Annotated in this window: 54 protein-coding genes (1 of these 54 cut by a window edge); 24 read left to right on the plus strand and 30 right to left on the minus strand. The window is 63.6% G+C overall.

Annotation, left to right across the window (positions count from 1 at the left end):
* Window positions 1-166 precede the first annotated feature (166 nt).
* Window positions 167-799 carry a LysE family translocator gene (locus tag U5A52_RS00495; protein WP_321914619.1) on the plus strand — a complete coding sequence of 211 codons (633 nt, stop codon included), beginning with the start codon at window positions 167-169 and terminating at the stop codon, window positions 797-799.
* A gap of 100 nt (window positions 800-899) precedes the next feature.
* Here U5A52_RS00495 and U5A52_RS00500 read toward each other — a convergent pair whose 3' ends face one another.
* From U5A52_RS00500 to U5A52_RS00535, 8 genes are all read right to left on the minus strand, one after another.
* On the minus strand, window positions 900-1,187 hold the full coding sequence (locus tag U5A52_RS00500; protein ID WP_321914618.1) for a YodC family protein: 288 nt from the start codon (window positions 1,185-1,187) through the stop codon (window positions 900-902).
* Between the two features lie 623 nt (window positions 1,188-1,810).
* The gene (locus U5A52_RS00505; RefSeq protein ID WP_321933336.1) at window positions 1,811-2,377 is read right to left on the minus strand and encodes a carboxymuconolactone decarboxylase family protein; all 567 of its coding nucleotides are present in this window, start codon (window positions 2,375-2,377) and stop codon (window positions 1,811-1,813) included.
* A 115-nt stretch (window positions 2,378-2,492) separates the two neighbouring features.
* Window positions 2,493-3,839 (minus strand): aspartate aminotransferase family protein, encoded by a 1,347-nt coding sequence (locus tag U5A52_RS00510; RefSeq protein WP_321933338.1) that lies wholly within the window; start codon window positions 3,837-3,839, stop codon window positions 2,493-2,495.
* A 28-nt stretch (window positions 3,840-3,867) separates the two neighbouring features.
* Window positions 3,868-4,947 carry a C45 family peptidase gene (locus U5A52_RS00515; RefSeq protein WP_321933340.1) on the minus strand — a complete coding sequence of 360 codons (1,080 nt, stop codon included), beginning with the start codon at window positions 4,945-4,947 and terminating at the stop codon, window positions 3,868-3,870.
* A 199-nt stretch (window positions 4,948-5,146) separates the two neighbouring features.
* Entirely contained in the window at window positions 5,147-6,007 is an 861-nt protein-coding gene (locus U5A52_RS00520) for a MurR/RpiR family transcriptional regulator (protein ID WP_321933341.1), read from the minus strand.
* A gap of 114 nt (window positions 6,008-6,121) precedes the next feature.
* Window positions 6,122-6,637 (minus strand): gamma-glutamylcyclotransferase family protein, encoded by a 516-nt coding sequence (locus tag U5A52_RS00525; protein ID WP_321933343.1) that lies wholly within the window; start codon window positions 6,635-6,637, stop codon window positions 6,122-6,124.
* A gap of 124 nt (window positions 6,638-6,761) precedes the next feature.
* Window positions 6,762-7,412: a DUF429 domain-containing protein gene (locus tag U5A52_RS00530; protein ID WP_321933344.1), complete on the minus strand. Its 651-nt coding sequence runs from the start codon at window positions 7,410-7,412 to the stop codon at window positions 6,762-6,764.
* Window positions 7,413-7,479: 67 nt separating this feature from the next.
* Window positions 7,480-8,223 (minus strand): H-NS family nucleoid-associated regulatory protein, encoded by a 744-nt coding sequence (locus U5A52_RS00535; RefSeq protein WP_321934143.1) that lies wholly within the window; start codon window positions 8,221-8,223, stop codon window positions 7,480-7,482.
* A gap of 191 nt (window positions 8,224-8,414) precedes the next feature.
* Between U5A52_RS00535 and U5A52_RS00540 the strand changes: the two genes are divergently transcribed.
* From U5A52_RS00540 to U5A52_RS00550, 3 genes are all read left to right on the plus strand, one after another.
* Window positions 8,415-8,633, plus strand: a complete 219-nt coding sequence (locus U5A52_RS00540) for a hypothetical protein (RefSeq protein WP_321914636.1) — start codon at window positions 8,415-8,417, stop codon at window positions 8,631-8,633.
* 357 nt (window positions 8,634-8,990) lie between these two features.
* Window positions 8,991-10,148, plus strand: coding sequence for a DNA polymerase IV (gene dinB, locus U5A52_RS00545; protein ID WP_321933346.1), 1,158 nt, complete (start codon window positions 8,991-8,993; stop codon window positions 10,146-10,148).
* 135 nt (window positions 10,149-10,283) lie between these two features.
* On the plus strand, window positions 10,284-11,303 hold the full coding sequence (locus U5A52_RS00550) for an AraC family transcriptional regulator (protein WP_321933348.1): 1,020 nt from the start codon (window positions 10,284-10,286) through the stop codon (window positions 11,301-11,303).
* 26 nt (window positions 11,304-11,329) lie between these two features.
* Here the strand turns inward: U5A52_RS00550 and U5A52_RS00555 are convergent, their stop codons facing one another.
* Window positions 11,330-11,854, minus strand: coding sequence for an MFS transporter (locus tag U5A52_RS00555; protein ID WP_321914608.1), 525 nt, complete (start codon window positions 11,852-11,854; stop codon window positions 11,330-11,332).
* An 84-nt stretch (window positions 11,855-11,938) separates the two neighbouring features.
* Window positions 11,939-13,714: a phospholipase D-like domain-containing protein gene (locus U5A52_RS00560; RefSeq protein ID WP_321933350.1), complete on the minus strand. Its 1,776-nt coding sequence runs from the start codon at window positions 13,712-13,714 to the stop codon at window positions 11,939-11,941.
* A 134-nt stretch (window positions 13,715-13,848) separates the two neighbouring features.
* Here U5A52_RS00560 and lhpH point away from each other — a divergent pair, with 134 nt between their 5' ends.
* The 3 genes from lhpH to U5A52_RS00575 all read left to right on the plus strand — a co-directional run bounded on the left by lhpH (window position 13,849) and on the right by U5A52_RS00575 (window position 15,720).
* Window positions 13,849-14,856 carry a trans-3-hydroxy-L-proline dehydratase gene (gene lhpH / locus U5A52_RS00565; RefSeq protein WP_321933351.1) on the plus strand — a complete coding sequence of 336 codons (1,008 nt, stop codon included), beginning with the start codon at window positions 13,849-13,851 and terminating at the stop codon, window positions 14,854-14,856.
* A 147-nt stretch (window positions 14,857-15,003) separates the two neighbouring features.
* Window positions 15,004-15,255: a hypothetical protein gene (locus U5A52_RS00570; RefSeq protein ID WP_321933353.1), complete on the plus strand. Its 252-nt coding sequence runs from the start codon at window positions 15,004-15,006 to the stop codon at window positions 15,253-15,255.
* A 123-nt stretch (window positions 15,256-15,378) separates the two neighbouring features.
* Entirely contained in the window at window positions 15,379-15,720 is a 342-nt protein-coding gene (locus tag U5A52_RS00575) for an H-NS family nucleoid-associated regulatory protein (protein ID WP_321914633.1), read from the plus strand.
* A gap of 6 nt (window positions 15,721-15,726) precedes the next feature.
* Here the strand turns inward: U5A52_RS00575 and U5A52_RS00580 are convergent, their stop codons facing one another.
* From U5A52_RS00580 to U5A52_RS00590, 3 genes are all read right to left on the minus strand, one after another.
* On the minus strand, window positions 15,727-16,365 hold the full coding sequence (locus tag U5A52_RS00580) for an NUDIX hydrolase (RefSeq protein ID WP_321914605.1): 639 nt from the start codon (window positions 16,363-16,365) through the stop codon (window positions 15,727-15,729).
* 38 nt (window positions 16,366-16,403) lie between these two features.
* Window positions 16,404-17,129 (minus strand): haloacid dehalogenase type II, encoded by a 726-nt coding sequence (locus U5A52_RS00585; protein WP_321933354.1) that lies wholly within the window; start codon window positions 17,127-17,129, stop codon window positions 16,404-16,406.
* Window positions 17,130-17,196: 67 nt separating this feature from the next.
* On the minus strand, window positions 17,197-18,372 hold the full coding sequence (locus U5A52_RS00590) for an MFS transporter (protein ID WP_321933356.1): 1,176 nt from the start codon (window positions 18,370-18,372) through the stop codon (window positions 17,197-17,199).
* A gap of 95 nt (window positions 18,373-18,467) precedes the next feature.
* On the opposite strand from U5A52_RS00590, the gene U5A52_RS00595 reads away from it, so the two are divergent.
* Window positions 18,468-19,376: a LysR substrate-binding domain-containing protein gene (locus tag U5A52_RS00595; protein WP_321933358.1), complete on the plus strand. Its 909-nt coding sequence runs from the start codon at window positions 18,468-18,470 to the stop codon at window positions 19,374-19,376.
* A gap of 23 nt (window positions 19,377-19,399) precedes the next feature.
* Here U5A52_RS00595 and U5A52_RS00600 read toward each other — a convergent pair whose 3' ends face one another.
* The 4 genes from U5A52_RS00600 to U5A52_RS00615 form a co-directional block, all read right to left on the minus strand.
* A complete protein-coding gene (locus U5A52_RS00600; protein WP_321933359.1) occupies window positions 19,400-20,620 on the minus strand; it encodes a PLP-dependent aminotransferase family protein in 1,221 nt (406 codons plus the stop codon).
* A 179-nt stretch (window positions 20,621-20,799) separates the two neighbouring features.
* Complete coding sequence (locus U5A52_RS00605; protein WP_321933360.1) at window positions 20,800-21,972, minus strand: FAD-binding oxidoreductase; 1,173 nt, start codon at window positions 21,970-21,972, stop codon at window positions 20,800-20,802.
* 116 nt (window positions 21,973-22,088) lie between these two features.
* Window positions 22,089-23,588, minus strand: a complete 1,500-nt coding sequence (locus U5A52_RS00610) for an aldehyde dehydrogenase family protein (protein ID WP_321933361.1) — start codon at window positions 23,586-23,588, stop codon at window positions 22,089-22,091.
* A gap of 249 nt (window positions 23,589-23,837) precedes the next feature.
* Window positions 23,838-24,935, minus strand: coding sequence for a branched-chain amino acid ABC transporter substrate-binding protein (locus U5A52_RS00615; protein ID WP_321934144.1), 1,098 nt, complete (start codon window positions 24,933-24,935; stop codon window positions 23,838-23,840).
* Window positions 24,936-25,482: 547 nt separating this feature from the next.
* Between U5A52_RS00615 and U5A52_RS00620 the strand changes: the two genes are divergently transcribed.
* Window positions 25,483-26,106: an XRE family transcriptional regulator gene (locus tag U5A52_RS00620; protein WP_321933363.1), complete on the plus strand. Its 624-nt coding sequence runs from the start codon at window positions 25,483-25,485 to the stop codon at window positions 26,104-26,106.
* A gap of 10 nt (window positions 26,107-26,116) precedes the next feature.
* Here U5A52_RS00620 and U5A52_RS00625 read toward each other — a convergent pair whose 3' ends face one another.
* On the minus strand, window positions 26,117-27,142 hold the full coding sequence (locus U5A52_RS00625; protein WP_321914597.1) for a DUF1338 domain-containing protein: 1,026 nt from the start codon (window positions 27,140-27,142) through the stop codon (window positions 26,117-26,119).
* A 163-nt stretch (window positions 27,143-27,305) separates the two neighbouring features.
* On the opposite strand from U5A52_RS00625, the gene U5A52_RS00630 reads away from it, so the two are divergent.
* The 4 genes from U5A52_RS00630 (at window position 27,306) to U5A52_RS00645 (ending at window position 31,691) form a co-directional block, all read left to right on the plus strand.
* Window positions 27,306-28,217: a LysR family transcriptional regulator gene (locus tag U5A52_RS00630; RefSeq protein ID WP_321914596.1), complete on the plus strand. Its 912-nt coding sequence runs from the start codon at window positions 27,306-27,308 to the stop codon at window positions 28,215-28,217.
* 103 nt (window positions 28,218-28,320) lie between these two features.
* Window positions 28,321-29,562 carry an FAD-binding oxidoreductase gene (locus U5A52_RS00635; protein WP_321933364.1) on the plus strand — a complete coding sequence of 414 codons (1,242 nt, stop codon included), beginning with the start codon at window positions 28,321-28,323 and terminating at the stop codon, window positions 29,560-29,562.
* Between the two features lie 60 nt (window positions 29,563-29,622).
* A complete protein-coding gene (lhpI, locus tag U5A52_RS00640) occupies window positions 29,623-30,531 on the plus strand; it encodes a bifunctional Delta(1)-pyrroline-2-carboxylate/Delta(1)-piperideine-2-carboxylate reductase (RefSeq protein ID WP_321933365.1) in 909 nt (302 codons plus the stop codon).
* An 80-nt stretch (window positions 30,532-30,611) separates the two neighbouring features.
* Window positions 30,612-31,691: an asparaginase gene (locus tag U5A52_RS00645; RefSeq protein ID WP_321933367.1), complete on the plus strand. Its 1,080-nt coding sequence runs from the start codon at window positions 30,612-30,614 to the stop codon at window positions 31,689-31,691.
* 48 nt (window positions 31,692-31,739) lie between these two features.
* Here the strand turns inward: U5A52_RS00645 and U5A52_RS00650 are convergent, their stop codons facing one another.
* Together U5A52_RS00650 and gltA are read right to left on the minus strand one after the other, a co-directional pair.
* Entirely contained in the window at window positions 31,740-34,010 is a 2,271-nt protein-coding gene (locus U5A52_RS00650; protein ID WP_321914592.1) for an amylo-alpha-1,6-glucosidase, read from the minus strand.
* Between the two features lie 249 nt (window positions 34,011-34,259).
* A complete protein-coding gene (gene gltA, locus U5A52_RS00655) occupies window positions 34,260-35,561 on the minus strand; it encodes a citrate synthase (protein WP_321914591.1) in 1,302 nt (433 codons plus the stop codon).
* A gap of 382 nt (window positions 35,562-35,943) precedes the next feature.
* Here gltA and U5A52_RS00660 point away from each other — a divergent pair, with 382 nt between their 5' ends.
* Window positions 35,944-36,345, plus strand: coding sequence for a hypothetical protein (locus tag U5A52_RS00660; RefSeq protein WP_321914590.1), 402 nt, complete (start codon window positions 35,944-35,946; stop codon window positions 36,343-36,345).
* Window positions 36,346-36,460: 115 nt separating this feature from the next.
* Here U5A52_RS00660 and U5A52_RS00665 read toward each other — a convergent pair whose 3' ends face one another.
* From U5A52_RS00665 to U5A52_RS00675, 3 genes are all read right to left on the minus strand, one after another.
* On the minus strand, window positions 36,461-37,246 hold the full coding sequence (locus U5A52_RS00665; protein ID WP_321914631.1) for an alpha/beta hydrolase: 786 nt from the start codon (window positions 37,244-37,246) through the stop codon (window positions 36,461-36,463).
* 229 nt (window positions 37,247-37,475) lie between these two features.
* Window positions 37,476-38,531 (minus strand): rod shape-determining protein, encoded by a 1,056-nt coding sequence (locus tag U5A52_RS00670; protein WP_321914589.1) that lies wholly within the window; start codon window positions 38,529-38,531, stop codon window positions 37,476-37,478.
* A gap of 348 nt (window positions 38,532-38,879) precedes the next feature.
* Window positions 38,880-39,530 (minus strand): alpha/beta hydrolase, encoded by a 651-nt coding sequence (locus U5A52_RS00675; protein ID WP_321914588.1) that lies wholly within the window; start codon window positions 39,528-39,530, stop codon window positions 38,880-38,882.
* 269 nt (window positions 39,531-39,799) lie between these two features.
* On the opposite strand from U5A52_RS00675, the gene U5A52_RS00680 reads away from it, so the two are divergent.
* Window positions 39,800-41,371 carry a DHA2 family efflux MFS transporter permease subunit gene (locus U5A52_RS00680; protein ID WP_321914587.1) on the plus strand — a complete coding sequence of 524 codons (1,572 nt, stop codon included), beginning with the start codon at window positions 39,800-39,802 and terminating at the stop codon, window positions 41,369-41,371.
* 10 nt (window positions 41,372-41,381) lie between these two features.
* Here the strand turns inward: U5A52_RS00680 and U5A52_RS00685 are convergent, their stop codons facing one another.
* Together U5A52_RS00685 and U5A52_RS00690 are read right to left on the minus strand one after the other, a co-directional pair.
* A complete protein-coding gene (locus U5A52_RS00685; protein WP_321933369.1) occupies window positions 41,382-42,626 on the minus strand; it encodes an FAD-binding oxidoreductase in 1,245 nt (414 codons plus the stop codon).
* A 31-nt stretch (window positions 42,627-42,657) separates the two neighbouring features.
* Window positions 42,658-43,455 (minus strand): ABC transporter substrate-binding protein, encoded by a 798-nt coding sequence (locus U5A52_RS00690; RefSeq protein ID WP_321914585.1) that lies wholly within the window; start codon window positions 43,453-43,455, stop codon window positions 42,658-42,660.
* A 166-nt stretch (window positions 43,456-43,621) separates the two neighbouring features.
* Between U5A52_RS00690 and U5A52_RS00695 the strand changes: the two genes are divergently transcribed.
* From U5A52_RS00695 to U5A52_RS00710, 4 genes are all read left to right on the plus strand, one after another.
* Window positions 43,622-44,593: an ornithine cyclodeaminase family protein gene (locus U5A52_RS00695; RefSeq protein ID WP_321934145.1), complete on the plus strand. Its 972-nt coding sequence runs from the start codon at window positions 43,622-43,624 to the stop codon at window positions 44,591-44,593.
* Between the two features lie 64 nt (window positions 44,594-44,657).
* A complete protein-coding gene (locus U5A52_RS00700; RefSeq protein WP_321934146.1) occupies window positions 44,658-45,335 on the plus strand; it encodes a transcriptional regulator in 678 nt (225 codons plus the stop codon).
* A gap of 87 nt (window positions 45,336-45,422) precedes the next feature.
* Window positions 45,423-46,349 carry a glutaminase gene (locus tag U5A52_RS00705; RefSeq protein ID WP_321933370.1) on the plus strand — a complete coding sequence of 309 codons (927 nt, stop codon included), beginning with the start codon at window positions 45,423-45,425 and terminating at the stop codon, window positions 46,347-46,349.
* A 16-nt stretch (window positions 46,350-46,365) separates the two neighbouring features.
* Complete coding sequence (locus U5A52_RS00710; protein WP_321933372.1) at window positions 46,366-46,869, plus strand: N-acetyltransferase; 504 nt, start codon at window positions 46,366-46,368, stop codon at window positions 46,867-46,869.
* Between the two features lie 8 nt (window positions 46,870-46,877).
* On the opposite strand, the gene yfcF is transcribed toward U5A52_RS00710, so the two are convergent.
* Both yfcF and U5A52_RS00720 read right to left on the minus strand, forming a co-directional pair.
* Window positions 46,878-47,510, minus strand: coding sequence for a glutathione transferase (yfcF, locus tag U5A52_RS00715; RefSeq protein WP_321933374.1), 633 nt, complete (start codon window positions 47,508-47,510; stop codon window positions 46,878-46,880).
* Between the two features lie 76 nt (window positions 47,511-47,586).
* Window positions 47,587-47,814: a hypothetical protein gene (locus U5A52_RS00720; protein WP_321933376.1), complete on the minus strand. Its 228-nt coding sequence runs from the start codon at window positions 47,812-47,814 to the stop codon at window positions 47,587-47,589.
* Between the two features lie 28 nt (window positions 47,815-47,842).
* Here U5A52_RS00720 and U5A52_RS00725 point away from each other — a divergent pair, with 28 nt between their 5' ends.
* Window positions 47,843-48,136, plus strand: a complete 294-nt coding sequence (locus U5A52_RS00725) for a hypothetical protein (protein WP_321933377.1) — start codon at window positions 47,843-47,845, stop codon at window positions 48,134-48,136.
* A gap of 261 nt (window positions 48,137-48,397) precedes the next feature.
* Here the strand turns inward: U5A52_RS00725 and U5A52_RS00730 are convergent, their stop codons facing one another.
* From U5A52_RS00730 to U5A52_RS00740, 3 genes are all read right to left on the minus strand, one after another.
* On the minus strand, window positions 48,398-49,393 hold the full coding sequence (locus U5A52_RS00730; RefSeq protein WP_321933379.1) for an AraC family transcriptional regulator: 996 nt from the start codon (window positions 49,391-49,393) through the stop codon (window positions 48,398-48,400).
* A gap of 27 nt (window positions 49,394-49,420) precedes the next feature.
* Window positions 49,421-50,206 carry an SDR family oxidoreductase gene (locus U5A52_RS00735; RefSeq protein WP_321933381.1) on the minus strand — a complete coding sequence of 262 codons (786 nt, stop codon included), beginning with the start codon at window positions 50,204-50,206 and terminating at the stop codon, window positions 49,421-49,423.
* Between the two features lie 132 nt (window positions 50,207-50,338).
* Window positions 50,339-51,805: a PLP-dependent aminotransferase family protein gene (locus U5A52_RS00740; RefSeq protein ID WP_321933383.1), complete on the minus strand. Its 1,467-nt coding sequence runs from the start codon at window positions 51,803-51,805 to the stop codon at window positions 50,339-50,341.
* Between the two features lie 150 nt (window positions 51,806-51,955).
* Here U5A52_RS00740 and U5A52_RS00745 point away from each other — a divergent pair, with 150 nt between their 5' ends.
* From U5A52_RS00745 to U5A52_RS00760, 4 genes are all read left to right on the plus strand, one after another.
* Window positions 51,956-53,362 (plus strand): APC family permease, encoded by a 1,407-nt coding sequence (locus U5A52_RS00745; protein WP_321933385.1) that lies wholly within the window; start codon window positions 51,956-51,958, stop codon window positions 53,360-53,362.
* 2 nt (window positions 53,363-53,364) lie between these two features.
* Window positions 53,365-54,399 carry a flavin reductase family protein gene (locus U5A52_RS00750; RefSeq protein WP_321933387.1) on the plus strand — a complete coding sequence of 345 codons (1,035 nt, stop codon included), beginning with the start codon at window positions 53,365-53,367 and terminating at the stop codon, window positions 54,397-54,399.
* Window positions 54,396-55,085: a M24 family metallopeptidase gene (locus U5A52_RS00755; protein WP_321914573.1), complete on the plus strand. Its 690-nt coding sequence runs from the start codon at window positions 54,396-54,398 to the stop codon at window positions 55,083-55,085. Before U5A52_RS00750 ends, U5A52_RS00755 begins: the two co-directional genes overlap by 4 nt.
* Window positions 55,086-55,178: 93 nt before the next feature.
* Window positions 55,179-55,911, plus strand: the 5' portion of a protein-coding gene (locus U5A52_RS00760; protein ID WP_321933388.1) for a glutamine amidotransferase. The gene runs 11 nt beyond the window's last position; the window shows 733 of its 744 coding nt (coding positions 1-733); it begins with the start codon at window positions 55,179-55,181; the stop codon falls past the right edge of the window.

A 55,911-nucleotide genomic window follows, 5' to 3' on the forward strand; every position in this document is an offset into this window, starting at 1 on the left:
AGCCATGGCGAGCACACGCCGCCCTCGCATGGAATAATCACCGGGGATCAAGCTGCTTTGGCCGCGCGGTTTTGACCACGCGATATGAGGCTGAAGCGCAAAGGCCAGTACCCGTCGCTCGATTCACCCTGACACCTATCAGCCACACCTGACACGGAGCCCCGTCATGCCACACGCCGCCCCGCTGTTCGCCTTTGCCGCCGTCGCACTCGGCATGGCGCTCACGCCCGGACCCAACATGATCTATCTGATCTCGCGCTCGATCTGCCAGGGCCACAAGGCAGGCCTGATCTCGCTGGGCGGGGTCGCGCTCGGTTTCGTGTTCTACATGCTGTGCGCCGCATTCGGCATTACCGCGTTGCTGATGGCGGTGCCCTTTGCCTATGACGCCCTGCGCCTGGGCGGCGCGCTCTATCTGTTCTGGCTCGCATGGCAGGCACTCAAACCGGGTGGCCGCTCGCCGTTCCAGGTGCGCGAGCTGCCCGCCGACCGCCCACGCAAGCTCTTTCTGATGGGCTTCGTCACGAATCTCCTGAACCCGAAAATTGCCATTCTCTATTTGTCGCTGCTGCCGCAGTTCATCGACCCGCATCACGGCAGCGTACTCGCGCAGTCCATCGTGCTCGGCAGCGTGCAGATCGCGCTTTCGATCAGCGTGAACGCAGCCGTTGCCATGACGGCTGGAACGATTGCAACGTTTCTCGGCGACCGACCGGGCTGGCTCAAGCTTCAGCGCTGGCTCATGGGCACGGTGCTGGCCGGGCTCGCCGTGCGTATCGCCGCCGAAGGCCAGCGATAAAGCAAACGGCCGGGCGCCTCTGGCCCGGCCGCAATTTCGTACGTGTCTGGCGCGCCTGCCGCGCGTTTGCGCGCCTGCAGGTCAGCCTGGGTCTGGCGCTTCAAATCCCGCCGAGGGCCCTTCCGCCGGCCGGGCTGCGCATTTTGACGAATGCCGCGGGAATCGAGCGGGGTTCGATTTGCACCATGTCCTGGGCGAACATATCCTGGCGCAGTTCGCCATGCTCGTCGAACCACTGGCAGATCAGCCAGTGACCGCTGGCAAAGCCAACCGGACCGGCATACATGACGGTCATGCGCGGACCGCCCGATTTCAGGGTGACAACGTCGCCAATTCCGGCCATGGCAGCGAGCGGCTTTTCGGCTACGTCGATGGTCGTATCAAGCATGATGTTCCCCGTTAAAAAAGTCGCACAGAGAAAAAAACCGGTGGGTTAGCGCCCCCGGCTCCCTACCGCCCTTTCGATAATGAGTATGGGGCGGTCATTAATGAGTTTCGCAAGACTAACAACTCGAATTAATGCGTGCAAGCGATTTTCATAACACCTGCTGAAAACCCTGTTATTCGCTGCATGGCAAAACACCGCCCAATCCTGCTTCGCACAATTTACACGGAAAGCCGGCCATGTCTGGCAAAAGCTACCGGGCAGGGCTTCCCCTTCAAACAGTCATATTATTTCGCATTCGCGACTGGAAAATGCCGCGTCGCAACTGCAATAAATATGGCAAGCCAGCAACTGGATTAACGATTACGTCCAAAAAATGAACGCCCGGGTGGCACGAGTGGAAACGTTTTCTGTATCAATAAACCGTCCGTTCGATTAATCCCCCTGCTGTGCCAGCGAACCTTGGCGCTCGAGAGTGAATCCTCATGTTTTAGCCGATGGATACCGAAAATTATGCGGCTGAAATACGGCTGTCACTTAACTGGAATTGCAGTGCAGTGCAAAAAAAAGCCCCATCCGAGAAACCGGATGGGGCGGCGCGTGTGCAGTGCGCGGTCGGGCCGCGCTTATTCCGCGAACGGCAGTGTCGTCTGGCCCTCGGCGCGCATGCCGAAGACGTTGAGCGTCATCGCGACGAGCGCGTAGTAGCCAAGCAGCCCGACCAGGTTAATCGTGGTTTCGTGGCCAAAGCGCTCCACCGCGCGCGCGTACGTTGCGTCGGAAACGCGCTTCGCGTCGTACAGCTCGGTCGTGAAGGCGTGGATCAGCGCGTCATCGGGCTCGTCGAACTGCGGTGTCGCGCCCGTGCGGATTTGCTCGGCCAGCGCCTCGGGCACGCCCGCCTTCAGCGCGATGGGATAGTGGATGTACCACTCGGCCTGCGCCTGCCAGCGTGCGGCCGTGACGAGAATCGCCAGTTCCGAGAGGCGTAGCGAGAGGCCCGTCTGATAGCGGCAGAACGCACCCAGGCGTTGCGCATGCTGCGCCAGTTCCGGGCTGTGGATCCAGCCGAGGAACGGGCCGTTCAGGTTGCCGCGCGGACCGGAAAGGATCTCGTCCAGCACGGCCTTCTGCTCTGGCGATGCCTGTGCAGCGTCGAAGGCGGGAAGCCGTGAAAGCGGGTTTTGCGTCATCGATGGACTCCGTTGGAGGTCATGGCCTGCCGCGCGCGACCGCTTGCGGTCGCAGCGCTTGCGGTGGGCGTGAGCGGCGGACAGTTAGTTGCACATCAATCAGTGACGGCAAAGCTTACGCCGGGCGTGCCGCACCCGTCGTGTCGAGCGCACCATCGACCGCGGCGGCAAGCCGCTCGACGATCGTGTCGATGTTCTGTTCGGTGCAAATAAACGGCGGCGCCAGCAGCACATGATCGCCGTTGCGGCCGTCCACGGTGCCGCCCATCGGGTAGACCATCAGGCCGCGCGCGAACGCATCGCGCTTGATCGCGGCGTGCAGCTTGAGCGCCGGGTCGAAGCTCGCTTTCGTGGCGCGGTCCTTCACCAGCTCGACGCCCACGAACAGGCCGCGGCCGCGCACGTCGCCCACATACGGATGGTCTGCAAAACGCTCGCGCAATCCTGCGCGCAGTTGCTCGCCGCGGGCGAGGACATTGTCGAGCAGCTTTTCCTCGGCGATCACGCGCTGCACTTCGAGCGCCGCCGCGCATGCCGTGGCGTGGCCAAGATAGGTGTGGCCGTGCTGGAAGTAGCCGCTGCCGCCCACGATCGTTTCGTAGATCCGCTGGCTCACGAGCGTCGCGCCGATCGGCTGGTAGCCCGCGCCCAGGCCCTTCGCGATCGTCAGCAGATCCGGCGAGACGCCGTCTTCTTCGCAGGCGAACAGATGTCCGGTGCGACCCATGCCCGACATGATCTCGTCGAGGATCAGCAGCACGCCGTAGCGGTCGCACACTGCGCGGATCTTGCGGAAGTATTCGCGCACGGGCGGCACTGCGCCGGCCGTTGCACCCACCACGGTCTCCGCAACGAAGGCCGCGACCGTGTCCGGGCCAAGCTCGAGAATCTTCTGTTCGAGTTCGTCGGCAAGGCGCTGCGCGTAGGCCTCGTCGGCTTCGCCCTCGTGGCGTTCGCGGTACGCGTAGCACGGGCTCACGTGATGCGATTCGATCAGGATTGGCAGGAACGGCTCGCGGCGCCACGCATTGCCGCCGATCGCGAGCGCGCCGAGTGTGTTGCCGTGGTAGCTCTGGCGGCGCGCGATGAAGTGGCGGCGCGCAAGCTCTCCCCTTTCCACGAAGTACTGGCGCGCGAGCTTGAGCGCGGCCTCGATCGCCTCCGACCCGCCCGACACGAAGTACACATGGTCGAGCCCCTTGGGCGCGGCGGCAATGAGATGTTCGGCCAGCTGTTCCGAGGCTTCGGTCGTGAAGAACGAGGTGTGCGCGTACGGCAGTTGTTGCGCTTGCCGCTTGATCGCCTCGATCACGCGCTGGTTGCTGTGGCCCAGGCACGAGACGGCGGCGCCGCCGCTCGCGTCGATGTAGCGCTTGCCAGTGGAATCGATGATTTCGATGCCCTCGCCCGCCACCGCGACGGGTAGGGTTTGCTTCGGCATTCGATGAAACACCTTGGTCATATGCGTCCTCGATGAAGTCCGTGAATGATTAACGGGTCGCGCCGTCTGCATGGCGCGCGTTCGAATCGATAAAGACGTCGAGCACGCGCTCGCCGCCCTGCCAGACGCCGAGCGCCACGCCGCGCGGTTCGACGCGCATGCAGGCAGTGGCGAGCGTGTTTTCGTCGTCCGGGTCGTGCGGGTCGTCGCGAAAAATCGGCAGGCCAGCGCCCGCGCGGTCTTGCAGTGCCTGCACGAACGCCGCGCTGTCGGGCTGCGTGCCAAGCGCGGGCAACAACTGGGCGAGACGGACCTGGCGATCACGCGACGATTCGGTGACGATCTGCGACTCACGCTCGCAGCCCGCGTGGATCAAGTGATTCGCATGGCCCGAGGGCGTGCTCACTTCGTGCACCGAAGCGCGCTGCGCGGTGGCTTCGACGCTATACACACGCACCTCGCCCGCCTCGTCTGTCCCGCCGATCGTGTGGTGGAAGCCGCTCGCTCGCGGCGTGTCGCGCAGCAGCGCGAGCGCGTCTGCCAGCGTCGCGCAATCGAGCACGGCGCGCGCGAGGATCATGCGCGGCACACCCACGCGCGGCTCGCGAATGCGCACATTGTTGATCGCTTGAGCAAGCCCCGCACGCGTGGCCGCAAAGGTATGTCCCGGCAGCGAGCCCGGATAGTAAAAGCTCACGAAACCGGGCTTTCCTTCCGGCTCGACCTCGACCACACTGCAGCGGCCGCGCAGCCAGGGGTCGCCGTCTTCGTTGTGCGCAATGAGGCCCGCGGCAGGCGTGCGCGCTGCAAGCGTCGTGCAGCCGTCCGGCGCGTTGTGGATCAGCTCGCCGCGGCAATTCCAGAGGAACAGGTCGTCTGCGGACCAGTCCAGCGCCTGTGCCATGGCGTCGATTTCCGCGACATAGGCCGGGAAATGCTGTGTGGCTGCGGCGCGCAGTTGCTGCGCGAACGCACTGCCGCGCCAACGGCTCACCGCCTGCCAGGCGCTGCTTTGCGCCATATAGTCGGCAAAGATAGGCTTCACGTGTGCGCCGAGCTGCCGCCCGATCGCCTCGGGCGAGCCAGCCGCCCGAATGGCCGGCCCCCGGAGGGTGTTTAGTTCCTGCATCGGTTTTCTCGCTTCGCTACCGCGATGGGTCTTCGGATAGTGTGCTTTATACGCCTCAACAACATATGTTGTCAATTTAAATATAAATAACAACAAATGCGATGAAAACGGATAAAACAAGGCCGGATGCCGTTTTGCGACGGCATCCTCCTGCGGAAAAGCGAGTGTGAAAGGGTGCGGAAATGCCGGAGCGGCGCGCTCAGGGCACGTAAGCGCCGCGGGCGTTCAACGTACGCTCGACCTGCTCGAGCTGCGCGATCGCACCCGAGCCTTCGAGTGCCAGCAGATGGGCGACAAGCGACTCGGCCAGCGCCGTCGCCGCCACGAGCGAAGGGAAAAACGACGGGCTTGCGTGCGTGAAGATCAGCGCCTTGTCGGCGTTCAGCGCAATAGGCGAGACGGCGCTGTCGGTAATCGCGATCAGGCGGCTGCCTTTGGCAAGCGCGACCTCGGCGACGCGCACCGCCTCGACCGAGTATGGTGCGAAGCTGACAACAATCGTTGCGCTGTCGCGCTCGATGCCGAGCAACTGCATCTCCAGCGTGCCCGCCTCGCCGCCCAGCAAGGAGACGGAAGGCCGGAACAGGCGGTAACCGTAGACGAGCCCGAACGCCACCGCATAGCACGAGCGGAAACCCGCCACATGCACGTGTTTCGCGCGGCGCAATACACGCGCCGCCTCGACCATCGAGCGTGTGTTGTGCGCAGCGCTCGCCTCCAGATTGTGCTGCTGCGCCACGAGCAGGTCGCGCGCGAGACCGTCCTTGGCGCTGCCCGCCACGAGTGAGCGCGCCCGCGAGGAAAGCGGCTCCGGCCGCGTTCGCACCCGCGCGACGAAAAGGTCCCGCAGCTCGTTCCAGCCCGGAAAACCCAGTTGCTGGGAAAGCCGCACGAGCGAAGCGGGCTGCACGTTGGCGCGCTCGGCCACCTTGCGCATGGACGAGACGGCAACCTCGTCGGGGTGGTCGAGCAGAAAGGCAGCGCCGGTCTGGAACTGCGGGCTCAAGTCGGAGAAACGCGCGCGAATCAGCGCGGCGAGCTGGTCGAAACTGTCTGGCATGCGTCGCTCGGGCAGTGGGTGACAACAAATGTTACCACTCGTGTTGCCAGTTGTTGCAAGTCGGGGCAGATTGGTGAGCGGCAAAGGAATTTTGCCGAATCGGCCGCTGCTTAATTAACTCGCCGAGTAAGTCCGAAGCTCCGTCTCAGTTCGAACCAGGTCAGGGTCGTCGATGGAGACAACCGCTTCGATTGCCCGCACATAATCTTCAGGCAGGTTCGCCTCCTTTGCGCCTACCAATACATGATGCTTGTACCAGTGGTATGGCAGCAGACCCGGTTGCTTTTTCGTGGCGACGTAGGTCAGTGCATACATTCCGCCAATCGCGGTCTCCACCCGAATACTCAATGGTTCGTAGCCCTTCCCCGCTCCCTCGAATGTGTCGAGCGCCTCTCGTTCGCTACTCACCACCGAGAAAATGACACCATAGACTCTGTCACCAGCGTTTCCTGTGTGCTCACAATCGCATTTACCGGAGCCGTCCTTTTTGCTCAATTTGTCGAACGCGAGTTTGTAGCCCGTCACGAACCCCGTGGTGACCACCTTCGCTGACGGCAGCCTCGCAGCGAGGCGTCGTACCGACATATTGGAGCCGTAAGCGAAATAAGAAAATTCGTTGCTCGAGTTCATTGCTGTGATTGCCCTCGTGACAATTGCAGCTCAGCAAGAAGAACACGGTGCCCATGTAGCTCAAACCGACCCTTCTGCTTCCGAAATGAGTTCGCAGCACGGTGCAAAGATGTACACGCCAGACTCATTGGTGGCGCTTATTTAAGGCAAGCGCAACCGGGACATGAATATAACCGCCTTCCGTGTCGCCGTACGCGTACGTCTGCCCTTCGATCAGGTATCTCGCGCACAGTGCACACAGTGCGGCATCGAAGTCGTCGATAGACTTCAATCGTGAGGCGTCGATTTTCGCGCTTTCCAGTACTTTGGGTCGTTGCCAGCGCTTTTGCCTCGCGGACGTTCCCTCCTTGCCCCGGAGCGCACAGGTCACGGCATGGGGAAACGTTTCGAAGCTGACACGCCCGCCTTCGAATTTGCGAGATGTCAGCAGCGGCCAGGTGGAAGAGAAGACTTCGTAAATCTGCTCTCCGTTGAACATCCACCGGTAGAAGCGACTCGAGTTCTCATCTGCCCGCCTTCGAGTTGGCGTGGCAAAGGAAAAGATATGTTGACGCGCGAGTTCCCTTTCCGCACGCCGCCCTTCGCCTTCAACGCCCCACCGGCAAGGAGCGTCTATTCCAACGGCCTGAACGTCGTACTCAAGACACGCCTGCAGCATCTGCTGAGGCGTTTTCGCATCCGGAGGCCGGAACGCTCGACTGCCATCCAGAATGACTAGATGGCAGCCCTTTTTGTCTCCGCCCACATCGATGCCAGCGACCGTGCATGTGTTCAAGCGGTCCCCGCCACGCGTAACAAGCGTTGAACCGGGCTGTAAGCATGCTTGCAGCCCGGTGTGTCACTTAGGCTGCGGCGGCCGTGCCCGCACCTTCAGCAGCCGCCTGAGGCGCGGTAACTTCGACAGGCGCCGCCACGACGAGCTTCGGCGCTCGCACTTTTCGCGCGACGGGTGACTTCGCTGCTGCGCCGTTCCTCGCAGCAGCCTTGCGTGCCGGCGCTGCCTTCTTCGCAGATACCTTCCTGGTTGCCGTGCTCGTCTTTGCAGCAGCCTTCTTCGCTGTCGGCGCCTTGGCCGGCTTCGCAGCAGGCTCGGCCTTTTCAATCAGGAACTTCGACCGGTCCTTCGCGCCGGCGAGCCATGCCGGTGCGGTGCCACGACCAGACCACGTCGCGCCGGTTTTCGGGTCACGATATTTCGGCGGCTGCGGTCCACGCACGTAGTTACCCGCCTTAGGCGCTTTCACAGCGGCAGCCGATTTCGGTGCTGCATCGGCAACCAGGAACTTGCTTCGGTCCTTTGCCTTTGCAATCCACGCGGGAGCACGACCATGGCCAGTCCACGTCGCGCCAGTTTTGGGATCGAGATACTTCGCAGCGGACGAACCCTGCTTCGCCGTAACCGCTTTTCCCGGTTTGCGGCCGCGACGCTTGCCGACGAATGCCTCAATTTCGGCAAGCGTCACGGCATGCTTGTCCATCAAACCGCGAATCTTTTCGAGTACTGCCGTCGATTTCGTTGTCGCCAACGATTCTGCCTGAGCCTGCAACTTTGCGATTCGTGCCTGAATTGATTGGAGTGTGGCCATTCGTGGTTTTTCCTTTGATGAGATAGTTTTTCCCACTATGCCACATCGGACGACGAATACAACATTTGGTACCGAATTACTTTGCGTTCAGCAGTGAGAAACATTACTGTCTATTTCTGACCCGCTCGCAACGCCGCTTCCGAATCAGGCTGGTGAGTGAATTGGGTACGACACCGACGTTTGGACAAGATATGGAAAGAGAAATATACAAGGGATATGTTTTGTGGGGCCACGCTATCGCGCAACAATCGGAGATCCTCACGCCTGAACGCTATGCGGGGAGCGGCACCGTGACCCGGGACAACAAACTCATCAACGCTTCAGGCGTTCTGGATTTGTTTAATTCTGAGGATGCTGCGCAGGAGGCAGGACTCGCATGGGCACGTGCCTGGGTGGATACCAACGGATAGCGCCAATCGTTGCGCAACGATAAAAACACACGCCTGCCCGGCGTACTTCGCCCCTCCACTTCAATCCATCCTGTTCTTACGCGTTATTCAGGATCGGCGGCGTGCGCGAATTGATCATCGAAGCCCCTTTGCGCGACACAACCAGGATTTTTTCCCACTGAAAGAAGTTAGCGGTACAGCCGGAAGCATGCGGTAGAATACTGTGCAAACATACAGTACTATGGCGCAGTGAGTGCGCGGCTTGCCGAGCTTCCGACCGTGAACTTCGACTGGGAAAACAGATGAACAATCGTGCGGGCACTGCGTTCCGGCGCAAACACTCAAGGACCGCCCGGACAATTCCACAGTAGTTGCAACGTGACAAGCCACCGCACACGCCGCATTGCGCATCTCGACATGGACGCTTTTTATGCATCCGTCGAACTGCTGCGCTACCCCGAATTGCGCGGCAAACCCGTCGTAATCGGCGGCGGGCGCAATGCGGCACCAGAAGTCCTGCCCGACGGCACGCGCCGCTTTGCGCGACTGCGCGACTATGTGGGCCGCGGCGTGGTCACGACTTCGACCTACGAAGCGCGCGCCCTCGGCGTTTTCTCCGCGATGGGCATGATGAAGGCCGCCCTACTCGCGCCCGATGCCATCCTGCTGCCTACGGACTTTGATTCGTACCGGCGCTATTCGCGCCAGTTCAAAGACGTGGTGCGCACGTTCACGGACCAGATCGAAGACCGGGGAATCGACGAGATCTACATTGACCTCACGGGCATCGAGGGCGAATCGAGCGAACTTGGAAACCGGATCAAGACGGCCGTGCACGAAGCGACCCGCCTCACTTGCTCTATCGCCATCGCACCGAACAAGCTGCTCGCAAAAATCGGCTCGGAGCTCGATAAGCCGAATGGTCTCACCATACTCACGATGGACGACCTCGAGTCGCGCATCTGGCCGCTTCCGGCAAAGAAAGTGAATGGCATCGGCCCGCGTGCAAGTGAACGCCTGGCGAGCCTCGGGATCGGAACGGTCGGTGAGTTGGCCTCGGCTGACCTCGGACTATTGCAGGAGCACTTCGGGCGCACGTACGCCGCGTGGCTGGCCAGAATCGCCCGAGGCCTCGACGATCGCGCCGTCGTGGTTTCCTCCGAGCCAAAGTCCATGAGCCGGGAAACGACGTTCGAGCGTGACATGCATGTCGTGCGCGATCGTGCGGTCCTGACGCCGGCGTTGACACGCCTTTGCGAACGGGTTACCGAGGATCTTCAGCGCAAAGGGTACCGCGGCCGAACGGTAGGCCTGAAAATCAAGTTCGCCGACTTCAAGATCGTCACTCGCGACCTCTCGCTCACCGAACCGGTGGCAGATGTCGTGGCTATCCGGCGAGCTGTCGGCGAATGCCTGAAGCGCGTGTCGCTGGATCGGAGGATCCGCCTCATCGGTGTACGCATTGGCTCTCTCGAGCGCGCCACGGGTACTGCATCCGCCGTGCCGACGCAGGGCGAGTTGCCTTTCGATTGCTGACGCTCGATCGCCGGCGTTCGATCGCTCCGAGACAGGCCTTTTTCGAACAATTCACTACGGGCAGAATTTCGGTTAGATTCTCAAAGCGTCTATTCCAGAAGACTTTCAGGCACATTTCAGCAAAGACTTCTTCGCATGAGCTCGCGCGTACCCACGGTCGACGTCTTCCGTCCATTTGAACATGGCATTGCCCACAATCATTTCAGTGTGCAGGGCGAACCGCCAGAACGTCGCTTGCTCGCCTGGCGGGATCGAGTGGGCCATCTCATTGACGTGGTGCCCTCGCTATCCGCCCTGGAGAAGCCGTTTCAGGCCTCAATTGACCGCTATGCGGTGAATAACCTTGTATTTACGGATTGCCGGTCGGACCTGCTTGTGCTCGAACGCTCTCAGGCACGGATTTCGACAGACCGGGTACGCGACTTCGTCTTCCATGTGTTTCTGGAGGGTGGCGTTGAGAACGTGGTCACGCGCACCGCGCAGCGCGACAGCACTCCTGCGCCCGCCAGCATTCTTGCGCTCGATCTGAACCAGGCGATTCGAATGCAGCGCCAGGCATGCAGGGTGGTCACGTTTTTCGTGCCGGGCGAGTTGGTGCAAAAGGTGTTTCCTGATCCGGAAGCCATCCATGGCCGTGTGCTTCACGCGTCGATGCCACTTGTGCCACTGATTACCGAACACGTTGCGGCGCTCAGTGGGAGAATCGCAAGCCTGAGCGCCGCGGAGGCGGACGGCGCCATACGCGAGGCGGCGGAACTGCTTGTCGCAGCGTTTGGACGGCAAGCGGGCCTGAACGGCGACACTCGTGCGGCAGCCCGGGCGGCGATGTTCGCTCAGGTACGGCGCTATATTCAGGCGCACCTGACTGAAAGCGACCTCTCCCCTGAAAGTGTACTCAATGCGCTTGCACTTCCTCGCCCAACCCTCTATCGCCTGTTTCAGCACGAAGGCGGCCTTGGCGCTTACATCCGAAACCTGAGGCTACGTCGCGCAGCCGATGAACTGGTCCGGTATTCGCACGTCACGGTGATCGAGATTGCCTACGGACTCGGCTTCAAAAGCGCCTCCGATTTCACACGCGCCTTCCGGCGCGCGTACGACATGGCGCCGCAGGATTTTCGGGCGCTCGCTAGCAGGCGGCTGCAGTCGCGCTGACAGGCGTCGATGCCTGTGCGCCAGGTTCATCGTCCGACGCGCCGCTCCTTGAAAAACGTCAGCACGCAAAAGCTCACGCAACACGCGGGCGCAACATACCATGCCGCAGACAGGGATTGCCGCTCCATTTGACCAAACCGGTCACAATGAATTGAGCGGTGCTGCCTAATAGAGCAACACTCAACGCATACCAGCAGTAAAGCAGACAACGCGGAAGCCATGAATCCAATGATGGCGGGCATGTGCATCCCACGTGCCGCATAGCTCGGCATGAGGTAGACAATCGCGTACACCGGTATGGTTTGCCCCATGATCATCAGCGTCGCCAGCAGGATCGTCCTCCCATGTTCGCGACACAGTTGGGCAAGCGGTGTGCCGGCATGTCTGGCGCTGTTGGTGAAAATCGGTTCGTCGCGAAGCCGCAGGCGAACATAGAGGTCAACTGGTGCAATCAGAAGACCGATCAGGAACGGGATGCGCCAGCCCCACGAAGCGAGCGCTGCCGGCGACACCGTGCTGGTGATTAGCAGCCCCAGGGATGCGCCCAGCAACGCCAGATATCACGCGCGAGCCCATGCAGAATTCATCGACCGCGAAACGCGGGCGAGCGCCGTCGTGCGAATGCGTCATTGACTTCAGTTGGCCGGGCTTGCTGCCAATGCAATCCGCGCCTTCTCCTCCGGACTATTCGCCTTGTAGTATTTGTCCGCCCACTTGCGGTCGGGTTGCAGCATCAGCCGTTGAACGGTTCTACGCTGCTGCGCCTCGATGCCAATGGCGCGAGCCCGATAGTGCTCGTATAGCCGCATGAACTCCGCGAGGTAAATGGCGGCAATTCGCGCGTCCTTTATTTCGAGCAGGTTCTCGTCATTGAAATGCTCCGAGTTGTTGCTCATGTTTGCCGAGCCTGTGTAAACAATAGGATTGTCTCCCTCGGCATCGATGACAATGAATTTATGGTGGATGATGACCGGAGCGTAACCAGGCGCGACTTCGCCGGGAAAAAGCCGAAGCTCAGGCTCGAATCCTTCGGGCACGGTCGCCGGGGAGAAGTACGACGCGTCGATGACATCGCGGTTTTCCTTGCTTCGATGATAGAGCGCAAGGTTGGCCAGAGCCGTGGTACTCACCACTTCTCCCGCTTTTTGCGCCTCTTGCGCATTCTGAGCGGACTTTTCACTGATATTGTTGACGAGGCCGAACATCATTCGCCCCTTGTCGCCAGCCGCAAAGCAGGCGTCGCGAAGCGGCTCGTCAGTCGGCATGAAGAGGCAAAACAAAACGGAATGCCGCGCCTTGCCTATCGCTTCTACGATCGTGTCGATCTGGGTACGTTTGCTTTTCGCCTCCGGAGAAAAGCAAACGCGCACGGCTGCGCTTCCCACCGTCACGGCGTCCGACCAACCATCCGCGAGTTCAGCGGTTTGATTGATGGGCGGATTGCTGGCTATGGCCTTCGTTCTGTCGTCATATCGTTTCGCGAGATTGGCCGAATCGAACAGGTGGAGCACGTTGGCCTGTTCCGTGATGCCTTCCGTTGTGAAATTCGCGGAACCCGCAAGGACGAATGCCGGATTACCTTGTCTATCGCCCCTATCCGTCACGATAAGCTTGTCGTGCATGATATGAGTCTTGTCACGGGGGCAGAAAGTCACAACGCTGTTCAGTGCATCGACCGTGGGTTGATTGGGTGACGGCGCGGGAGATTTGCCTTTTTCGCGAACCAGGTGCGAGTCGTAGACAACGGCAACATTCCCTTTTCCGTGGGCCGTTCCAAAATCCTTGAACGCCGGTATCGCCCAAAGCGGGTCCGTCAAGTGATAGACAGCTGCTGCAGCGTGGGACGAGTCCAGGAATATTTCCTTGAACACAAGCTGCATATCGTTAGCAAGCCATGTTCGAAGTTGAAGGGCCTCTGCGGCCGGCGGCGCGCTATGTGGATCGATTCCCATGGCCTTGACCTGCCGCGCAAAGGCCTGCGAACTGACCACCGCGCGGTTGAACCACGTACCCACGCCGTCTTCGATATGCGCCGGAAGCGTGACCTCACACGAACTCGCCTCTGCGTTCAGCAGATTCGGATTGTCCGGCGTACCGACTACCGGATAAACGGTGTACTTGAACTGCTTGCCCCTGTCGGCCTCCTCGATGCGCGCGTCCCACCACATAAATTTTTGAATCGGCGCGGTGTTCGAAGGCGCATCGGGCTTCCCATCCGGCACGGGCCCTTTGAACGTGATTCGATTGGGGAGCCAGTTGCTTGCCGCATGAGACTTCCCGTCCGGACTCGTGAAACCGGGGGCTCGCTCGATGGCGAAACCCAGGAAGTCGGCGCGTGTGGCACCTTCTGGCCAGTCGAAAGCGAGCAAAACCAACGTGGGGGAGAGATAACTGCGGATCTTCGTCGACATCGCTCACCTCGTCTGTGTTGGCCAAAATCTGGAGTTTCGACCAGCAGTTTGTTGAGACAGTGAATGGTGTATGTTACGTAGATGTCGTTTCAATGACGCAGCCCAAGGTCAGTGAGTCTACAGCGTAAAACATCATGAAACCTGTTCGTACCATTTCGACCGTCGAGGTCCATACCGGCGGCGAAGCCTTCCGTATCGTCACGAGCGGATTGCCACGCCTGCCGGGCGACACGATTGTGAAGCGTCGCGCGTGGCTAAAAGAGAACGCCGACGAAATCCGCACCGCCTTGATGTTCGAACCGCGTGGTCACGCCGACATGTACGGCGGCTATCTGACCGAGCCGGTTAGCCCAACCGCCGACTTTGGTATTATCTTTCTTCACAACGAGGGCTATAGCGACCACTGCGGACACGGCGTGATCGCGCTGTCTACCGCGGCAGTCGAACTTGGCTGGGTTCAGCGCCAGGTCCCGGAAACGCGTGTTGGCATCGACGCTCCCTGTGGCTTTATCGAAGCATTCGTTCAGTGGGATGGCGAACACGCCGGCAACGTGCGATTCGTGAATGTCCCGTCGTTCATCTGGAAGCGCGACGTGATTGTTCAAACGCCGTCCTTTGGTACGGTGAAGGGCGATATCGCTTTTGGCGGCGCCTTCTACTTCTATACCGACGGTCAGCCGCATGGACTCGCCGTGCGCGAGTCGTCGGTCGAGGAACTCATCCGGTTCGGCGCCGAGGTGAAGGAAGCCGCGAACAAGGCGTACCCCGTCGAGCACCCCGAGATCCCTGAAATCAATCACATTTACGGAACCATCATTGCCAACGCACCGCGGCACGAAGGTTCGACGCAAGCCAATTGCTGCGTGTTCGCGGACCGCGAAGTGGACCGCTCGCCGACCGGCTCCGGCACCGGCGGCCGCGTCGCCCAGTTGTACCTGCGTGGCGAACTTGGCAAAGACGAGACCCTTGTGAATGAGTCCATCATCGGCACGGTTTTCAAAGGACGCGTGCTCAGCGAAACGACAATCGGCGACTTCAAGGCAGTGATTCCGGAAGTCGAAGGCAACGCGTTTGTTTGCGGCTTCGCAACCTGGATCGTGGACGAACGCGACCCGCTGACTTACGGCTTCCTCGTCCGGTAAGCGTTTCCCCCGATAACGCGCCGTTACGAAACTCGCACCGCCGTTGCACCTGTGTCCGGCCCCGCCGCCTACACTCCGAACCGCGCTCACCAGAAACGCATGATATTGAGTCAATTTTCAAGCTAAAATTTCCCGCAAGCGATTATCATGAACGTCAATAACCGAATCAGGATGTTTGCCGCGGCGGCCACTTTAGGACTGGCGGCAGCCGGAACCGCACAAGCCGCAGGCTGCCTCAAGGGCGCTGTCGTGGGTGGCGTAGCGGGACATTATGCAGGTCACCACGCCGTGGTTGGCGCCGTCGGCGGGTGTATCGTGGGGCATCACATTGCGAAGAAGAATGCGGAAGAACGAGCCGCACAACATGAAGCGGCCCGCTCCCAGAAACTCACTACCTGATTCCGGGCTGGGCCTTTCGCTACCGCCGCCAGAGCCGCCCTTTCAAGCTGTGATATCGTGGCGGCACGCGACTTGCGCTATATTCTGCTCAAGAGTTGCATTCAGAGCGAAGCACAACTAGAAATGGACGAACGAAAACGCGAAAGCATCGTGGCCTATCTGCAGCGTCGGATGGCCGAATATGGAATCGAACCGGACGATATTGCTGCCTCAATTGCTGCGGATGCCGCGCAATTGCGAGCCGCCCGTTACCGGGATGCGGCTGGCCACACGTGGGACGGCAAAGGCGACGCCCCGCGGTGGGTGGTGCAGGCGACAAGCGCGGGGCAGTCGCTCGAGCATTTTGCTATCGGCGAGACGGCCGAACAGCAGCCGGCCCAACCCCCGAAGGTGGACTGGCGGCAGGACCCGTTTGCCGGCAGCCGTTTGGCAACTGTAAGGACAGAGCATAGCGGCGCGGCTTGAAGCCTTTCAATCGAATTCGACGTCACCGTTATTGCGTAGTTCATCCAGTCGTCGAATTTGTTCCGGCAGAATTCGGCCTTGCGACAAGGCAGGAAGGTCGTCGACATCGAAGAAGTGAGCCGCATTAGTTTCGGCTCCGGATATCTCGCCCGCTCGAACGATCTCCCCAAGAAAAACCAGCTTCCAGATGTGAAACACGGAAGGCGGATGGCCGTGCTTGAGCATGTCCCACACTGCCAGCAGCCGAACGACGTTGACCGTGTACCCGCTTTCTTCAAGCACCTCTTTTGCCGCGTTTTCAGCCGGTGAGACACCTACGTCGGCCCAGCCGCCGGGTAAAGACCACAAACCGTCCACAGCTTCTCGCACGAGAAGAATTTGGCCAGCCGGATTGAATACGGCACATCGCACATCGAGTTTAGGATTGGCGTATCCCGTTTCGGAAGCAAAGAGCGCAGCAACTTCGCCCGATTGCAGGGATGCCATTTCCGCGAGTTGCTGATGCGCGATGCCGGCGATTTCAGCATACCTTTCCGTGTCGAAGGCGCTCGTCGCGTAGTGCAAACCCGATTGCGCAAGCGCCAATAGCCGGCGAGCCTGCGCGAGACGGGCTTTCAACAACTCATGGTCGGAAGGCGTGGGCATGGTTGCGTGATCGCGAATGGGAATGAAGCATCGCTGGTTTATTTTTTTGCCAGCACTTCCTGATGCGCCTTTACGATGTCGGCCATGCTGTTGAAGCGGAAATCGACTTTCGGTTGCGAGCCGGGATTCATTGTCGCGCCAAAGCCGGGCTGCGCATAACGGCGGTAGATCCAGCACGACGCCAACCCGCATTCATTGGCAGGCTTGTGGTCGTGAAAGAGACTTTCGGCAGTGTGAAGGATTTTCGCCTTCTCGATGCCACGCTCGCCGAGTTTTTCGAGCATGTAGTCGAAGTTTCGCAACGAGGGTTTATACGAGCCCACGTCTTCCGCAGTGAAAATAGCGTCGAACTCAACCTGCAGCCTTGCGTTGCTAAAGGTGAACGTCTCATTGTCGACGTTCGACAGAATCACCAGCTTATAGTGCTTCTTGAGGTACTGCAGCGCGGCAACGGTGTCCTCGAATGCCGGCCAGTTCCGCACCGACCGCCCGTATTCCACGCACTCCTCGTGCGTGAACGGCAGTCCCCACTCCTCGGCCAGCCGCTTGTAGACGATGGGCAGCAGTTCCTGGTATCGCCTGGCTGGCGTGTAGCGCTGCTGCGAGGACTCGTGACGCGCGTGGGCTTCCAGAACCTGGTCCTTCGTGAGCGCCGTGCCAGCCCGCTCGAGCAGCGGTTTAAGGCCCTCGAAAATGCCGCTTTCCCTATCGATCAGCGTGCCGTAGCAGTCAAAAGTCAGTGTGTCGAAGTCAGTCAATTCCACGGTTACTCACTCCTCTCGGAAGTGCCGGACGAAGATCACAGTGTATAGGCCGCTTCGACATCATGAATCAAACAGTAGCGATCGATTCCGACCCGGCACGCTCCGGCCGCCAGAACGCGAATACAAGCACTCCAACCAGCGCCTGAGCGGCCACGACGAACGCCACGCACCCCGCCCAGCCCCAGCGATGCCAGGCCGGAATGGGCAGCACGGAGCCGAGGCTGCCGCCGAAGTAATAGCAGGAGAGATAGATGCCGATCGCCGTCGTCCTGGCCCCGGCGGCGGCATGGGAAATGAACGCATTGGCGCAAGCCTGCTCGACAAACACCGCCGTCGAACCGAGCGCGAGCCCGGCGAGAATCGCGCTAACGCTCTCGGAGAGCGTGAGCAAGCTCCCCGCGATGGCGAGGCCAACCGCCGCGAGCGCAAGGTCGCGCGGCCCGCGGTGTCTCGCCATACGGCCCGAAATGGGCGTGACGACCACCGCCACGAGAAAAACCGCATAAATCGCGCCGATGCCCGCCGTCGAGAAATCGAACGGCGCGCGCGTGAGCCGCAGACCGACGAAGGAGAACGTCGCGACCTGAGAGGCAAGCACGCATGCGCCCACGGCGAACGAGGCGAGCACCGGGCCGCGCATCACGGGCTTCCATTGCGTCCTCGTCGCGCAACCGCCCTCCACACGCACGGCCCCCGATGCGGGCAAGCTCGCGTAGATCGCGAGACCGGTGGTGAAGCTCAGCAGCGCCACGATGTCGAGCGCGTGGCGCCACCCGAGCATCGACGTGAGCAGGTTGGTGACAAAACGCCCCGCGAAGCCGCCCAGCGTCGTGCCCGCCACGAAGATCGCGCTCACTTCGGTGGCGCGCTCATGGTGATAGCGTTCGCCGATATACGAGATCGACATGGCGAAAATGAACGGCATCAGCACGCCGGCGGCGAAGCGAGCCGCGAGGAATGACGCAAAACCCGACGCATGCGCGGACCAGACCACCGGCAGCGCCGATGCGAGCGCGGCGGCGACAATCACGGTGCGCCGGTCGAAACGCGCCGCCAGGGCGCCGACAAACGGCGCGATAATGGCGACGGCCAGCGTGGTTGCGCTCACACCCTGCCCGGCGCGTTCCGCACTCACACCGAACGCAACGGCGAGTTCGCGCAGAATGCCTTGCGTGGCGTAGAGATTGATGAAGGCCGCGAAGCCGCACAGGAAGAACGCGGCTCGAATGGATGGGTCTTTCACGCTTGACGCCCTGTCTGGTCCAACCGACAGTCTGAGGATCGGCCAACGCGTGCGCCAATACCGTTTTCGTCGCCATTGATACCGCCAGAACAAGAATGCTCGACCTGCGCCGCCTCCGCTATTTCGTCACCGTTGCCGAAGAATTGCACTTCGGGCGCGCAGCCGTGCGCCTGAACATCGCGCAGCCGCCACTCACGCGCCATATCGCGGCGCTCGAAGCCGAACTCGGCATTCGGCTTTTCGAGCGTTCGACACGCGCGGTCAAACTCACGCCCGAAGGCGTGTTGTTCCTCGAACGGGCGCGCAGCGTGCTCCACGCCGTTGGCGAGGCGCAGGCCACCGCGCGCAAGCTCGCACAGGGCGTGACAGGCCGTATTGCGATCGGTTACACGAGTTCGATTCCGATGTCCGATGCGTTCGCCGAAATCGTGCGCAATGCAGGCCGCGAACTGCCCGAGGTGGAGCTCACATTTTGCGAGGTCGCAACCGCGAGTCAGCATCGGCAGATCGTTGAGGGCGCACTCGATATCGGCTTTGGCTGGTCGGCAGCGAACGCGCTCGAAGACGGCTTGCGTTCGCTCGTGATCGCGCGCGAGCCGCTCGTCGCCGCGGTGCCGAGCGGCAGCGTGCATGCGCACAAGCCGTCGCTCGACTTCGCCGAGCTTCGCGACGAGACGTTTCTGATTTTTCCGCCGGGGTATGGATCGGCGTTGACTGCGGCGCTCGATTCGTTGTGCGCGCAAGCAGGTGTGGAGCCGCGTATCGGCCCCACCGCTTCGCAGACTGCGACGCTCGTATCGCTCGTGGCGGCCGAGCGCGGCGTCGCCATCGTGCCGGCCTTCACAATGGCGCTGCAACGCTCAGGCGTGGCCTATGTGCCGTTGAACGGCGCACCGGTGCTCGAACAGGCTGTCTCGTGGATCGAGCCGTTCACATCGACATGTGCCGAGCGCTTTGTCGAGCTTGCGCAGTCGGTTGCGCATCGGGAAACGCGCGGCGCTTGATCCGTTCTTGAGTCGCGCGCTTTTCAAACAGGTGCCGACGCCGCGCTCGCCGTTCGCGTGGCATGCGTGGCCCGCTCCAAGCGCGCCACACCTTCGCGAATCTCATCCACGTTCGGCGCGGCGAACGAAAGGCGCAGCGAAGCGGTGTCCGGATCATCGGCGAAGAAAGCCTTGCCCGGAACGAAAATTACCTTGTTCGCTATCGCGTTCGGCAAGAGCGCGTCGATTGCCACGCCGGGAATACGCGCCCACACGAACATGCCGCCTTCGGGCTGATGAAACGCGATCGCATCACCGAGTTGCGCGCGCAATCCATCGCAAAGCGCTGCGCATTTACGCTGATACGCTCGCGTGATGTGCGGAAGATGCCGTTCGAGCGAACCCGCCTCCAGATAGTGCGCGGCGATCGCCTGGGTCCACGGCGTACTGCACAGGTCGACGGTCTGCTTGGCGATCACGCAGCGGCGCGTGATTTCGGCGGGCGCGATGGCCCAGCCTACGCGCAAGCCAGGCGCGACGACCTTCGAAAGACTCGAGAAATGCACGATCCAGTCACGTGCGCCCTGCACTTCGCTTGCCAGCGCCAGCATCGACGGCACCGCGTTGCCTGCGAAGCGCAGATCGCCGTACGGATCGTCCTCGACGATCACGAAGCGGTATTGAACGGCGAGACGCAAGAGCGCCAGGCGCCGCTCGCGCGTGAGTGTGGCTCCGGTAGGGTTCGCGAAGGTCGGCACCGTGTAGAGCAGCTTCGGCCGGACAACCGCGCCCGAAGCGAGCCGCGCGGCGAGGCTGTCCACGTCGATACCGTCGCCGTCTACCGGCACCGTCACGACATGCGCCTGCTGCAGCCTGAGCGCCTGCAGCGTGGCCGGATAGGCGGGCTGCTCGGTCAAGGCCGTGTCGCCCGGATTGAGCAGCACGCGTAGCAAGAGGTCGAGGCCTTGCTGCGAGCCGGTCGTCACGAGCATCTCCTCAGGCGCGCAAGTCACGCCGCGGCGCGCCATCAGCGCGAGCAATTGCGTCTTCAACTCGGGCAGGCCGTCGGTCGGACCATATTGAAGGCAGCGCGTGGAGGCTTGCCACGCTTTTGCCGCTGCCGCATGCAGTCCGTCGGCGTCGAACAGATCGCTGGCCGGATAACCGCCCGCGAAGGAAATCATGCCTGGCTCTCCCAGGTACTTGAAAAGCTCGCGAATGGGTGAACCGGCGGGCTGCTGAAAAGGCGCGGTGAAATCGTACATGGCGTAATGGAGTCGATGACGGTTAAGCGCGGCAACGGGCAAGCTTCGATTGTGGTCAGCTCTTGCGGGTGTATCAAACGAAATCTAATCACCACGTCATGCGGTTAGCTCATTAAGCCTTCGCGCCATAAAAAAAGCCCGTGAAATCACGGGCTTTTTGCGCGGCCTCACGGCCAGCATCAGACGACATTCTTTTCGACGATCGGCCGGTTTTCCAGCACACGCGACCAGTCGAGCGAAGAAAGATCGAGCGTGCTGTATCTGCCATTCAGAATCAGCTCGCTCACGCCACGCCCGGTTGCCGGCCCCTGTTGCAGACCGTGCCCGCTAAACCCATTGGCGAATATGCAATTGTCGATGGCCGGGTGATAACCGATGATGGCGTTCTGGTCGAGCACGTTGTACTCGTAGTAACCGGACCAGCAGTTTTCCACGCGCAGCGCCTCGAACCCTGGCACGCGGTGCGCGAGCGTGGGCCAGATCACGTCGTCGAAGATCGCGTGATCGACTTCGTCAAGCGGCAGATCGTTGGGATCGTTGTCCGCGCTCGGCGACGTGCCGGTGATATACGTATTGCCCTCGGGGCGGAAATACACGCCCGACGGATCGATCAACAGCGGACACGCAGTGAGCCGCGCCGGCGACGACACGTTGAAAATGCTGCGGCGGCGCGCATAAACCGGAATGTCGATGTCCATCATTTCCGCAAGCTTGCGCGCCCACGCACCGGCCGCGTTCACGACCGTGTCGCACGCATGGCGTTCGCCGTCGCTCGCGATCACGTGCGTGACCTTGCGGCCGCTGCGCACGACGCCGGTCACATCGGCCGCCACATAGCGCGCGCCGAGCGACTGCGCCTTCTTGCGCAGCGCCTGCACGAGGCCGTAACCGTCGAACCAGCCCTCGCCGCTGCGGCCGTACGCGCCGCTTGTCAGATCCTCGACGTTGAGCCAGGGAAACTTGGCATGCAGCGCGTCGCGCGCCATGAGTTCGATGTCCGCGCCAAGGCTCGTTTGCAGCGCGTGATTCTCGCGCAGCGTCGCGTCGCCCGCTTCCGTGGCGAGGAAAAGATAGCCGCCCTCATGCAAATCGATCGACGGGCGGCTGCCGTTCACTTCGAGCCGCTCACCAATGCCGCGCAGAAACTCGATGCCGAAGAGCGACATCTGGATCGACAACGGCGTGGAAAACTGCTGCCGGATCGACGCGGCCGAAAGCGCCGACGACGAGCGCGCATAACTCGGGTCGCGCTCGAACACGGTCACGGCAACCGTGGGGTCCGCCGCGCGCAGAAAATAAGCAATAGAACTACCGATTACCCCGCCGCCAACGATAACGACTTGAGAACTCACGACTTGCTCCAGATTGCGGATAACTGCGGCGCGCATTGATTTGTTTTGCGCGAATCGATCCATCGACCGGACGCGCAATGCGCCCGGTCTTGCCTGCTCAGGTCAGCGAAACGCGCTTACTCGACGTTGAAGTCGATGCCCTGTGCGAGCGGCAGCGCCGACGAATAATTGACCGTGTTGGTCGCGCGGCGCATATAGGCCTTCCACGCGTCCGAGCCCGATTCGCGGCCGCCGCCCGTTTCCTTCTCGCCGCCGAACGCGCCGCCGATCTCCGCGCCGCTCGGCCCGATGTTCACGTTCGCGATGCCGCAATCGCTGCCCGAGGCCGACGTGAAGCGCTCGCTCTCGCGCAGGTCCGTCGTGAACACGCACGACGAGAGGCCGTGGTGGGCGGCGTTGTTCGCTTCGATGGCGTCGCCGAAGTCGCTGTACTTGAGCACGTAAAGAATCGGCGCGAAGGTTTCCTTCAGGACCACTTCGGTTTGCGACGGCATTTCGACGATTGCCGGGCGCACGTAGAAGCCCTTCTCGTTGCCTGCCACCGCGTAGCGCTCGCCGCCGAACACCTTGCCGCCCTCGCGCTTTGCCTGCTCGAGCGCCGACTGCATGCGCGCGAACGACTGCTCGTCGATGAGCGGCCCCATCAGCGTGCCCTGTTCGAGCGGATTGCCGATCACGACCTTGCCGTACAGCGTCTTCAGGCGCTCGACGGCCTTGTCGTACACGCTTTCGTGCACGAAGAGACGGCGCAGCGACGTGCAGCGCTGACCCGCGGTGCCGACTGCCGAGAACAGAATGCCGCGCAGCGCGAGTTCCAGATCGGCGGTAGCGGAAACGATGCCCGCGTTGTTGCCGCCCAGTTCTAGCAGCGAGCGGCCGAAGCGGCGCGCGACTTCCACGCCGACCGTGCGGCCCATTTCGGTGCTGCCCGTTGCGCTCACGATGTTCGAACGCGGGTCGGCCACGAGCTTTGCGCCCACGTCGCGGCCGCCAACGACCAGGCTCGTGAGGCCTTCGGGCGCGTCGCCGAACTCTTTCAGCACGTCCTGCATGATCTTGTTGACGGCAACTGCCGTGAGTGGCGTCTTTTCCGAAGGCTTCCAGACCACGGCGTTACCGCACACGAGCGCGAGCGCGGCGTTCCACGACCACACGGCGACCGGGAAATTGAACGCGGAAATCACGGTGCACACGCCCATCGGATGCCATGTTTCCGCCATGCGATGGCCCGGACGCTCCGAAGCAATCGTCAGACCATAAAGCTGACGCGAGAGGCCGACCGCGAAGTCGCAGATGTCGATCATTTCCTGCACTTCGCCCAAGCCTTCCTGGAAAATCTTGCCGGTTTCCAGCGACACGAGGCTGCCGAGCGCGCGCTTCTGTTCGCGCAGCTTGTTGCCGAGCAGGCGCACGAGTTCGCCGCGGCGCGGCGCGGGCACGTTGCGCCAGCTCTTGAACGCCTCCTGTGCCTTCGCGAGCACGGCGTCGACGTCCGCTGCCGACTGGCTCGCGACGCGGCCGATCAGCTCGCCGTTGATCGGCGAATGCACGGCGATGTCGCCCGCTTCCGCGAGATGGGAAATACCGAGATCCGAGAGGATGGAGGAGGCTTTCATAGGTAGAATCCCTTAAAAATTTCCGATACGAAACATTGCTACTTTAGGAAACTATACACGCGCATTTTTCTGGCGACAACACAAAAACCAAGGGATTTTCGCCATGCCGCGTGCATCGCATCCGCGGGGCCTTCCGCCACGAAGATCGCATGGGGCCGCCCCGCCGGTGCGTCCTTGATTTCCTATTGGAAACAATGCATTGGGCGCCGACAAAAGCGGCGCCCTTCGAAGAAGCAACAGCGGTTCAGGTCAGTCGGTGGTTCGCGTCGTGACCGGCACCCACGCCACGTTCTTGACCTGATACAGCGTCGAACTCGGGCTCTTCAGGTCGCCCTGGGCATTGAACGCGATCTTGCCCGTAATGCCATCGTAGTTCGTAGCCTTCAGCGCGGCGTTGAACTGCGCCGGCGTTGCGGAGCCCGCCTTCTCCATTGCCGAGATGGCGACCCACGCCGCGTCGTAGGCAAACGGCGCGTAGGCGAGCATGTCGATGCCGTACTTCTGCTTGAACTTCGCCTCGAAACCCTTGCCCTTGGGCAGCGTGCCGAGCGGCTGGCCGTATTCCCATACCGAAGCGCCATCGGCGGAATCGCCGGCGAGCTTGATGAAGTTCGCGTCCATGACGCCGCCGCCGGCAAGGAATTGCGCCTTCAGGCCAAGCTGACGCATGCGTTTGACGATCATGGCCGCCTGCGCGTCGAGTCCGCCGAAGAACACGAGATCCGGGTTCGTGCGCTTGATGCTCGTGAGCTGGGCGCTGAAATCCACGGCCTTGTCGTTCGTGAACTCGCGCGCGACGATCGTGCCGCCGCTCGCCTTCACGGCTTTCTCGAACTCGTCGGCCTCGCCCTGGCCGAAGGCCGTACGGTCGTCGATGATGGCAATGCGCTTGGCCTTCGTCACCGTCGCCGCATAGTTGCCCGCGTTGCCGGCGTTTTGCGAGTCGGTTGCGATCACGCGGTAGATGGTCGGGAAACCGCCCTGCGTGATGGCCGGATTGGTCGCCGCCGGCGTGATCATGGGAATGCCCGCCTTCGCGTAGATCTTCGAGGCCGGCAGCGTCGTGCCCGAATTGAAGTGGCCGATCACGACGGCCACGTTGTCGTCCACGAGTTGCTGCGCGACCTGCACGCCGATGCGCGGATCGCTCTGGTCATCCTGCGAGTCGATCACGAACTTGACCGGCTTGCCGCCAATGGTGGGATGCGAGGCATTCGCTTCGTCCACGGCCAAGCGCACACCGTTCTCGATGTCCTTGCCATACGCGGCGCCGCCGCCCGTGAGCGGGCTGGCCACGCCGATCTTGACGACCATTTCCTGCGCGCTCACCGCGCCGGCAACCAACATCAACGACGCTGCGATCGCGCAGCTACGACGAGAAGCGAGGAAACGAGAGTGCATGCGATATTCCTTCGGTATCTGAAGCCGGCACGTGATGCGTCCGAATAGTCGCGCGGACCTTCGGCGCACAGGATTCGTCTCGCGCCGCACGATGCCGGGCGGCGGGACGTGAACGGATTGTCTGCAGCGCTTACGCGTGCATCAAACGAAATCTAATCACCATGTAATGCGCTTTTCTCATCAAGCCCGCTCACGCGGGGAATACGGCAACGCGTGGCGCACGCCTTGCAGGCATTGGGAGATACCCGATAGCGCCGATCCGCCTGCTTGTGCATGAATGTTGTGAAAAAGCGGATTGTGCGGGCGCCCTGCCTTGCGCGAACTGGGTTTGCGTCAGAAATCATCAACTTGCAGATGACCGGATTACTTAGTCATGCATACTGATAGGCGGCATGACACAGTCGACGCCACACAATACGCAAATGTTATGATCGGAAACATAGAGTACGATACGAACAACTAGCGAACACCCAGCGAACACCCGAGTCCCCGAATGGAAACCTCGTCCCTCAAGGCCGCCGAGCCTGCTTCGGCGGAGCTGGGCAAGCGCGTCAAGGCGGCCCGGCTGAAGCACGATTACACGCTCGAGGCCGCCAGCCGCGTGTGCGGCGTGTCGCGCTCCACGCTCTCGAAGGTGGAAAACGGCGTGATGTCGCCGACGTTCGACGTGCTGCAGAAGATCGTTCACGGCCTGAAGATCGACCTCGGCGAACTGTTCGGCTCGGCGCCCAGGCCGCGCGCGAGCGGACGCCGCGCGCTCACGCGCAAGGGCGGCGGGCAGCAGCACGCAGCGGGCTGCTATCAGATGGAGTTGCTGGCAACGGAACTCGCGCACAAGGCGATGCATCCGTTTCGCATTCGCGTGACGGCGCACTCGCTGGACGAGTTCACCGAATGGGGCCGGCATGAAGGCGAAGAATTTCTCTTCGTATTGAGCGGCTCGGTTTGCCTTTACTCCGAGCTTTACGCACCGACACATCTCGAAGCCGGCGACAGTATTTATTTCGACAGCCGCACGGGTCATGCGGCCGTCTCCACGAGCGAAGAAGACGCGGAAGTCCTCTGGCTCATCAACGAGCCACACCCGGACACGCAAGACGGCGCGCCGGGCGTTTGAAACACCCGCTTTACGCGGCGTTCGCAGTCATTTTGAAAATGCCGGTGGCATTGCCCGCGTCGAAGCGCAAGTCGGTCTGCCAGCGGCGCGTGGCCTGATCGAACGTGCGCTTGCGCGTGATGAACTCGTAGAACGAACCCGGCACCTCGCGCGTCACGCGCTGGCCGTCGGCGGTTCGGAACTCGCGCGCCACAGTATCGGCGCGATACGCGGTTTGAAACACGCGGCCCGAGCGCGAAGTCTCGACGCTGGGCTTCATCGGGCGCCCCTTGGACTTCTCGTCGTCCGAGAGCTTGAAGACGTCTTCCACGCGGTCGGTCGCGTGATTGAAGGCGTTGCCCTCCGTTGCGATCCACGCCATTTCCGCCGATTCCTGCAACAACGTCTCGTAGTCCGAAACAGATGGCACATCGTGCTGTCGCGCGAATGCCCCGACGATCAAGGGCAGCAGCTGCAGTGCCGCATCGATCGGCAGCGAGCCGTCGCGTTCGAGCTCGGAAAGCTGCGCAATAGCCAGCGGCGTGAGCGGGTCCTTCGACGCGCCCACCACGTTCGTCACGGCTTGCTGGAACGCTGCCGAAAAGCGCTCGGGGTGCAGTTCGCTCACGAAGAACTGCGCGATCTCGTCGGGCGCGTCTTCGTGGGCATAGGCGCGCCCTGTCATGCCGAGCTTGTCGAGCGGATAGCGGCCGTTCAGGCGAAAGCCGAGCGGGCGCAGAATGCGCGTGAACGCCGCTTCGCCGGGCGGCAGCGCGCCGTTGTGCGCCCAGCGCACCGTGCGCAGCGCGCCATGGTCGAAGTACACCGCGCCGCCCTGCGCCACCGTATCGTTGGTGTACGTGCGCCCGTTGGGCGAACGCTCCAGCAGGTCTTCAAACAGCGCCATGTTCATGGCCTGGGCGAGTTCGGCGCGCGTGACGGTGCCGCTTTCCCAGTCTTCGAGCATCGAAGGAAAGTTCAGCGTGGCAAAGAGGGTTTCGGTTTTCTCGCGGCCAAGCAGCGCGGACAACAAGCGTTCTACGTTCGAATTGCGCATCACCAATCTCACAGGAAGCGACCGCCTGCCAACCGGCAGCGGTCATCAAACGGGGCCGCTGGCCATCGGCTTCGGCCAGCTATACGTGAAACGCATTATTCGAATGGTTGCGCGCCGCGTAAAGCGAGATTAAATTGTCACTTGATGAGTTTCCGGAATCAACATGCGCAAGTTCAAGATCCCGAACATCGGCGCGCTCACGGCGTTCGAAGCCGCGGCGCGGCACGAGAGCTTCACGCACGCCGCCAAAGAGCTGTTCCTCACCGAAAGCGCGGTGTCGCGCCAGATCGCCACGCTCGAATCGAATCTCGGCGTGCGCCTTTTCGTGCGCGCCAAGCAACGGGTCGTGCTCACGCGCGCGGGCCGGCTCTACAGCACCCAGGTGCGCCGTGCGCTTGAAAATCTGGACCGGGACACGCTCTCCATCATCGCGCACGGCAGCGGCGGCGGTTATCTGGAACTCGCGGTGCTGCCGACCTTCGCCTCCGAATGGCTGATTCCGCGCCTCAAGGACTTCTACGACCGCACGCCCGACGTGCGCGTGAACATGGGTGTGCGCACCGAGACCTTTTCGTTCGAGGAATCGCATTTCGAGGCCGCCATCCACTACGGCAAGCCGACCTGGCCCGGCACGTCGTCCGATTTTCTGTTCGGCGAGGAAGTGGTGCCGGTGTGTTCGCCGTCGCTGCTTGCCCGGCCCATCAAGAAAGCGCATGAACTGCTCGCCTACCCGCTGCTGCACTCCACCACGCGCCCGGACGGCTGGACGCGCTGGTTCTCGGACCTCGGCGTGGAAGACAACGCCACCATGCACGGCGTGCGCTACGAACTGCACACGATGCTGATCGCAGCCGCCGCCGCCGGGCTCGGCGTGGCGCTGGTGCCGAAATTCTTCGTGGAAGGTCAGCTCGAACGGTTTGGCGTCGTCATTCCGTTCGAGGCGCCGGCTATTGCCGATGGCGGCTACTACTTCGTCTACCCCACCGAACTCAGCCACGGCAAGCCGCTGGAACTGTTCCGCGCGTGGCTGCTCGAGCAGGCAAGCGCCTACAGCGCCTCGCAAGGCCGCGACTGACCTGCAAATCGCAGCGCGCACGATATACGATCAGAAAAAAGTTTCCTATAGGAAATAGTTGGGTTAGCATCGGAAGAAATCACTTCTTCGTCGCGAGACTGACATGGAAGACGTCGTCGTCATCGGTGCGGGCATCGTCGGGGCCTGCGCCGCGCTCAACCTGGCGCAGCGCGGCCTGCGCGTGCGTATCGTCGACAGCGCGCCGCCCGGTTCGGGCTGCTCATTCGGCAACGCCGGGCTGATCGCGGTCGACCATGTCGCGCCGCTCGCGAGCCCCGAGACGATGGCCGGCCTCTCGCGCATGCTGCTGCGCCGCGACAGCCCACTGCGTCTGCACAAGCGCAGCTTGCCGCGCATGGCGCCGTGGATGCTGGAGTTCGCCGCCCAGGCGCAGCGCCCGCGCTTTCGGCGCAACACGCGCGCGCTCGCCAGTCTCGTAACGGGCGCGGCGCAAGCCTGGCGTCGTCTGCTGGATCGGCATATCGCCACCGAACTCTTTCGCGACATCGGCTCGCTCTACGTGTTCGAACAACCCGTTGCGCACGCAACGGAACGCGTGCAACTCGATCTGCTCGACCGGCACGGCGTGCGCTACGAGACGCTCTCGGCTGAGCAGGTTCGGCGCGACTATCTGCCTTCGCTCACACCGCATATCAGCCATGCGCGCTACTTTCCCGGCATGGCTTCGGTCACGAATCCGCAGCAGGTCGTCGTGCGCATTGTCGAGGCCGCGCTCGCAGCGGGTGCGAGTTTCACTTGCGCCGCCGTCGACGCATTGCGTGTCCTGCCCGACGGCCGCGTCGGCGTCACGCTGAACGGCGAGACGCACTCAGCGGCGAAGGTGTTGATCGCAGCCGGCGCGCGTAGCGCCGAACTCGCACAGCAACTCGGCGCGAGGATTCCGCTGACCAATGAGCGCGGCTATCACGTCCAGCTCGCCGCACCCTCGCAAGACACGCTGCGCGTGCCCGTGAGCTTCGTCGAGCGCGGCTTCACGTGCAATCCGATGGCGCAAGGCATCCGGCTTGCCGGCACCGTCGAGCTCGGCGCGCGCGGCGCGCCCGACTGGCGTCGCGCCGATCTGCTCGCCACGCAATTCCACACGCTCTTTCCCGGCGAGCCAGCCCCGCAGGTCGCGAGCCGCTGGTATGGCGAGCGCCCCACGCTGCCCGATTATCTGCCGATGATCGGAGAGGTCTCCGGCGCGCGCAATGCCTTCGTCGCGACCGGCCATCAGCATCTTGGCCTCACGCTCGGGCCGCTCACCGGCGAACTCGTCGCACAATTGATGGCGCGCGAGGCGCCCGCCGTCGATCTCGCACCGTTTCGCATCGACCGCTTTTGAGGCCGCGGCTGCCATTCACGCCGCCCCACCCACGCATCATTTGTCAGGAGAGACTCTTCGATGGAGCCCATCGCGATTTACGACGCAACCGCCACGGCGCGCCTGCTCGACTTCGGCGCGCTGCTCGACGCCCTCGCCACCGCCGCGCAAGACCATGACGCGGGCCGCATTCACGCACCCGTGCGCACGGGTGTGCCGCTCAAGGGCAACGGCGTCATGCTCTCGATGCCCGCCAGCGCCGACGACATCGCCATCCACAAGCTCGTGAGCGTGTGCCCCGCCAACACGGCGCTCGGCCTGCCGACCATCTTCGGCGCGGTGACGGTGTGCAACGGCGCGACGGGCCAGCCCGAGTTCATTCTCGACGGCCCGACCGTGACCGGGCGGCGCACCGCGGCGCTCTCGATGCTGGGCGTGCGCGTCTTTCACCCAGGCGCGCCGCGTGCGTTTCTGTTGATCGGCACCGGCCAGCAAGCGCGTTTTCATGCCGAGGCAATCGGCCAGCTGTATCCGGCGGCAACGCTCTACGTGAAGGGCCGCACCGAGGCGTCCGAAGAGGCATTCCGCGCTCACCTCGCGCAATCCGGCGTGCACGCAACGCCCGCGCACGGCGCCGTGCCCGAATCAGTCGATGTGGTGATCGCCGCGACCACGAGCAAGACGCCCGTGTATGACGCCGAGGCCCGCAACGACCGGCTCGTGATCGGCGTTGGCGCCTTCACGCCCGACGCCGCCGAAATCGCGCAGGAAACGGTGCGCGCAAGCCGCGTGTTCGTGGACGATCTGGCAGCCGCGCGCGAAGAAGCCGGCGACCTGCTGCAGGCCGGCATCGACTGGGCGGACGTGCGCACGATCGGTTCCGCTGTGGCGGACGGCGCGAAGCAGGACGGCACGCCCGTGCTGTTCAAAACGGTCGGCAGCGGCGCGTGGGATCTCGCAGCGTGTCGAGTGGCGCGCGACAAGCGTTAGACCGCCAGCCGGATGCCCGGATTAGAATCGCACATCGGTCGCGCAGCGCGATCCCATCCGAGGCACAAGGCAGACGAACCATGACGACGAGCGCTCCCCAACCCGCCGTAAAAGTCCTGCGCGGCGGGGTCATCGAAACCACGCATGTCGCCCACATTGCCGTGGTCGACTCCGAGGGCCGCCTGCTCTACACATTCGGCGACCCGCATCGCATGACGCTCGTGCGCTCAGCGGCCAAGCCCGCGCAGGCGCTCGCCGTGGCCGAGACGGGGGCGCTTGCGCGCTTCGGCTTCGACGACGCCGATCTCGCGCTCATGTGCGCCTCGCACAGCAGCGAAGACCGCCATATCGAGCGTACGCGCGCGATGCTCGCCAAGGTGTCCGCTTCGGAGTCGGACCTGCGTTGCGGCGGCCATCCGCCGTTGTCCGACGCCGTGTACAAGGCGTGGATCAAGCGCGACTTCACGCCGGGCGCGGTGTGCAGCAACTGCTCGGGCAAGCACGCAGGCATGCTTGCGGGCGCGCGCTCCATCGGCGCGGCGCTGGCCGACTACCATCTGCCTTCGCATCCCTTGCAGCAGCATGTGAAACGCGTCGTGGCCGAGGTTTGCGATCTCCCCGAGACGGGCGTCGAGTGGGGCATCGACGGCTGCAATCTGCCTACGCCGGCCTTCCCGCTCGACCGGCTCGCGCGGCTCTTTGTCAAGCTCGCAGACGCGCAGGATCACGTCACTATCGCGACCGACTCGCGCTCACAAGCGCTCGCCCACATCTATCGCGCGATGACGTCGTATCCGGAACTCGTGGCGGGCGAAGGTCGCTTCTGCACGGCGCTCATGAACGCGTTCGAAGGCGCGCTCGTCGGCAAGCTGGGTGCAGCGGGCAGTTATGCGATCGGCGTGCGCGCAAGCGCGGCGACCGCGGCGCACACGGGCGGCCCGGCATTGGGTATCGCGGTGAAGATAGAGGACGGCGATCTGACCGCGCTCCATGCCACGGTCGTGGAAGTGTTGAGGCAATTGGGCATCGGCACAGCGGAACAGATTGCACAACTAAGCAAATTCGACGCCCCGCACATCGTCAACACGATGGGTGTCGAAACCGGCTACGTCGCGCCGCAGTTCACGCTTGAGCGCTGCGATCGCCCATTCGGCAAGTAAAAATAGATGAGCCAGGCGCGGGCCTTGAAAGCCCGCGCCAAAACTCACTCACAGCAGCGCCACCACCTTCACGTCGCTGCGATCGGCCGACGCCACCACCTTGCCGTCCACGCGGCGGAACATCAGCGTCACCGTATTCTTGCCCACGCGCAGATCGCCCACTTCGAGCCAGTCGATGCCTTCGGGCAGCATGGGCTGCTCGACACGCACCTCGTTGCGCGCTGCGTCGATCGTCACGCCAAGACACGCTTCGAGCATCATGAACGGCGAACCCGCGGCCCACGCTTGCGGCAGGCAGGCCACCGGATACGCCGTGGGCGGCTCGCCGCGTCGGCGCGGGAACCCGCAGAAAAGCTCAGGCAAACGCATGTCGAACGTCACCGCGGCCTCGAACAGCGCCTGCAGCAAACGCACTGCCGCCGCCTTGCGGCCATAGCGCGCAAGGCCGCGCGCGCACAGCGCGTTGTCGTGCGGCCAGACCGAACCGTTGTGGTACGCCATGGGGTTGAAACGCGCCTGCCCCGCCGCGAGCGTACGCACGCCCCAGCCCGTGTGGAACAGCGCCGATTCGAGCACTTCCGCCACCGCGCGGCCGCGCTCCTCCTGCGGCAGCCCAAACGCAAGCAGATGCCCCGCATTCGAAGCGAGCACGCGGCACAGCTCGCCGTGACCGTCGAGCGCAATGCCGTAGAACTCCGACTCCGGCATCCAGAACTTCTCTTCCACGCAGCGGCGGATTTTCGCGGCGCGCGCGGCGTAGCGCGCCGCGTCTTCCACCTGGCCGCGATGCGTGGCGAAGCGCGACATCGTCTCGAACGCCGCGCTCGCGTACGCCTGCACTTCGACGAGCGCGATCGGGCCATCGGGGAAACGGCCGTCCGCATGAAACACCGAGTCGTGGCTGTCTTTCCAGCCCTGGTTCGCGAGCCCGCCTTCCGATTCGCGCCGGTAGTCGAGCAAACCGAGTTTGTTGCGGTCGCACACACCTGCGACCCAGGCCGCTGCGCGCTCAAGCGCCGGCCACAACTCGTCGATCAGCGAGACGTCGCCGGTGCGTTCGACGTACGCGCCCGCCAGCACGACGAAGAGCGGCGTGGTGTCGACCCCGCCGTAGTAGAGCGCGAACGGCACTTCGCCCGTGGCGGCCATTTCGCTCTTGCGCATTTCGTGCATGATCTTGCCGACCGCCGCGTCGCGGAACGCGGAGTTCTCGCGCGCCTGATGCTCGGCGAGAAAACGCAGCACGCCGCGCGCGAGCGCGGGCGTGAGCCACAGCGTTTGCAGCGACGTAATGACCGCGTCGCGGCCGAACGGCGTGGAGAACCACGGGATGCCCGCATACGGATACGGGCCGGTCGGCAGGTCGGTGGTGAGCAGCCCCAGATCGGCAATCGAGCGGTTGATCCACGCATTGAAGAGCGGATTGCTCGAGCGCAGGCGCGCCGCCGCGCGGCGGCGTTCGCGCATCACGATATGCGAGTCGACCAGCGCGGCGCGCACGGCCGCGCGGCCCACGCGCTGCTCCTGCGAGTTCGCGAGGCAATGCGGCGGCTGGAAGATGCCCGCGCTCTGCGTGCCCGGTGCGGCGTCGGGCAGCGCCTCGACTTCGATCGCCACCGTGAGATAGATCGAGACGCAGGCCTGCGCGGGCAGATCGACCGTGAAGTCCGCGCGGTCGGCGAGGAGCTTGCTCGGCGTGGGCGAGAACTCGATACGCACGCGCCGCGCCACGTGGTCGAGCCCGATGTATTCGAGCCGCACCTCGCCGTCTTCCACGCGCGGCGGCATGAGCGTGCCGCGTTTTTCCCGCTTCAGGCCACGCACTTCGAACATGTCGCGGAAGTCGCTCGCGAACGAGATGGAGAGCGGCACCACGGCGTCTTCGGTGCCGTAGTTCGTGAGTTCGATGGCCTCGGTCATCATCGTGCCGGAGAGCACGCGCTCGCGCTGCACGTGAATCACGCCTTCGGGCGTGGTGGTGCCGCCAAGCGGCGGCAGCGGACGATTGGTGAGGTGGGCCGTGAACACGGCGTTGTCGCTGCTCACGCTGCCCGAAAGCAGCGAGGGCACGCGCCCGCCGAAAGTGAGACGCAGCGACGAGAGCACGCGCGTGTCGTTGACGAAGAGGCCGTCGTCGATGCCGGTGATGTCGCCAAGCGGATCGTTGACGATGAAGGTGCCACCCGACTTCAGCACATGCTGGTCCGCGCTGGCGACCTCGGGCGTTTCGGGCGCGATGAACGCGCCGTCGGTTTCTTGAGCGGGATGATCCACGCCGCTTGAGCGCGTGACGCCCCCGAGTGTTTCAGGATCCTGCATTGCGTGCCTCCTGGGTCCCATGCAAATGGTTACGGTACGGTTCGCTTGCGGATGATTGTAGTGGCTTCGGCGCACGCGTTGGCAGCCAATGCGTGAAGAATATGCGAAGGATACGCACGAAATCGGTGGCAAATCCCCACGCGAGCAAGGAACGTGCGCGGAAAAAATTGCGGGCGCCGGCACGACGTAACGTGCGGGCGCCCGAGGAGGCACAGCATGGAGCACGCCGTAAGCGGCGCGCTCAGCGCATCAGCGTTGCGAAATCGGCTTGGCCTCACGCAGCGTTTCGCCGATGAACAGCTGACGCGGACGGCCGATCTTCTGCTCGGGGTCGGCGATCATCTCGTTCCACTGCGCGATCCAGCCCACCGTGCGCGCCATCGCGAAGATGCACGTGAACATCGCGGTCGGAATGCCCAGCGCGCGCTGCACGATGCCCGAGTAGAAGTCGACGTTCGGGTACAGCTTGCGCGACACGAAGTATTCGTCTTCGAGCGCGATCTTTTCGAGCTGCATGGCGAGCTTGAAGAGCGGATCGTCGTGCAGGCCCAGTTCGTTCAGCACTTCGTAGCACGTCTCGCGCATGAGCTTCGCACGCGGGTCGTAGTTCTTGTACACGCGGTGGCCGAAGCCCATCAGCTTCACGCCCGAGTTCTTGTCCTTCACCTGCTCGATGAACTTCGGGATGTTATCGACCGAGCCGATTTCTTCGAGCATGTTCAGTGCGGCTTCGTTCGCACCACCGTGCGCCGGTCCCCACAGACAGGCGATACCGGCCGCGATACACGCGAACGGGTTCGCGCCCGACGAACCCGCCAGACGCACCGTCGAGGTCGAAGCGTTCTGCTCGTGGTCGGCGTGCAGGATCAGGATGCGGTCGAGCGCGCGCACGAGCACGTCGTTGACCTTGTACTCCTCGCTCGGCGCGGAGAACATCATGCGCATGAAGTTCGCGCTGTACGACAGATCGTTCTGCGGATACACGAACGGCTGGCCGATGGTGTACTTGTAAGCCATGGCCACGAGCGTCGGCAGCTTGGCGATCATGCGGATCGCAGACACCTCGCGATGCGTCGGGTCGTTGATGTCGAGCGAGTCGTGATAGAACGCGGACAGTGCGCCGACCGCCGCCACCAGAATCGCCATCGGATGTGCGTCACGGCGGAACCCCCGGAAAAAGAAGTGCATTTGCTCATGAACCATCGTGTGGTTCGTGACCATCGAGACGAATTCGTCCTTCTGCTGCTGCGTGGGCAGCTCGCCCTTGAGCAGGAGGTAGCAGCTTTCGAGGAAGTCGGCGTTCTGCGCGAGGTTGTCGATCGGGTAGCCGCGGTACAGCAGCTCGCCCTTGTCGCCGTCGATATAGGTGATCGCCGAGTTGCACGCCGCCGTGGACATGAAGCCCGGGTCGTACGTGAACATGCCGGTCTGGCCATACAGCTTGCGGATGTCGATCACGTCCGGGCCGATGGTGCCCTTGTAGACCGGCAGCTGAACGCCTTCAGCCTGGCCGGGGATCGTGAGCGTGGCGTGTGTCTTCGAGTCGATCATTGTGTGTCCTTGAATTGCTGTCACTTCGCAAAAACTTCGCAAAACTTCGCGCAACTGGACGCAGCCGCCGGGTACCCATTCGTCCGGGCCGGCAGTGCTGCGACCGCATGCCGCATTCTACGGCGCGGCGCAGCATCGATTGATAGCGCAGCCAGCAACAATCCCTCCTCAAGACCGCAACACTGCCAAGCTTGCGGCTTCCTTAACGCCGATTCCTGCAACAATATTTTTCTCTTGCAGCGCAACATGTCGCACCCTATCTTTGCGATACTGCTTGACATGCAAGGGTTTTCCATTACTTGCATTTTGTAATCTAGCCCGGTACCACTCGCGGGCTTTTCACCGCCACACGCGCTTAAAGCAAAACGTAAGGAAGCAACAGATGAACATCTCGGTCGATACCCTGTTCGCAGAAGACGAACAAGCAGAGGGCGCCGTCGTCACGGCACTCAATCATCAGGACATCGTGGTCGCACTCTCGGCGGCGCTCGCCAACGAACGCGTTGCCGTGCTGCACATGCTGTATCCGCGCACCGACGCGCGCACGCACCGCAGCCTCGATCACCTCGTGAACGCGCTCAACGGCCACGGCCTGCACCAGGTCGCCCGCCTCGTTTCGCAGGAAGCGCACTACCTCGTGTTCAAGGATCCCGCGAAGGCATGGAAGGCCTTCCACGAAATCCGCAACGATTCGCTCGCGATCGGCGTGCACCTCTACTATGCGGGCCTCGTGGGCGAGGCTGCCGAGCACAAGCTGGACGCACACGCGCACGGCCGCGACTAAGCACAGGTCGTTCGGACTGCGATATTTACCGCAGTTAAAAAATGGCGGCCCCATTGCGGGGCCGCCATTTTTGCATCAGCGCGCGTCTGCCTGGCTCAGTGTGCCTTAGCGTGCCTCAGCGTCCGTGCCCGCTCACGAATCGATCGATCATTTCGTTGAACGCCGCGGGCCGCGCCAGATTCATTCCATGCGATGCGCCCGCCACCGTCGCACGGCGCGCATCGGGCAGCCACGCTTCGAGCGCGGCCACGGCCCGGTGAAACACTTCGGGACTCAGCTCGCCATCGATCAGCAGCACGGGGCATTGCACTTCGGCGGCGTGCTCGCGCGTGTACGCGGGCAGCGGATCCTGAAACTGCGGCCCAAGCGTGTGGGCGTTGTCGGTGGCCATGCGGCGAAACGCGTGCGTACTCTTCGCCCAGAAGCCGGGCCGGCTCACCGAATCGACGAACAGCTCCAGCCCCGAGTCCACCTGGCCCGACTCGATCAGCGCCACCGCGCGGGCGCGCAGCGCATTGACGGTCTCGGGCAGCGTGGCGAGCGTCTGGCCCGGCTGCTGCACCGGGCCGCCCGGGTCGGCGAGCGTGAGCGTGCGCACGTGCTGCGGATGACGCCGCGCGAACTGGAACGACACGAGGCCGCCGCGCGAATGCCCGATCACGTGTGCCGGGCCAGCACCCATAGCCTCGACGAACGCGGCAAGGTCATCCGCGTGCTGCCGCCAGCTGAAGGGCTGAGCGCGTGCGGCGTCCCCGGCGGGCCAGTAATGCGTGAGACTCACCGAAACACAGCGATAGTGCGGCGCGAGGCCGGCCAGCTGCGGCTGCCAGTAACGGTAGTCGCACAGCGAGCCGTGCACGAAGAGAAGGAGTTCGCCCTCGCCCCGTTCGATATAGGGCATAGGCAGGCCGCCAGGCAGTTCGATGAACGTACCGGGGGCCGGAAAAACGGCTGGATTCACGGCTGGACGATGTGGAGGCAACGGGACAGCGGCGCACTGCGAAGGCTCGCGGGCAGCCCATCGCGGCGCACGCCTGCAAAGTGGCGTATTGTCCCACGCCCGCGCCGCGTGCGCCTGGCACGGCGGCGCGCTCCCGCAGCGCCGCTTCGTCGCCAGTCGGCTGGCGCCGTTATTCGACGAATTCGAACACGTGCTCGTTCATGAGCGAGGCCGCCGCGCCCGCGCCGCGCACCGCGCAGGTAAGCGGCTCGTCAGCCACGCGCACGGTCACGCCGAGCTCGGCGGCGAGACACTGATCGAGCCGCTGGAGCAGCGAGCCGCCGCCCGTGAGCACGATGCCGCTATCGGCGATATCGGTGACGAGTTCGGCGGGCGCCGTCTCGAGCACCTGCCGCACCGCGTTGATCACGAGACGCAACGGCGCGGCCAGCGCGTCCGCGACGTCGTGGCTCGTGATCTCGACCGTGCGCGGCAGGCCGTCTTCCATGCTGCGCCCGGTCGCGCGCATGCGTTCGACGGGTTCGCCGTAGAGCGCGCAGCCAATCGACTTTTTCAGGTGTTCGGCGGTCTGGTCGCCCAGCACGACGCCATAGAGCGTGCGCACATGGTCGACGATCGCGCGGTCGAACTGGTCGCCGCCCACGCGCACCGACCCGCTGCACGCCACGCCGCCCAGCGCGACGATGCCCACTTCCGTGGTGCCGCCGCCGATGTCCACGACCATCGAGCCCGTTGCCGCATGCACCGGCAGCCCCGCACCCAGCGCCGAAGCGAGCGACTCGCCAATCAGGTTCACACTCGCGGCGCCCGCCGCGAAGGCCGCCTCGCGAATGGCGCGGCGCTCGACGCGCGTCGCCCCCGCCGGCACGCACACCGTGAATGCGGCACGGCGCCCGAGCAGACGGCGCGGCTGCGCCATCGCCACGAAGCGGCGCATCATGTGTTCGGCAGCGGAAAAATTGGCGATCACGCCGTGCGAAAGCGGCCGCACCGTTTCCAGATTGGCCGGCGCGCGACCGAGCAGATCCTTCGCCTCGCGGCCCACCGCGGCCACCGTCGTCTCGCTCGCGCCCGCGCGCCGCTCGAAGCAGACCACGGAGGGCTGGTTCAGCACGATGCCTTTGTCGGCGGTATAGATCAGCGTGTTGGCCGTACCGAGATCGAGCGCCACGTCCTGGCGGAACAGCCTTTTGGAAAAGAGAGAATGTGGCTTGGCTCGGGCCATATTGGTCTGATGTTCGGTTTCTTTGGCGACCCGGCAGACGATGCGCCGACGGATGGCATTCCCGATGGCAGCCTCATCCAGGCAGCGCGAACTAGCCGCGCGCCGGGCGGAACGGGCCTACGCGGCCGATAAGGTCGCGGCGACTCCCCGTATTAACGGCCGCGACCGGCGCGAACTTTAGCCGGTCCAGAAATAACTGCATAGGTTATCCGGAAAATATGGCCGAAATACGACACTGCGGGCTTATACGGCTGCCCTTTTATACCGATTTCCCTGCATTAAGGCATATTTTCGCGGCTTAACGGGGTCCGACCTCGTACCCCGCCAGCCATCCGGTAGACGGGGCAATCAGGCATGCGCGAGCGCGCGCACCAGCGCGTCGCGCCCGAGCATGACGCCCTGCGGCGTGATCGTGTGGCCCACGCCCGGCAGCGCGAAAGCGGTGACGGCAAAGCCCGCGTCGCTGAAGGCGACGGCGGCGCGCTCCAGTTCGCTCGCCGGAATCACCTCGTCGTCCTCGCCGTGCACGAGCGTGAGCACCGTGCGGCTTTTTGCGACCACGGGCGTGACGAGCCGGCCCGCATAGGCGACCACGGCGGCCGCACCGGCCGCCTGCGTGGCCACGTGGTAGAGCGACATGATCGAGCCTTGCGAGAAGCCCACCAGCGCGAGCGCGTCGTGGCCGAGCCCCCAGTGGGCGAGTTCGGCCTCGAGCCGGCGCTCGAACACCTGCGAAGCCGCCACGACGCGCGCCTCGCGATTGCTCTCGCTGATGTCGCGCAGGCTGAACCACTGGCGTCCGCCAAAGCCGCCGTCGAACGGTTCGCTGCCGTCGAGCGACACGAACGCGACGCCCGGCAGCGCATCGCGCCACACGTCGGCGAGCGGCGTGAGGTCCTGTGCGTTGCTCCCTACGCCGTGCAGCAGCACGACGAGCGCGCGCGCGGCGCCATCGGCCGGCGCGAGACGCCAGCCCCCTTCAAATGCTTCCCAGCTCATGGTCGGTCCTCCCCTGTGCTTACAAACGTATTGTGTGTCCAGTGCACGCTTTTTGCGCGGCGCGCGGCAGGCGCAAGGATACGCTCGCCACGCGCCGCGTGTATGAAAGACTCCATTTCCTGGCATTACATAAAGAGCCGCGCCATCGCGCGCGAAAGCCGTTCGCAAGCGCGATCACCCTGCACCGCATGGGGATGCTCCGCGGCCGGCGATGAGCCAGGACGATTGCAGGTATCCTGTGCCGCAAACCGAACACGCGGAGAACACGCTTGAACTCACCCGCCGCTGCATCGCCGCCGCCCGCGCCACCGCCGCCGCTCCAGGGAGGCAGGCTGCTCCTCGGCACCATCGCGGTGTCGCTGGCGACCTTCATGAACGTGCTCGACACGTCGATCGCCAACGTCGCCATTCCGACCATCTCCGGCGACATGGGCGTTTCCGTGGACGAAGGCACGTGGGTCATCACCGTGTTCGCGGCGGCCAACGCCGTTTCCATTCCGCTCACCGGCTGGCTCACGCAGCGCTTTGGCCAGGTGCGCCTGTTCATCACCTCGATCCTCTCGTTCGTGCTGGCGTCGTGGCTGTGCGGCATCGCGCCGACCCTGCCCTTCCTGCTCGTCGCGCGCGTGCTGCAAGGCGCCGTGGCCGGCCCGCTCATTCCGCTCTCGCAAGCCATCCTGCTCGGGTCCTGGCCGAAGGACAAATCGGCGAGCGCGCTCGCGTTCTGGGCCATGACGACGACCGTCGGCCCGATCGCGGGTCCGGCACTAGGCGGCTGGATCACCGATAGCTACAACTGGGCGTGGATCTTCTATATCAACATTCCGGTGGGCATTTTCGCGGCCTTCGTGACGTGGTCGATCTACCGCAACCGCGAATCGGCCACGCGCAAGCCGCCCATCGACGTGGTGGGCCTCGGCCTCTTGATCGCGTGGGTCGCCTCGCTCCAGATCATGCTGGACAAAGGCAAGGACCTGGACTGGTTCAACTCGCCCGTGATCGTCACGCTCGGCCTCGTCGCGCTCATCAGCTTCGCGTTTTTTCTCGTGTGGGAGCTGACCGAGGACCACCCGATCGTCGATTTGCGTTTGTTCGGACAACGGAATTTTCTGGGCGGCACGATCGCGATTTCCGTGGCCTATGGCGTGTTCTTCGGCAATCTCGTGTTATTGCCGCAATGGATGCAGGAGTACCTGAATTACCGCTCGGTGGATGCGGGCCTCGTCACCGCGCCGCTGGGCATCTTCGCGCTGCTGCTCTCGCCCGTGGTGGGGCGGCTCCTGCCGCGCTCCGACGCGCGCATCATCGCGACGATCGCGTTCGTGCTGTTCGCCGGGGTGTTCTACATGCGCTCGCGGTACGTGCTCGAAATCGACACCTTCCATCTCGTGCTGCCCACGCTGCTGCAAGGCATCCCCATGGCGCTCTTCTTCGTGCCGCTCACGGCCATCATTCTCTCGGGACAGCCGCCGAGCCGCGTGCCGGCGGCGGCGGGCCTCTCGAACTTCGTGCGTGTGTTCTGCGGCGCGGTGGGCACGTCGATCGCGACGAATGCCTGGAATAACCGCACGATCCTGCATCACGCGCGGCTCACCGAGCAGGCTTCGGTCAACAACCCGATTTTCGTCCAGGCAATCGAACAGACCCAGAAGGTGCTGAATCTGAGCGAGCCGTCCGCGCGCGCGCTGTTCGACTTCCAGCTCACTTCGCAGGCCGCCATGATGGGGCTCAACGACATTTTCTATATCTCGGCGGTCATCTTTCTCGTGATCATTCCGCTTATCTGGATCACGAAGTCGACGAGGGGCGGCGGAGGCGGCGGCGCGGCGGGGGCGCACTGACCCGCCGGGTTTAGCCGAAGCGCGCGGGCAAATACGGCGCGGGATCGATAAACGGCGTTTCGCCGACGATCTGCTCGGCAACGAGGCGCGCCGTGACCGGCCCGAGCGTGAGGCCATGGTGGTTGTGGCCAAACGCGAACCACAACCCGTTATGGCGCGGCGCGGGCCCAAGCACCGGACGCATGTCGGGCGTGCAGGGGCGCAAACCCATCCACGGCGTTTCGTCGAGCCGCGCGCCCAGGCCGAACACGGGGCGCGCCTCGCGCTCCGCCGCGTCGAGTTGCGCGTAGTTCGGCGGACGCTCGCGCGTGGCAAGCTCCACGCCCGTCGTGAGCCGCAGGCCGCGGCGCATCGGCGCGACCACATAGCCGCCTTCGATATCCACCACCGGACGCACGAGCGGCGCGCGCGCCTCGCTCGCGTAGTGCATGTGGTAACCGCGCTTGACCATGAGCGGCACGCGGTAACCGAGCGGCTGTGTCACGAGATCCGACCACGGACCGAGCGCGACGACGGCAAGCTCGGCGCTCACCGGGCCGTCGGCGGTCTGCACGCGCCAGCCCTTGCCGTCGGCGGCGAGTGTGCGCGCATCGCCGCGCGCGAACGTGCCGCCGTCGCGCAGAAACAGTTGTGCGTAACCCTTCGTCAACGCGCCCGGGTCCGCCACGCTCGCGGGATCGATCCAGTGGATCGCGCCCGCATAGCCAGCACCCAGCGAAGGCTCAAGCGCGCGCAAGCGCTGCGCGTCGAACATCTGCACATGCAGGCCGTGTGCGTCGGCCACGCCTTGCGCCGCATGCGTTTCACGCTCGAAGCCAGCGGGCGAGCGCCACGCTTCGAGCCAGCCGACGGGCCGCACGATGTCGCGCAGGCCCGCACGGGCGACGAGCGCGTCGTGCTCGGCCACGCTGCGCTCGATGAGCGGCAGCATGTCCCGCGCGGCCTGCGCGAGCCGCGCAGGCGACGACTCGCGCCAGAACGATGCGAGCCAGCGCGCGTAGGCGGGCAGCGAGCGCACGTCATAGCGCAGCACCGTCGAATCGTTGCGCACGAGGCGCAGCAGCGTGCGCCAGTCGCGCGGAAAGCCATAGGGCACCACCGACGACGACTCGATCAACCCCGCGTTGCCGTGGCTCGTTTCCTCGCCGGGCTCGCGGCGGTCGACGAGCGTGACCTGCACGCCGCGCGCCTGCAAATGCAGCGCGACGCTCACGCCCGCGATGCCCGCGCCGAGAACGATCGCGCTCCTGGTCATGAATCTGCCCTGAACACCGAAGTCATGACGATCACTTCGCGACGATATCGCGGCCGAAGTACTTCATCGACAGCTTCGTGAGCGTGCCATCCTGGCGCAGCGAGTCAATGGCCGCGACCACCTTGGCCTTGAGCGCCGCGTCGTCCTTGCGCATGCCGAAGCCGGTGCCTTCGCCGAGCGTGGACGGGTCCTTGAGCGGCGCACCCGCAAAGTCGAAGCCCTTGCCCTGGGGCTTCGAGAGGAAGCCGTCGGTGGCGGTCTGCACTTCCTGGACCGCAGCGTCCAGACGGCCGGCCGCGAGGTCCGCGAAAATCTGGTCCTGGTTCTCATACGTGACCACGTTCACGCCTTGCGTGCCCCAGTGCTTGCGCACGTAGTCTTCCTGCGTCGAGCCCTGCAGCACGCCCACCGACTTGCCCTTCAGGCTCGCGGGCGTGGGTTCCAGACCCGAGCCGCGTTTCGCGACCATCTGGATCGGCATGACGTAAATGGCGGGCGTGAACGCAATCTGCTGGCGACGCTTGTCGGTGATATTCATCGCCGAATTGATGACGTCGAACTTGCGCGCCTCGAGCGCGGCGATCAGGCCGTCGAAGCTGTTCTCCACCCACACGCACTTCACCTGCAGCTTCTGGCACACGGCATTGCCGATGTCGATGTCGAAGCCCTGCAGATCGCCCGAGGGCGTCTTGCTCTCGAACGGCGGATAGGACGCCTCCACGCCGAAGCGCAGCGTTTTCGGGTCCTGCGCGTGCGCCGCGCCCGCCGTCAAACCCGCAAAGCACGCAAGGCTGGCCGCAGCCGCGAAGCGAATCGTCTTCCTGTTCATCGTCGTCACCCAAATCGTAATAAGTGTCTGTTCAAGCGCGGTGCGCTTTCGTGTGGCGCCCTTTCACGAGGGCCGCGGCCGCAGGAGGAATATAGACGAAAAATAAAAAGAAAGTCTAGAATGGACAAAAATGTCTACACCGTAATTCCGGAGCCCCAGCATGACCATGACGTCCCAACCCACCGCCGCGCCGCTCGTCGTCGATGCCGCCCAGGTGCGCGCCGCCCTGCCCAGCCTCGACGTGCGCGGCGAACTCGGCCGCCTGTTCGCCTCGCTGGGCCGCGGCGACGCCGTGCAGCCGCCGCAAACCCTGACCCTGTTTCCGAAGCAGGCTGGCGACTTCATCACCTATCTCGGCGTGCTGGCGCAAGCCGGCGTGTTCGGCGCCAAGCTCTCGCCGTACATCGCGGGCGCCGAAGGCCAGCCGCCCGTCATCACCGCCTGGACCGCGCTGATGTCGATGAAGACGGGCCAGCCGCTCATGTGGTGCGACTCGGCGCTGCTCACCACGGAACGCACCGCGGGCACCACGGCGCTCGCCGTCGACCAGCTCGCGCCGCGCGAGGCGAAGCGCCTCGCCGTGATCGGCTCGGGCGCCGTCGCGCTCGCGCATATTCGCCATGTTGCGCCGCTGCGCGCGTGGGAGAGCATTCGCGTGTATTCGCCAAAGCTCGCGGGCGACGCTGCGCGCCAGGCCGAACTGCGTGCGCTCGACCCACGCGCAAGCGTGGCGCAGACGACCGAAGCGTGCGTGCAAGACGCCGACGTGGTGATGCTGTGCACCTCGTCGGGCAAGCCGGTTCTCGCGCTGGACGCCCTCACGAAGCCCGCGCTCATTACGTCGATCAGCACGAACGTCGCGCAGGCCCACGAGATCGATCCGGCAGCGCTGCCCTCGCTCGATGTCTACTGCGACTATCGCCACACCACGCCGCAAAGCGCGGGCGAAATGGTGCTGGCCGCGCGCGAGCACGGCTGGTCGCCGGACTCGATCGTGGGCGATCTTGCGGAACTCGCCAACGACGCATGCCCTCGTCCGGCCTACGCGCGGCATGCGTTCTTCCGCTCGATCGGCCTCGGTCTCGAAGACATGGCCGTCGCGCACGCGCTGTACGAGCATCTGCGCAACGTCCGTTGATACGCGGCGTCGAGCGATGGCAGTATCATCGACGTCCTTCCTGCCGCAACCCGGTCCCCGCCCGATGCCGAAACGAGAAAGCGACACCATCCGTGTGAAAAAAACCGCCAGCCCCCAAACGTCGCGCGACCTGCTGCTCGCGCGCTACGCGCACGTGGCGGACAGCATCACGACGCTGTTCTTCCCGTTCGCGGAAGTCGTGATTCACGACCTCGCGGACCAGACCGTGGCCTACCTCTCGAACAATCTTTCGAAGCGCGAGATCGGCGACGACTCGGCACTCGAAGACGTCGAGGAAACCACGCGCAACAAGCTGATCGGCCCCTACGAGAAGGTGAACTGGGACGGCAGGCGCATGCGCTGCGTGAGCACGGCGCTGTTCGACGACGAAGGGCGCGCGGCGGGCATCATGTGCATCAACTTCAACATCGCCGCTTTCCAGGACGTGCAGGCCACACTCGACCTGTTCCTGCGCGGCGCGGGCGTGATCGCGCAGCCCGACGAACTCTTCAAGGACGACTGGCAGGAGCGCATCAACACCTTTTTGCACGGCTGGCTGCGCGAGCGGCAGATCGCGCTCAATTCGCTCACGCGCGAGCACCGGCGTGAACTCGTTGAGGCGCTGTATGCCGAAGGCGCGTTCAAGGGCAAGAGTTCGGCCAACTACGTGGCGAAGGTGCTGGGCATGGGGCGGGCGACGGTCTACAAGCATCTGCGCGAAATGAAAGCAGACGGCGAGTAGCGCACAACGATGCCGTGGCGGTCGGTGCGAGCCGCTACAATCGCGGGACCGCGGCGGACGCTCCGCCGCGACTGCCCTGCGCCGCCCATGAATCACACGTTCGACTACACGCCCATCCTCGACGCGATCCATCGCGACCTGCAGCCGTATATCGGCACGGGCCGCGTTGCCGACTACATTCCCGAACTCGCCACGGTGCGCGCCGATCACTTCGGCATGGCCATCGTGACCGTGGACGGCCAGGTGTACCGCACCGGCGACGCCGACGTGCGCTTTTCCATCCAGAGCATTTCGAAGCTGTTCGCGTGCACGCTCGCGTTCCAGCTGCTCGGCGACGCGCTCTGGCAGCGCGTGGGCCGCGAGCCTTCGGGCACGGCGTTCAACTCGCTCGTGCAGCTCGAATTCGAGGGGGGCAAGCCGCGCAATCCGTTCATCAACGCGGGCGCGCTCGTCGTGACCGACGTGCTGTGCCGCCGTTTCGTGCAGGCGGAAACCGCGCTCGTCGATTTCATGCGGCGGCTCGCGGGCGAGCCCGGCATCGGCTACGACCTGCGCGTCGCGCAGTCGGAACTCGCGCACGCCGAGCGCAATCGCGCGATGGCGCATTTCATTGCGAGCTTCGGCAACCTGGAAATGCCCGCCGACGCCGTGATCGACGCCTATTGCCGCCAGTGCGCGATCTCGATGAGCTGCGTGGAACTGGCGCGCTCGGCGCTGTTCCTCGCGAACGGCGGCGTCTCGCCCGCAAGCGGCGAACCTGTGCTCGACGCGAGTTCGGCCAAGCGGCTTTCGGCGCTGATGCTGACCTGCGGCACCTACGACGCGGCGGGCGATTTCGTCTACCGCGTGGGCTTGCCTGCGAAGAGCGGCGTGGGCGGCGGGATTATCGCGGTGCTGCCCGGCGAATTCGCGGTGTGCGTGTGGTCGCCGGGGCTCGACGCGACGGGCAATTCGCTGGTCGGCTCGCTGGCGCTCGAGTGGTTGACGACGCGCACCGGACGCTCGATTTTCTGAATCTTCGGTGAACGCCATGCCACTCCATATCCGCGAAGAAACGCCTGCCGATCACGCCGCCATTCACGCGCTGACCGAGACTGCGTTCCGGCATGCGCCGCATACGAGCCACACGGAGCAGCGGATCGTCGATGCGTTGCGAGAAGCGGGGGCGCTTGCGATTTCACTGGTTGCCGAACACGGCGGTGAGATCGTCGGGCACGTGGCGGTTTCGCCCGTCGCGCTTTCGGATGGATCGACCGGCTGGTTCGGGCTCGGGCCGATTTCGGTCGCACCTGCGCGTCAAAAGCAGGGCATTGGCGCGATGCTGATGAAACTCGCCCTGGATGCGCTGCGGGCACGAGGCGCGGCGGGCTGCGTCGTGCTTGGGGACCCGGCGTACTACGCACGCTTCGGGTTCGTGCCTGAAGCCACGCTCGTGCTGCCGGGCGTCCCCGCTGAATACTTTCAGGCGATCGCGTTGTGCGGCGAAGTGCCCGCCGCGAATGTGCACTATCACACGGCGTTCGAGACGGGCTGACGCGCGCCTTAAAGCGGCGGCCTCTCGAGCCTGAGCCAGCGCTGAACCGAAGGCCGCTGCCACTGATTCAAGGCGTACTGCGCCAGCCGCTGCGGCACCGGATCGCCGTTCAGAACCAGACGGTTCAGCATCAACGCCAGGTCCACGTCGGCAATCGACCATTCACCGAAGAGATGCTTGTCGCCTTGCGCGAGCAGCGCTTCCGCCATCGCAAAGAGCTTGTCTGCCGCGAGTTGCGCCGCGCCGGAAAGTGGCGTCGCAGTCGGGCCGTAGAACACGACCTCGGTCGAGCGCTCCTGGCGAATTGGCATGAGATCGCTGCGCAGCCACGCCTGAACCTGACGCGCGCGGGCGCGCTGTTGTCGATCCACCGGATAGAGCGCAACGCCGGGAAACGTTTCGTCCAGATACTCCGTAATCGCCGAGGACTCCGAGAGCGCGAAGCCGTCGTGGATCAGGGTCGGCACGCGCCGCGTGAGCGACTTCGCCGCGAAATCGGGCTGCTGGTGCTCGCTTTTGCCGAGATCGACCGTGGAAAGCTCGAACGCAAGCGCCTTCTCGTGCAGCGCGACGAACACGGACATCGCATACGGACTGGCGTATTGAGCGTCGGCGTAGAGGTGGAGAGTTGGATGGGTCACTGTGGGCTCCGTGGTTAGCGCCGAAGATAGTAGCAAGCGCGCCCGCCGTCCTGCTAATCTCCCCCGCCCGTGCCGCTCACGCCGTGCTCGAAACCAGCCCCGTAGTCTTGCCGCTGGCGACCATCAACTGGGCCAGCGAACTCTGCACGCTCTCCAGTTGCGACGCGATCTGGCTGACCTGGCTCGCATCCGATTGCGACGCCGAACTCAGCGCGCTTTGCGCACTCTGGATCTGCGCCTTGAGCTGGCTGATCTCGCCCGAGTTCGAACCTTGCGCAGCCGCGCCCGACGTTTGCGACGACACCTGCGCGAGCTGCGCCTGAAGCGACGCGATGAGCGTATTCAGTGCATCGAGTTCGCTCGATGAAGAACTGCTGGAGGACGAAGCGCCGCCTCCGCCACCGCCCCCGCCCGCCCGCGAACCGGCCGACGTGCTTTGCGTGGAAGTCGATGCATTGCCGCTGCTGGACGCGCTCGAAGCGCTCGCCGTCGAGCCCGTCGTGCTGTCGGCGTTCGAGTTAGACGATGCCGTGCCCGAGGACGCGCCGTTGCCTGCGCCGCTCGTCGACGTCTGCGCGCCGGTGTTCGCACTCGACGCGGCGCTGCCGTTCGTGCCGCTGCCGTAAGCGGTCGTCGTCGCACTAATGGGTTGAATCTGCATGTGCTCTTGCTCGCCGTAAGTTGAGACGTTACGCGTCGCCGAATAACGCCGTACTCGTGTCTTATCGGCAAGCCTGAAGGGTTCTTGAGGCTGCCCGGCGGTTTTTTAATGCAGCGCCAGATCGCCGCCCTCTCCAGTCCGGCCACATGGAGAGCAACAACGGTGCTGCGGACGCCCGGCAATCAACCTGCCGACGAGTCGTGAAAAGGCTGGCGCCGACTGTAGATCAATGGACCCGCAATCGAAAAGACCCCGGCGACATCCCTTTCCAGCCTTGATACGCGCGGATGAACGAGTTGGGTTCCTGAAACCCCAGCAGAAAAGAGATCTCGGCCAACGACAGCGCCGACTGCTTCAGGTAATGGTCGGCCAGTTCGGCCCGGGTCGACGTCAGGATGCGTTGAAAATTTTCGGCTTCGGCACTCAGCTTACGCTGCAGCGTGCGCTTGCTCATGGCCAGCCTGTCGGCGACCGCTTCGACGCTCGTCTCGCCGCTCGGCAGCGCCTCGACGAGCACCGCCCGAACCCGCTCGGTCGTGCTGGCGCGAGCGTCCATGTCGGCCAGCTTCTGGTTCAGCTTGTTTTCGAAGAAGTCCCACATGGCGGCATTCGAGGTCAGGAACGGCCTCGCTGCATCGGCGGCTGAGAAACGAACCTCGGTTCGATCACCCTGACGCAGTGGGCACCCGAAGTACGCTTCATAAGCCGCGAGGTTTCGCGGCAGTTCGGGTAGCCATGCCCCCTGCGGCACGATGTGCTCGCGCGTGCCGACCCGGATCAACTGGCAGAAGAACACCAGCTCGGCCAGGCAGAGCGAACGCGGGAGCGGGCCCTGTGCGCCATAAACGCTCAAGCTCAGGCGCGTCGATTCCGGGCCCTGATCCACGTCCAGCAGCATCGGACCAATCAACGGCTTGTAGTGGCGCAGCCGCGCGGCAGCGATGTTGAAGTTCGGGCTGCACAGGCTCGCGAAGATAGGGGCATCGAAGGCTTCGGCCTTGAAGTGCCCGGCAAAGAGCAGCGGCACTTCCCGCTCGCCCGCGGCCAGTTCCATGCCGCGCCACAGCCGGAAGTAGTCAGGCGCAGACAGCGCGATGTCGCCACGCTGGAACAGATCGGCGGGCAGCCCCGCGTGGGCCAGCACCACGGCAGGATCGATCTGCATGTCGCTCAGCATCGCCCTCCAGTTGCTGGCGATCACGAATCGGTTGGCTCGTTTCATCGTGTATTGCCTGATGCAACCCGGTGATCAGGCCTTTTCCATGGCCTGGCGCGACATCTTCAGCATGGTCTTGCGCGGCAGCAGCGGCACGACCCAGTTAAGCAGGAATTTGAGCTTGCCCTCATTGAACGCGACGAGTTCGCCACGCTGCATGGCAGCGTAGCCGCATTGCGCCACCGACTGCGCCGACTTCGCCTGCTTCCAGATATCGACGCCTTCCAGGTTGCCTGCCGCGACGAATCCGGTGGCCACCGCCCCGGGGCACAGCGCGGTCGCCGTAATGCCATCGACCGCCACCTCTTCGGCAATCGCCTGCGTGAATGAAGTCACATAGGCTTTGGTCGCGTAATACACCGCCTGCAGCGGGCCGGGCATGAACGACGCAGTCGACGACACATTCAGGATGCGACCGCGATTGCGTTGCACCATGCCCTTGAGATACAGGTGCGTAAGTTCGGTCAGCGCCACCATATTGACCTGCATCATCGCCTGAGCGGCTATCAGGTTTTGCTCGTGAAAGAGCCCATGCCCGCCAAAGCCGGCGTTGTTGATCAGCACGTCGATCGTGATGCCAAGTGCCTGCGTCTGCTCGAAGATACGTTGCGCGGCGCCCGGCTTCGACAGATCCTCGGCGATCACGGTCGCGGCGATGCCGTGCTGCACCTCCAGTTCGCGCTTGAACGCGTCGAGCTTGTCGCGCGAGCGCGCTACCAGCACGAGGTCGCCTTGGTTCTTTGCGTGAATCCTGGCCAGTTCCTGGCCGATGCCGCTGGATGCGCCGGTGATCAGCGCGGTGTTGGATTGCCGGGTCATGAATGCCTCAGTCGGTGGTGCTTCGATTGACGTCATCATAGGACTGCGGATCGCGCCAGGCACTCGCGAGCCGTGCCAATCTGCTATCCAATCGCGTCATCAAGGCGTTTCGTTGCGGCGCGCACGAAAGCGCTAAGCCGCCAGAAACGCCCGCTGCAACCGTTGCACGCCATCCGTCAGCTCTTCGGCGTTCAAACTGCCAAAACCAAGCCGCAGGGCAGGCAAGGCGCGATGCTTTGCGGAAAACTGACCGGCGGCCAAAAACCGCACGCCCTCGCGAGCCGCAGCATCCTGCAGCGCGGCCATGTCGATGTCCTGCTTGCAGACCGTCCAGAGGGCAAGGCCTCCAATGGGAAGCTCGAAGGAGAGCCATTCGTCGAGATGCGTCTCGAGCAGGCGCGCAAGAAGGTCGCGTCGCTCGGCGTAAATCTTCATCACCTTTTTCGTATGGCTGTGGATGACGCCGCTCGCCAGCAGATCCGAGACCGCCGCCTCCGTCGCGGGGTCGCCTTGCCGGTCGATGATGGTGACTTCCCCCGCCGCGCGGTCGATGAACGGCTGCGGCGCGATCAGGTAGCCAATGCGCAGCGACGGCGTAAGCAGCTTCGACATCGACCCGACGTAGACGACCTTTCCTCTGCGGTCGAAGCTCGCGAGCGGCAGCATCGGCCGATGCGTGAAGTGGAATTCGTGGCTGTAGTCGTCTTCGATGATCGCGAAGTCGAACTGCTCGGCGAGCGCCAGCATCCGCATGCGCCGGGCAGCGGGCAGCAGGACCGTGGTCGGAAACTGGTGATGCGGCGTCACGTAGACAGCGCGCACGCGCTTGCGGTAGCAGAGCTTTTCCAGCTCATCGACCTTCAGGCCGTCTTCGTCCAACCCCACCGTGACGATCTCGGCGCCCGCGGCGCGGAACGCTTCGCGCGCCGGCGGATAGGTCAGCTCCTCGACCACGACGCAATCCCCCGGACGAATCAGCACGCGCGCGGCGACATAGATGCCCATCTGACTGCCGCGCACGATACAGATGTTGTCTTCGTTCGCCGTGATCCCCCGCTCGCTGCTCAGCATGCCGAGAATTTCGCGCCGCAGGCGCAGCGTGCCGCGAGGGTCGCCATAGCCAAGCCGGTTGCGCTGTGACGCCGCGAGCAGCGCCTTGCGCCAGGCCGCCGCCAGTTCGGCCACCGGCACGAGGCGGGTGTCCGGCGCGCCGTCGTCGAACGTGAGATAGCCGTCCTCGCCGTAAAGGCATTGAACGTCCGGGCCGCTGCCCGCCAGCCTCACACCCAGATCGCGTGCGATGCCCGAGTCGGCCGGCTTCACGGCCTCGATGCCTTTTTCCGGCAGCGCCGAGGACACGAACGTGCCGCGCGTCTTTTCCGAGGTCAGCCAGCCTTGCGCGGTGAGTTCTTCATACGCGAGCACCACGGTCTTGCGGTTCACATCCAGCGCCTTTGCCAGTTCCCGGGAGCCCGGCAACGGCGCGCCGGGCGTGAGGCGCCCACGCCGTATCTCCTGAATGATGGCCTGCACGATCTGGCGCGCCACCGGCCCGCCCTCGCGCTGGATCACGATTTTCAGATCCCACGTTCTCAGCATCGTCCGCTCCAACTGGACCCATGGAAATAAAAAAACTGGAGGTTTTATCTGGCCCAGTCGCGACCATACCATCCCCTCATCGAAATGCCTATTTGCCAATTGCGACGTTTTCTACCCACAACACAGGCTGTGCATCGAAAGGGGCTGAACATGAGTCACACGCAACTACGCTCGAACTGCCTAAGCTTTGTCGAGCTTCTGGCTCAAGGCATCGCCTTGATCTCTCCCACGATGACGGCGGCGCTGATCATCCCCGTCATGTATGGCAACACCGGCGAGTGGAGCTGGCTTTCCTACGTGCTCGGCACCATCATGCTGCTGTTCGTCGCGCTGAACCTGAACCAGTTCGCCAAGCGCTCGACCTCATCCGGCTCCATGTACAGCTATATCTGCCGCGGCCTCGGACTCACGTCAGGCGGCATTGGCGGTTGGTCGCTGATCTGGGCCTATCTCGGCATCTCGATGGCCGGCATCACCGGCTTTTCGATCTTCGCGGGCAAGCTGCTCGACATGGTCGGTCTCAGCGTGCCTTCGGTCGTGCTGTTCGCGATTTGCGGCGGCGTGGCGTTCTACCTCGCTTACAGGAACGTGCAGCTTTCGGCCATGCTGATGCTGGTGCTCGAGGGCGTTTCGATGCTGCTCATTCTGGTGCTGTCGGTCATCGTGCTCGCCGAACACCATTTCGTCGCCGACACCGCGCAGTTCACGGTCTCGAAGCTTCCCTGGTCCAATGTCGGGCTGGGCGTCGTCGTCGCGATCTTCAGTCTGGTCGGCTTCGAGTGCGCCACGGCGTTCGGCGACGAAGCGCAGAATCCGCTGCGCAACATTCCGCGTGCGGTCATCTGGAGCCTGATTATCTCGGGGGCGTTCTTCGTCTTCGTGACCTACGCGATGATCATCGGCACGCGCGGCTATCACCAGCCGCTGGACCAGATCGATGCCCCGTTGAATGTGATGGCCCAGATGGCTCACGTCGGGCTGCTGCAAATTCCGCTGTCGGTCGGCGCGATGGTGAGCTTCTTCGCCTTGTGCCTGTCGTGCATCAACGCGGGTTCGCGGGTCATCTTTGCGATGGGCCGCCACGGCATCTTCCACGGCGCCATTGCCGGGACTCACCACAAGAATGCGACGCCGCACGTCGCCGTCGCGATCATGGCGGTCATCGCGTTCGCTGTCCCGACCGTGCTCGTGCTGTGCCATCAGGCGGCGCTCGATATCTTCAACTGGGCCGGCACCATGGCTGCGTTCGGGTTCCTCGTGCCTTACGTGCTCATCACGCTCAGCGCACCGTTCTATCTCCAGCGCCTGGGTGAGCTACGCGGCCGTGACTGGTTCCTGTGCGCCTGCTCGCTGCTGCTTCTGCTCATTCCCGCGGTCGGGTCGGTCTACCCGATCCCCCCTGCGCCGATCAAGTACTTCCCGTACGCCTATCTCGCCTATCTCGCCGCCGGTGCGCTCTGGGTGGGGTCGTTCCACAAGCGCAAGCCGCACGTGTCGATTTCGATCCGCGAGGATCTGGAGCGCATGCATGCGCAGTTTCAACTCGGCGAGCAATGACCATGCGCGCAACCTTGCATTCGAGCCGCTGGCTCTCGGACGACGTTCGGGAACTGGTTCTCAAGCCACAGAGCAGCTTTTGCTTCCGCCCCGGCCAGTACGTGGGAATTGGCCGATCCAGCGGCCCGAGCCGCTGCTACTCCATGGCGTGCGCGCCCTCGGCGGACAACCGGATTGCGCTGCACGTGCGCCGCTGGCCCGGTGGCGCGTTCTCGGACCGGGTCGTCAGCCGCACGCGTGTTGGAGACGAGTTCGACATCACGGGTCCGCTCGGGGCTTTCGCGTTCCCGGAGGGCGACGGCCCTGTCGTGATGCTGGCCACGGGAACCGGCGTGGCCCCGTTCCTCGCCATGCTCGAAGCGTTCCTGCCGACGAACCCGCGTCGTCGCGTCACGCTCTATTGGGGGGCACGCGCGCAAGGTGACTTCTACGCAAGCGACGTGCTCAATGCCTGGCAGGCGACGCACGCGGGCTTCCGGCTCGTGCCGGTTCTGTCCGGCAGCCAGGCGGGCTATGTGCAGCACGTGGCGGCACGCGCCCTGAGCGAGCCCGTGCATACGCATGTGCTCGCCTGCGGCAACCCGCGAATGATTGAGGATGCCTACGCAATTTTCGTGGCGGAATCCACTGTTCCGGTCGCCACGTTTGCCTCGGATGCGTTCGAAGCAGCGTCGGACGTGACGCCCGTCGCGAACGATCCGTGCGCGCTGGATTCCGTTCGGCTGAGCGTCGACGGCCAGTTCGTTGTTGCCAGGGTCGGCGAGTCGGTCCTGAGCGCGCTCAAGTCTGCCGGGCTGCCCGTCATGTCGGTCTGCGGCGGCAAGGCGTCGTGCGGGACCTGTCTGGTGGAACTCGAACCCGAATGGATCGAGCGCGCCGCGCCGCGCTCCCGAACCGAGCGCAATCTTCTCGCCTGCCTTCCGGAAGCCGGTCCGTCAAGCCGGCTCGGCTGCCAGCTATGCATCACCCCGGAACTCGATGGCCTCGCCATGCGCCTGCCGTCGATCAACCCCACAAAAAAGGAGTCGTCCGTATGAACGCAGTGCTCGAACAAGTGCAACTCGAACAGGTCGGTGCCGAATTCTCCGAAGCGCCGATGCTCATGGTGCGCGACAAGACGCGCAAGATCATCCACGAAATCGCGGCGCGTTGTCAGCCCGGCATGGTCGAGGAAGACGCCGTGGAAATCGCGAAGGAGATTCTCGCCGCCAACAAGATGCTGCGCGGCTGGCACGATGTCTATGTCCGCTTCGGCTCGAACACGACCAAAACGTTCGGCGCCGCCTCCGAGCCGGGCGTCGTGCTCAAGGAAAACGACATCATGTTCGTCGACATCGGCCCCGTATTCGAGAAATGGGAGGGAGACGGCGGCGACACGTTCGTCTTCGGCAACGATGCCGACATGGCGCGCTGCGCCGAAGATGCGCGCAAGCTTTTTCATATCGTTCGCCAAAAGTGGCTCAGCGACGCAAGCACCGGGAAGGTCCTCTATGAGTTCGCCGTCTCGCAAGCGCAGGCGATGGGGTGGGAATTGAATCTCGACCTCTCCGGCCACCGGGTTTCGGACTTTCCCCACGCAGCAACGTACGAAGGCCCGATGGCTGACGTGGATTTTTGCCCGTCGCGACTGCTTTGGGTGCTGGAGATTCACATTCGGCATCCGAAGTTGAACTACGGCGCGTTCTTCGAGGACATGTTGCTCGAAGACTCCTTCTTCGAGTAAGGAACGTCGCCAGTTTGCTCGCCTCATGAGCGCCCGCAGTGGCCGGATGGCTGCGGGCCGTCGCCCCCTGCTTTCATCGATATCTTCGTCCGTATGTCAATCACTCCAGTCCCGCCGCTTCGTGTAGTCGCAGTGCGACACGTCCACTTTGAAGACCTCGGAACATTCGAGGAGGTGCTTAGGTCTCGGGGCGCTGAGATTCAGTATCTCGACGCGGGTCTTGACGACCTCTCGGCAATCACGCCCGACGGTCCGGATCTGCTCGTCATACTCGGAGGGCCGATCGGCGCTTACGAGGAAGACCGGTATCCGTGGCTAGGCAATCTGAAAGCCGTGCTGGCGAAACGGATTGCCCGAGATCTTCCGACGCTTGGCATCTGCCTCGGCGCGCAGTTGATCGCTGCGTCGGCCGGCGCGAAGGTTTATCCGGGCGGAAAACGCGAACTCGGATGGGGAACCATTTCTATCACGCAGGAAGGGATGAACTCGCCACTAAAGTATTTGCGTGAAGCGGCATGTCACGTGCTCCACTGGCATGGAGACACATTTGACCTGCCAGAAGGCGCGAGGCTGCTCGCATCGAGCCATGTCTATCCTCACCAGGCTTTTTCGATTGGCCCAAACGTGCTTGGCGTGCAGTTTCACCCAGAGGTAAAGGCGCATGGATTCGACCGCTGGCTCATCGGGCACGCAGTCGAGATTGGTATGACGCCGGAACAAAACGTCGCCGATCTCAGACGAGGAACGGCCGGATATGCGACGACATTGGCTATTCAGGCATCCAGAATGTTCAACGACTGGCTTGATGGACTGAAGTCGCTTCCAA

Origin of the sequence: Paraburkholderia sp. J8-2 (genome assembly GCF_905220195.1) — a bacterium.
Classification (GTDB): Bacteria; Pseudomonadota; Gammaproteobacteria; order Burkholderiales; family Burkholderiaceae; genus Paraburkholderia.

What these genes read in the sequence shown, in the direction of transcription:
- U5A52_RS00495 (WP_321914619.1), top strand. Translation starts at nt 167, where the DNA reads ATGCCACACGCCGCCCCGCTGTTCGCCTTTGCCGCCGTCGCACTCGGC.
- U5A52_RS00500 (WP_321914618.1), bottom strand. Translation starts at nt 1,187, where the DNA reads ATGCTTGATACGACCATCGACGTAGCCGAAAAGCCGCTCGCTGCCATG.
- U5A52_RS00505 (WP_321933336.1), bottom strand. Translation starts at nt 2,377, where the DNA reads ATGACGCAAAACCCGCTTTCACGGCTTCCCGCCTTCGACGCTGCACAG.
- U5A52_RS00510 (WP_321933338.1), bottom strand. Translation starts at nt 3,839, where the DNA reads ATGACCAAGGTGTTTCATCGAATGCCGAAGCAAACCCTACCCGTCGCG.
- U5A52_RS00515 (WP_321933340.1), bottom strand. Translation starts at nt 4,947, where the DNA reads ATGCAGGAACTAAACACCCTCCGGGGGCCGGCCATTCGGGCGGCTGGC.
- U5A52_RS00520 (WP_321933341.1), bottom strand. Translation starts at nt 6,007, where the DNA reads ATGCCAGACAGTTTCGACCAGCTCGCCGCGCTGATTCGCGCGCGTTTC.
- U5A52_RS00525 (WP_321933343.1), bottom strand. Translation starts at nt 6,637, where the DNA reads ATGAACTCGAGCAACGAATTTTCTTATTTCGCTTACGGCTCCAATATG.
- U5A52_RS00535 (WP_321934143.1), bottom strand. Translation starts at nt 8,223, where the DNA reads ATGGCCACACTCCAATCAATTCAGGCACGAATCGCAAAGTTGCAGGCT.
- U5A52_RS00540 (WP_321914636.1), top strand. Translation starts at nt 8,415, where the DNA reads ATGGAAAGAGAAATATACAAGGGATATGTTTTGTGGGGCCACGCTATC.
- U5A52_RS00550 (WP_321933348.1), top strand. Translation starts at nt 10,284, where the DNA reads ATGAGCTCGCGCGTACCCACGGTCGACGTCTTCCGTCCATTTGAACAT.
- U5A52_RS00560 (WP_321933350.1), bottom strand. Translation starts at nt 13,714, where the DNA reads ATGTCGACGAAGATCCGCAGTTATCTCTCCCCCACGTTGGTTTTGCTC.
- lhpH (WP_321933351.1), top strand. Translation starts at nt 13,849, where the DNA reads ATGAAACCTGTTCGTACCATTTCGACCGTCGAGGTCCATACCGGCGGC.
- U5A52_RS00570 (WP_321933353.1), top strand. Translation starts at nt 15,004, where the DNA reads ATGAACGTCAATAACCGAATCAGGATGTTTGCCGCGGCGGCCACTTTA.
- U5A52_RS00575 (WP_321914633.1), top strand. Translation starts at nt 15,379, where the DNA reads ATGGACGAACGAAAACGCGAAAGCATCGTGGCCTATCTGCAGCGTCGG.
- U5A52_RS00580 (WP_321914605.1), bottom strand. Translation starts at nt 16,365, where the DNA reads ATGCCCACGCCTTCCGACCATGAGTTGTTGAAAGCCCGTCTCGCGCAG.
- U5A52_RS00595 (WP_321933358.1), top strand. Translation starts at nt 18,468, where the DNA reads ATGCTCGACCTGCGCCGCCTCCGCTATTTCGTCACCGTTGCCGAAGAA.
- U5A52_RS00600 (WP_321933359.1), bottom strand. Translation starts at nt 20,620, where the DNA reads ATGTACGATTTCACCGCGCCTTTTCAGCAGCCCGCCGGTTCACCCATT.
- U5A52_RS00610 (WP_321933361.1), bottom strand. Translation starts at nt 23,588, where the DNA reads ATGAAAGCCTCCTCCATCCTCTCGGATCTCGGTATTTCCCATCTCGCG.
- U5A52_RS00615 (WP_321934144.1), bottom strand. Translation starts at nt 24,935, where the DNA reads ATGTTGGTTGCCGGCGCGGTGAGCGCGCAGGAAATGGTCGTCAAGATC.
- U5A52_RS00620 (WP_321933363.1), top strand. Translation starts at nt 25,483, where the DNA reads ATGGAAACCTCGTCCCTCAAGGCCGCCGAGCCTGCTTCGGCGGAGCTG.
- U5A52_RS00625 (WP_321914597.1), bottom strand. Translation starts at nt 27,142, where the DNA reads ATGCGCAATTCGAACGTAGAACGCTTGTTGTCCGCGCTGCTTGGCCGC.
- U5A52_RS00630 (WP_321914596.1), top strand. Translation starts at nt 27,306, where the DNA reads ATGCGCAAGTTCAAGATCCCGAACATCGGCGCGCTCACGGCGTTCGAA.
- U5A52_RS00635 (WP_321933364.1), top strand. Translation starts at nt 28,321, where the DNA reads ATGGAAGACGTCGTCGTCATCGGTGCGGGCATCGTCGGGGCCTGCGCC.
- lhpI (WP_321933365.1), top strand. Translation starts at nt 29,623, where the DNA reads ATGGAGCCCATCGCGATTTACGACGCAACCGCCACGGCGCGCCTGCTC.
- U5A52_RS00645 (WP_321933367.1), top strand. Translation starts at nt 30,612, where the DNA reads ATGACGACGAGCGCTCCCCAACCCGCCGTAAAAGTCCTGCGCGGCGGG.
- U5A52_RS00650 (WP_321914592.1), bottom strand. Translation starts at nt 34,010, where the DNA reads ATGCAGGATCCTGAAACACTCGGGGGCGTCACGCGCTCAAGCGGCGTG.
- gltA (WP_321914591.1), bottom strand. Translation starts at nt 35,561, where the DNA reads ATGATCGACTCGAAGACACACGCCACGCTCACGATCCCCGGCCAGGCT.
- U5A52_RS00660 (WP_321914590.1), top strand. Translation starts at nt 35,944, where the DNA reads ATGAACATCTCGGTCGATACCCTGTTCGCAGAAGACGAACAAGCAGAG.
- U5A52_RS00665 (WP_321914631.1), bottom strand. Translation starts at nt 37,246, where the DNA reads ATGCCCTATATCGAACGGGGCGAGGGCGAACTCCTTCTCTTCGTGCAC.
- U5A52_RS00670 (WP_321914589.1), bottom strand. Translation starts at nt 38,531, where the DNA reads ATGGCCCGAGCCAAGCCACATTCTCTCTTTTCCAAAAGGCTGTTCCGC.
- U5A52_RS00675 (WP_321914588.1), bottom strand. Translation starts at nt 39,530, where the DNA reads ATGAGCTGGGAAGCATTTGAAGGGGGCTGGCGTCTCGCGCCGGCCGAT.
- U5A52_RS00685 (WP_321933369.1), bottom strand. Translation starts at nt 42,626, where the DNA reads ATGACCAGGAGCGCGATCGTTCTCGGCGCGGGCATCGCGGGCGTGAGC.
- U5A52_RS00690 (WP_321914585.1), bottom strand. Translation starts at nt 43,455, where the DNA reads ATGAACAGGAAGACGATTCGCTTCGCGGCTGCGGCCAGCCTTGCGTGC.
- U5A52_RS00695 (WP_321934145.1), top strand. Translation starts at nt 43,622, where the DNA reads ATGACGTCCCAACCCACCGCCGCGCCGCTCGTCGTCGATGCCGCCCAG.
- U5A52_RS00700 (WP_321934146.1), top strand. Translation starts at nt 44,658, where the DNA reads ATGCCGAAACGAGAAAGCGACACCATCCGTGTGAAAAAAACCGCCAGC.
- U5A52_RS00705 (WP_321933370.1), top strand. Translation starts at nt 45,423, where the DNA reads ATGAATCACACGTTCGACTACACGCCCATCCTCGACGCGATCCATCGC.
- U5A52_RS00710 (WP_321933372.1), top strand. Translation starts at nt 46,366, where the DNA reads ATGCCACTCCATATCCGCGAAGAAACGCCTGCCGATCACGCCGCCATT.
- U5A52_RS00725 (WP_321933377.1), top strand. Translation starts at nt 47,843, where the DNA reads ATGAGCGTATTCAGTGCATCGAGTTCGCTCGATGAAGAACTGCTGGAG.
- U5A52_RS00730 (WP_321933379.1), bottom strand. Translation starts at nt 49,393, where the DNA reads ATGAAACGAGCCAACCGATTCGTGATCGCCAGCAACTGGAGGGCGATG.
- U5A52_RS00735 (WP_321933381.1), bottom strand. Translation starts at nt 50,206, where the DNA reads ATGACCCGGCAATCCAACACCGCGCTGATCACCGGCGCATCCAGCGGC.
- U5A52_RS00740 (WP_321933383.1), bottom strand. Translation starts at nt 51,805, where the DNA reads ATGCTGAGAACGTGGGATCTGAAAATCGTGATCCAGCGCGAGGGCGGG.
- U5A52_RS00745 (WP_321933385.1), top strand. Translation starts at nt 51,956, where the DNA reads ATGAGTCACACGCAACTACGCTCGAACTGCCTAAGCTTTGTCGAGCTT.
- U5A52_RS00750 (WP_321933387.1), top strand. Translation starts at nt 53,365, where the DNA reads ATGCGCGCAACCTTGCATTCGAGCCGCTGGCTCTCGGACGACGTTCGG.
- U5A52_RS00755 (WP_321914573.1), top strand. Translation starts at nt 54,396, where the DNA reads ATGAACGCAGTGCTCGAACAAGTGCAACTCGAACAGGTCGGTGCCGAA.